We start from the raw sequence: 57,671 nt of genomic DNA, 5'->3' as shown, positions 1-57,671 counted from the left end.
TGCATGCAAAAGCAGCTGGATACTGCTTGCTCAAACTTTTTCCAAGCGGCTCCTTCGGTTTATCCTATATGAAAAACTTACAAGGCCCATTTCCAGACATTGAATTTATTCCAACGGGGGGTATTCATCCAGCCGATGTGCCAAAATGGCTGAAAGCAGGTGCAGTGGCAGTAGGGGTCGGAAGTCAGCTGGAAAGCAGTACGGCAGAAGAATTACAAGCAGTTCTTTCTTCATAAATAGGCACTATCAAATGAACAACTGGCAGATGAATGCCGGTTGTTTGTTCGTTTAGCTGACATAATAGCAGGTGAATGCTGACTCTTCACGTGTCAGCTTAGAGACAGGTGCGATGTCTTTTTTCGAGCCAGCAAGAAAACTATATGAGAGTGTTGGGTTTTATATTTGTCCGCCTTTCGGTTCATATCAAGAAGATCCAAACAGTTTATTTATGACAAAGGAATTATAGAGGTCGAGAGAGTATGCTTATAAGCAGCTCTTTTTTTATGCGCAATTTTTGAAAGGGGGAGGATGTGGTGAAAGTATCAAAGTGGATCGGGGTGAGTGCCTTTCTCACTTTTTGTGTCGTATCTGTCATTTTTTTAACATCATTAGGTCAAGATTTATTTAAAATTGAAAGCGCTTCCGAAAAAGCGTCAACAACCTATCAATATCACTTTGTCCTTGTACCGGAGGAACTTGATAATGAATATTGGCAGCTGGTACAAAAGGGAGCTGCTGATGCGGCAGCCGCTCATCGCGTGTATTTAGAATATTTGGGTCCGAAGCAAGCCGATATAGACGACCATTTGAAAACCATTGATATGGCAATCGCAGGGCATGTCGATGGCATTATGACACAGGGACTTGATGCGAAGAAATACAAACCGCTTTTTCAGAAGGCGAGGGATAAAGGCATTGATGTTGTCACCGTTGATACGGATGCAGAGGGGAGCAAGCGTCAAGTGTATGTAGGCACAGACAATTATTATTCTGGCTTTATCGCAGGACAGGCACTCATTGCAGATACAAAAGGCGAACAGTATGTAGGAATTGTCACAGGCAGGCTTGATGCCGTTCATCAAAAGCAGCGCGTCAAAGGGTTTCGAGACGCCGTCGCCGTTGAAAAACGCATTCATATTGCTGGAATAGAAGAATCAGCCATTACCAAATCAGGGGCCTCCGGTGCCGCGTATAAACTATTAAACGATCATGCGAAGCTCACTGCATTTTACGGTACGAGTGCATTAGATGGTGCAGGTATCATTCAAGCAACAGCGCAATATCAATCGTCTACAGATGTCTATGTACTCGCATTTGATACGTTACCAGATACGATTCAGGCGCTCGATGATGGAGAGATTGATGCAGTCGTTGTTCAGCACCCTTATGAAATGGGCTACCAAGCAGTGGAATCGCTTGTGCGTTTGCAGAAAGGTGAAAAAGAAGAACCGCTTCAGTACACAGGAACGAGTGTGATTCGGCGCGAGGATCTGCCGCTGCAGCAAACAGACAGAAGGCAGGGGGTCCAGCCGTGAGAAGGATTCGAAGTAAGTTGCTACTGGCATTTTTAATCCTTGTGTTTGTTGGTAACGTGGCCGCTTTTTTCGTCTATTGGAGCAGCTCGAATATCACATCAGAATATAGCAGAAGTTTTCGTTCTTTTCTCCTGCTTAATGATATATCGACAGAGGCAAAAACGATGTATGAAAAGGTCAATGCGTATGCGATTGAAAAGGATCAGCAGTTTGCCAAAGAATATCTAGCTTCAAAACAAATAATGAAATCCTACGACCAGGCATTGCGAAAAGATGCCGGGCTTCATGCGGCAATTCCTTCTATTGAAAAATATCAATATATGATGCGGACGCTCATCAATGAAAGTGATGCGACCATGACATATGTAAAAGAAGGGAAAATCAAAGAATATGCAGCAAGTGTGAAGGAAGTAAGAACCGTCTCCTCCTACATACAAGAGCAAACGATGACCCTGCTTGATGATGAATTGTCTGAGTATCAAGTACTCTATCAATCTCTGCAAAAAAGGCACCAAACCTATGCGCTCTTTACCTTATGTTTGTTTACGCTGTCCATTGGGGTCGCCTTATGGATGGCGTATATGATTGCTGGCGGGATATCAAGACCGATCGTCCATCTCTCTCGAAGCGTAAAGGAAGTATCCGAAGGGAACTTTGATGGAGCGGACTTGCATGTCACCTCAAAGGATGAAATTTCTGTATTAAATGAGGCATTTCAGCGAATGCGTCAAGAGATGAAAATGATGATTGAAGAGATGAAACAAAAGGCAGCCTTAGATCAAAAAATCAAAGACATGAAGCTGAAAACGCTGCAAAACCAAATGAACCCACATTTTTTATTTAATACATTAAACATCGTCTCACGCATGGCTTACTTAGAATCAGCGGATGCCACATCGAGGTTGATCCAATCCGTTTCCACTCTCATGCGTTATTCGCTGTCAGCTCTTAGTGCATCCGTTACGCTCGAACAAGAAGTAAAAGTGGTCAAAGAATATTTTCATATACAAGAAACAAGATTTGCCGATCGTATCACATGCAAAATGACCATAGATGAATCGTGTTTATCTGTACATATCCCAAGTCTCACCTTACAACCGCTTGTTGAAAATGCCTTTATTCATGGCGTTGAACCAAAGGAGGAAGGCGGGCTTGTCGAGCTCTCGATCTATCAAGAAGGCGGCTATGTGATGATTCGGATTCGGGACAATGGGATGGGAATCAATGAACAAGAGAAAAGGAGATTGCTATCAGAAAAAGAAGAGGAAGATCCAAACATCTTGAGTAAAGGGCACTCGACAGGGATCGGTCTTCGAAATGTGATGTCAAGGCTGCATTTGTTTTACGGGGTAAAAGATGCCCTTCAAATTGACTCAAAGCCAAACGAAGGCACCACCATTCAATTGGCTATTCCGATGAAGGAGGGACCTGCATGCTGAACGTGCTGATTGTGGATGATGAAAAAATAGAACGACTAGCGATGCGGAAGTTCATGACGGATTGGCTTCCAGAGTGTCATATCGCAGGAGAAGCTGAAAATGGAAAAAAGGCTGTTGAATTCGTGCGGACTGAGCCCGTTCATCTTGTGCTCATGGATATTCAGATGCCTGGAATGGATGGACTCATAGCGATCAAGCAAATCAAAGCGATCAGTCCTCATACAAAATTTATTATGCTGACAGCCTACGATACGTTCGATTATGCCAAGCAAGCGATGCAAGAAGGGGTGAAGCAATATCTCGTCAAACCGGCTGACAAAGATGAAACCATCACCGCCATTCGAACGGTTGCGGCAGAGATTCAGCAGGAGGCGTCTCAGCGGCAGGCGGTGGCGGCCGGGCAGCAGTCAAAGTGGCTTGAAACTCATGTCATAAACGGTCAATCCTATACCTCTACGGAGTTTCAACAACTGTTTCATGAATTCGAAGCAGGTCTTGTCATCGCTGTGCAGCGGACAATCGGGGATCAGCTGTTGATGGATTTACAGACATCTCCCCTTTTTCATACGGTACCGATTCAGGTGAGTGGTGAGTTGTTTACATGTCTCATTTATCGTCACCAAGCGCCTGGTCATTTAAAGGCAGATGTCCTACAGGCGATTCGAACTGCCACCACAAACGATCAGCCTTTACCTGTCGTTGGCATAGGACACCCGGTCTCAAATCCGCTTTATCTTCAGAAAAGTGCAGCAGAGGCGAAGCTTTCCTATTATCAGCGAAAAAAGAGCCCCGGCGTTGTTCGTTATGGTTTTTACCAAACAGAAGAACAGTCTCATCCATTGATCCATCTGCCGGAGCTTGCAGACGATATGATGCAGGCAATGGAAGAAGGGAGAAGAGAGGATGCGCTCGCTTTATTCGATGCTTTTGAGCTAGAGGGGGCGACCCTTTCACAACTAAAAGAGCTGCTGATTTTATTTAAATCACGGCTACGAACAGACTGGCCAATATTAACGATCAGCACCGCAGTTGAATGCCGTCAGTGCTGTGAATATTTATTTGACGTGTACGAAGCAAGAAACCAGACTGTGAATGATATCGAGCGGGCAAAGCGATACATCAAAACGCATTTTTGTGAACAGATCACGCTGGAGCAGACTGCCGCCTATGTTGATTTAAGTCCAACCTATTTCACAAAACGGTTTAAAGACGAGACAGGGCTGACATTTAAAGAGTATGTGACCACCTGCCGGCTGGATAAAATCAAACAGCTTCTCAAAGACAGCTCGCTTAGTTTAAAAGAAATTACTTATCAGGCAGGATATACAGACCCCAATTACGTCAGCCGTGTGTTTAAGAAGATGGTGGGTTGTTCACCGAAGGAATATCGAAAACAGACCGTAAAAAAATGAAGAATTTCATAAAAAAGTGAAGAAGTTTGCCTAAAAAAAAGCAAGGATCTGCCATTATACTTATTGTGATAACGCTTACAAAATAGGGATGGGGGATCAATCATGAAGGTTAAATTAGGCTTTACGCTGTTAGTGCTTTGTATGCTTATCGTCACTGCCTGTAGTTCATCGACGAGCTCAGGTGCGAAAAAAGAGGGCGGAGCAGAGAAGCTCGACATTTTTTCTTGGTGGACTGGAGCAGGTGAAGAGGACGGACTGAAAGCACTTATTCAATTGTTTGAAGAGAAAAATAAAGACATCCCAATTGAAAATGCAGCCGTCGCAGGTGGTGCTGGTACAAATGCAAAGGCTGTTCTGACTAGCCGGATGCAAGGAAATGACCCGCCAGCTACATTCCAAGTACATGGCGGAGCGGAGCTGAATGAGAGCTGGGTCGCAGCAGGCAAAATGGAGCCGCTGGACGATCTATATGAAAAAGAAGGCTGGAAGGACAAATTTCCGGAATCACTCATCGACCTTGTCAGCAAAGATGGGAAAATCTATTCAGTACCAGTGAATATTCATAGGGGCAATGTGCTTTGGTATAACAAGAAGGTATTTGATGATGCAGGCTTAGAGCCGCCAACGACCTTTGATGAATTTTTCAAAACAGCAGATGCATTAAAGAAAAAAGGCATTACACCGCTTGCACTTGGTGATAAAGAGCCTTGGGCAGCGACGCATTTGTTTGAGAGTGTGCTTCTCGGCGTTTTAGGCGCTGATGACTATCAAAAACTTTGGGCTGGCGACATGAAAATGGATGACGCAAAAGTGAAGGAAGCGGCAGACATCTTTGGACGTATGCTTGAATATGTCAATGATGACCACAGCTCACGTAACTGGCAGGATGCCTCGCAGCTCGTAGCAAAAGGGGAAGCTGCAATGAATGTCATGGGCGACTGGGCGAAGGGGTACTTTGTGAATGATCTGGATCTGAAGGTGAATGAAGACTTTGGATACGTGGAGACTCCTGAAACAGAGGGAAGCTTTATGGTGATCACCGATACATTTGGACTGCCAAAGGGCGTGAAACAGCCAGAAAACGTGAAGAAATTCTTATCTGTCTTAGGATCTGTGGAAGGACAGGATGCATTTAATCCGCTGAAGGGATCGATTCCGGCACGTGTGGATGCAGATGTTTCTAAATATGATGAATACGGAAAATCGGCGATGAAGGCATTTAAAGAATCAAAGCTGGCGCCGTCTCTCGCGCATGGTTCAGCTGCTGAAGAAGGGTTTGTGACAAAAGCGAATCAAGCCGTCAATATCTTCGTCACACAAAAAGATAGCAGCCAGTTTGTTTCATCTTTAAAAGATTCAATGAAATAAAGACGAGGAGGCGGCGACTAAGCACCGCCTCTTTTTTAAAAAGGAGTGTAGCTTCATGCGTATGGATACATCGCCGATCACAAAAGCAGCAACACCTAAAGTCAAACGTGTTCAGAAAAAATGGAGTGGGGATCAGCTGCTTGCGCTTCTATTTTTAGCCCCGTCGGCTGTGTTGTTATTCATCTTTGTTTACGGCTTTATTGGCTGGACAGGGTATGTGTCATTATCAAATTGGACCTCGCTCGTTCCTGATTTCTCTTTCGCAGGGCTTCAAAACTATATGATGCTGTTTCAAGATTTCCGCTTTCAGTCTGATCTTCGGAACACGGTCTTTTTTACTCTATTCTTTATTGGAGCCGTTATTGCCTCTGGGCTCGCACTTGCGATTTTACTAGATCAGAAGATCAAGGGTGAATCTCTATTTCGGAATTTATTTTTCTTTCCAATGGCCCTTTCCTTTGTTGTGACAGGGGTCGTCTGGCAATGGATTTTAAACCCGTCCACTGGGGTGAATCTATTTTTAAAGACGCTTGGTATCCAGCCTAAGTGGTACACGGATACGAACATTTTAGCCGGATTTGTCTGGGGGAAAATTGAGTTTGGTATCCCTGCGGCAATGATTGCCGTCGTGATTGCAGCTGTTTGGCAGATGACTGGATTTTCTCTAGCGATGTATTTGGCTGGTTTGAGAGGCATTCCAGAGGAAGTAAGAGAGGCTGCTAGAATGGATGGTGCAACCGAGTGGCAGATTTACCGGAAGATTATTTTTCCTCTATTAAAACCGATTACTGCAAGTGTCATTATCATCATGGCTCATATTTCATTAAAGATTTTCGATTTGATTTACTCGATGACAGGACCGGGTGCAAACTTTGTCACAGATGTTCCGGGTGTTTACATGTTTGAAATGACCTTTAGAGGAAACCATTATGCAGGCGGTGCCGCCATCGCGATTGTGATGCTGATCTCTGTTGCGGTCTTTATCGTGCCATATCTCCTGTCGAGCCGGAAGGGGGCGTCATCATGACAGCTAGATGGTTTGTCCGTCCAGTCCTTTATGCTTTATTGATTTTGTGCAGTCTCTTTTTTCTGATGCCAGTCTATGTCATGCTCGTCACAAGCTTGAAGCCATTAAGTGAAGTGACCCTTGAGAAAATGTGGGCGCTGCCGTCAACACTCGATTTTTCAAGCTATCAAATCGCATTTGAAAAGCTAGCGCCCAATTTAATGAATTCTCTTTATCTAGTCATTCCGGCTACCTTATTGTCAGCTGTCTTAGGGGCGATGAATGGCTATGTCCTATCAAAATGGCGTTTCAAAGGGTCAGAAGTGGTCTTTACACTGATGCTGTTTGGAATGTTTATTCCATATCAAAGTATCCTCATTCCACTCATTCAATTTTTACGCGAAGTCGGATTGTATAATTCGATTCCAGGTTTGGTGCTTGTCCATGTCGTATATGGACTCCCAATCACAACGCTCATGTTTCGAAACTTCTATGTGAGCATTCCTGATGAAATGATTGAATCGGCAAAAATGGACGGTGCAGGGTTTATCGGGATTTTCAGACATATGATTCTTCCGCTTTCGATCACAGGATTTGTTGTGGTCGCGATTTGGCAGTTCACAAATGTATGGAATGAGTTCTTATTTGCAGTCACGATGACCACTGCAGAGCATCAGCCAGTGATGGTTGCCTTGCAAAATCTATCTGGCAGTCAAATTGTGCAATGGAACGTCCAAATGGCAGGGGCGATATTGGCCGCACTGCCGACACTTTTGGTTTATATTCTGCTCGGAAAATACTTTGTCAAAGGGCTTCTCGCAGGCTCTGTCAAAGGATGAAATATTTTTGTGTGATCGTTTTCATTTGGTGTACTGAAAGGATTGACTTCTCTTTAGATAGCGTCATAATAAAAGTTGAGACTTGCTAGTTTTCATCAAGCTTGGCAAGGATTATCAAAGGGTAGCAAAGGGAGGAGTCATCCTGAATGAAGCAGTCACCAATTTTTTTACTGCCTGAATTGAAGGAGAGAATATGGGGAGGTACAGCCTTAAGAGATCAATTTGGCTATGATATTCCTTCTGATCAAACGGGAGAATGCTGGGCAATTTCTGCTCATCCAAACGGACCAAGTGTCGTGCAAGACGGTCCATATAAAGGGAAAACGCTGATCGAACTATGGGACAATCACAGAGAATTGTTCGGGGGAATAGAAGGCGATCGATTCCCGCTGTTAACCAAAATTTTAGATGCAAACCAAGACTTGTCCGTTCAAGTTCATCCAGATGATGATTATGCGGAAAGACATGAAAATGGCGAGCTTGGAAAAACAGAATGCTGGTATATCATTGACTGCAAAGAAGGAGCAGAAATGATCTATGGGCACAATGCAAGAACAAGAACTGAGCTTGTGACCATGATGAACAGTGGAGATTGGGAAGGTCTTTTGCGTCGTGTGAAGATTAAGCCTGGTGATTTTTATTATGTGCCAAGTGGAACCATTCATGCGCTGTGCGAAGGAACGCTTGTCCTCGAAACGCAGCAAAGCTCAGATACAACCTATCGAGTATATGATTATGAACGAAAAGATCAGAATGGCAATGAACGTGAACTTCATTTTGCGCAAGCCATTGATGTCACAACGGTTCCCCATGTAGACGGTTATGCAGATGAATCAGTCGAAACACGCCGTGGGCTGACCATTCGAACTTTTGTTGAAGCAGAGTATTTCTCTGTGTATAAATGGGAAATTGATCAAGCAGTAGAGCTTTCACAAGATTATCCGTTTTTGCTGTGCAGTGTAATTAGCGGGGAAGGGTCTCTAACGCATGATGGGCATACATATCCACTGCCTAAAGGGGCTCATTTTATCCTGCCAGCTGAAACAGGGAGCTTCTCAATTGAAGGAACTTGTGAACTGATTGTATCGCATATATAAAGGAAAAGAGGACTTCGAAGGGGTCCTCTATTTTTCTATTGCATAAATGACTTGAAAGAGTACTTGTTTTTGTCGATAAAGAGATTAGTAGACTATTATGCAAAGTAAGAGAGGGACAGTGAACGTGAAAAAAACCATCAAGATTATGTTACTCGCAGCTGCCTTTGGTATGACAATACAGACGGGCAAAGAAGCGCAAGCAGCCTCCTATGTCGATCAATCCATTTATACGATGAACACCTCAAAGGTATTTACAACAGAATCAGAAGTAAAAAAAGCAGTGGAAACATTGAAGAAGGACAAAAAGTGGACAGCCACTTATCAAACCTCAGGAAACACGTCGACCTATCAGCTCACTGCCTCAGGATATGAGTCACAAGCAGCAGCGAGTGCAAGTGCAGCTGCATTAAAAAAAGAGACGGGCATGAGCGGGACAGTGTCGCCAGTAGGTGACCGGCTTCCTTTACAAAAGGTCGTATCTGACCCCGTCAATGATCAAGCTCAGGCGAAAAAGCTCTCGCTGGAGCTAACGAAAACATCAGGACTTAATAGCACCTATGAAGTCATCAATCAAAGCAGACCTTCTTATCAGGTCATTTCAGGAACCATTGATTCTGAAACGAAAGTCAAAAATATTCAAACCGAATTACAAAAGCAGGCCGGTGTCACCAGTACATACCAAACTGAAAACAAAGCTGGCACTGTGTATCAGCTGATTTCAGGCGGTATCGTTGGACAAAGTAAGGCAAATGCTATCCTACAAGGCTTTCAAAAGGAGTCTGGTTTAAAAGCGGTGCTTCAAACGGTGACAGCAGGCAAGCCATATTACATCGTCACATCAGCTGCACAAGTGAGCCAGTCAAAAGCACAGACGCTTCTTACCCAGCTCCAAAGAGAAGCAAAGATCAGCGGGAAGATTCAAAAGACAGGCGCTTTAAAAAATGTGTATCGCTTGGAATCAGGCTATTTCAAAGACAACAAACAAGCATCCTCAGCTGCGGCCCAGATTAAGAAACAAACCGGAGCTACAGGGACTGTGCAGCGAGTGGGAAAAACAAAAAATTATATCGTGAAGCTCAATCAACTGAACGATACAGCATACGGAAAAACGGTGGCCTTTTTCAAGAAAAAGAAATGGCGCTACACATCAAAAAAGATCTCTTCTACACAGCCATATCAAGTAGTGACTGGAAACCTATTGGGAGATGATCAAGCGAAAAAAGCAGCAGCTTTCTTCCAAAAGAAAAAGGTATCAGCGACAACGAAAAAAACAGGTAAAGCATCTGACAGCACGTATCGACTTGTCGTCAATCAATCAGCGGACCAAGCGAAAATAAATAAAGGTGCCGCATATTTAAAAACGCAGAAGGTGACAAGCAGCATCACAACAAGTAAGGGACAAGCTGTCAGCAAAACGTATAGTCTCAAGACAACACCTGTATATGAGCAAAGTAAAGTCAAGCAGGCTCAAGAAATTATCAAGAAAAATGGCGTTGCCAGCAGTACAAAAACGCTGACAGAAGCGGTTAAACAATACCGGATCACGACAGAGCCAACGGTGAATCAGACAAAACTGAATCAAGCGCTAAGCTATTTAACGAAACAAAAAATGAAAGCAGCTGCTCAAAAAACAGGCGCAGCTGATTATGCTCAATATCAGATCAAAACCGGTGCCATCTCAACAGCCGCATTGCGCGATCAAGGCATGGCATTTTTCAAAAAACGGAATGAACCAGCTGCTTATCAAACAACAACGAAGCCAACCTACAAAATCAACATTACGCAGCAATTCACAGGATTACCAACTGTAAATGCAGCGATTGCTTTTGTGAAAAGTCAATATGGCTGGACAGCTACAGCTGTAAAAATCAAAAATGGCCCAATGGTCATGCAAACGAACTACAACCTCACTGTCAATGAGATGGTGAACAAGCAAATGAAGGTGTCACCACAGACCGATGGCGCAGCCTATGTATATGCACCATATGTCGACACGGCGACGTCAACTGTGAATACGGACGGCTTAAATGTTCGTTCGACACCTGATTCGAGCTCTGCAAGCAACATCGTGGCACAGCTGAATAAAGGAGCAAAAGTGAAACAGCTTGGGAAAGAAGGAAACTGGATCAAGATCAGCCTTGGCTGGAGAAATGCAAGTGCAGCAGAGGTGCAAAAATATGTAGACCCAGCCAACATTGCTGAGGGCACTCAATCTTATTTCCAATTTCTAAAACTCTCTGAAGCTGCGAATCTCAATCCGGCAGAAGTGAATTCAAAGATTCTAGCAGGCAAAGGGATTCTTGCAGGTAAAGGACAAGCCTTTATTACGGCAGCGAAAACGTATCATATCAACGAAATTTATCTCATTTCTCACGCGTTACTTGAAACAGGTAACGGAGGTTCCATTTTAGCGAATGGTACGATGTTTAATGGAAAGAAAGTATATAATATGTATGGCATTGGCGCATACGACAGCAATCCGAATTACCTCGGTGCAAAATATGCGTATGAACAGCAATGGTTTACGCCAGAAGCAGCCATTATTGGCGGGGCAAAATTCATTGGCAACAGCTATATCAATCACGCCACATACAAACAAGATACGATTTATAAAATGCGCTGGTCTAGTGCAGCGACTCATCAATATGCAACAGATATTGGCTGGGCATATAAGCAAGTCACTCGTATGTATAGCTTGTATAACTTACTTGATAACTATACGCTGTATTACGATATCCCAGTTTATAACAAATAAAAAAACGTCCGTGCTTCCTAATGAGAAGCCGGACGTTTTTTGTGTAAGAGCTGCTGTTCTATAAAGGATAAGAGTTGCTCACTAGACCTTCCCTTTGAATATTGATTCCATTCCTCGGCGAAGGTTTTAATTCGTTTTAGTTGATCTGATTCATTTAGATGAAGTAGCTCCTTCAAGAGCATGTCTTGAGTGACGCAAGCCTTCCCAGGAATGATGTCCTCATACCGATCGACTAAACCGCGCTTCTCGCGATAAGTGTCTAAGTCATAAGTGAAGAACAAAACAGGCTTTTCAAGCAGCGCATATTCAAACACAATCGACGAGTAATCTGTGATCAGGACATCGCATGCACAAAGCAATGGATAAAGCGGCTGATCGGACACATCAAATATCCATTCATCGTCTGTTTCCGCCTTCGCTAAATGTTTGACCGCAGGATGAAGCTTGACGAGCAGAATATAATCGCCGTTTAGCTCTGTTTGCAATTGCTCCTTTGAAAAAGGCAGGACAAGCCCGTCCATTGCAAAGTCTCGATAGGTCGGTGCATAAAGCAGGATCTTTTTCCTTTTAGGAAATTCGTTTGGCTTCAAGGAAGACGGGCGCTGATCATAGTACACATCCGTCATCGGGACCCCAGTTGGTAAAAAACGTTCATCATTGACTCCAAATGAAGACTTAAAAATCTCGCGCATATGATCTGAGCCTGTAACGATATAATCGAAAGATGCATAGACTCGTTTGAACCGTTTGATGTCACGACGACTTCGTTCCGAATTGGAAGCATCTTCAAGACCGAATTTTTTCAACGCCCCATTAGCATGCCATACTTGAATACAGGTGGTAGAAGGACGTTTTCTGAGTACGCTTGTCATGAGAAAGTAGTTATCTGTCACGACAACCTTGCTTTTAAACATCGTATAAATACATTGAATGAGATGGAGAGGATTTTTTTCATGAAAATAGCGAAATGACAGATGAGACTCGTCCTTTTCTATCGCAGAAGCATGCTTCGTATAGAGGACAGTAAGCTTCATCGTCATGTTCGCCTGTTGTTGATAAGTATCAATAAGAGCAGCTGCATTCTCTTGAAATGAAACAAGCAGCGTCACCTGGTTTTCCCGTGGTTTGACGCCGCTCATCAGCCATCCAATGAAAGAAACGAAAGCTGCATAGCTTGAAATGATCATTGAGCGTATATTTATCATTGGTCAGTCTCTCACAGCTGCTTCGTCTGATCCTTTACTTGCTCAGGATAGTAACGTTTTTTCCCTTTGTTTTCTTTCAATACGGCAAAAGCGTATTTAGGAATATTCAGCATTCGTTTCCATCTCCATGGATTCACAACAAGTCTGTACAGCCATTCTGTATTTGTTTTAATCATCCAGCGTGGTGCACGCTTCACCGTTCCGCTAAATACATCAAAGCTTCCGCCTAAACCGATGCAAACAGCCTGCGGGAATAAATGACGGTATTCATAAATAAAGTTCTCCTGATTTGGATAACCTAAAGCAACGAACACCATATCTGCTTTCGAGCGAGCGATTTGCTTTGCTACGAAACGTTTATCGGCTTGATAACCGTCACAGCTGCCTGCAATGACCACATTTGGATATTCCGTATCAATTCGCTGTTTAACAGCCTCAAGCACTTCTTTTTTTGCCCCATATAAAAAGATACTTTTAGACTGCTTGTTTGCTAGATCAAGCATAGACATGAAGACATCAAAGCCAGCAATTCTTGACTTCAGCGGACTTTGTGTTAAACGTGACATTAAGACGACGCCTACACCATCCGGCAGCACATAATCCGCAGAAGAGACAACTTGATGGTACGCATGATCCTTCATAACAGCATAGCCAATCTCTGGATTGACAGTCGCAATCATGGCGCCTCTTCTTTGAGAAATATGATGGTGATTCATATAGCTAATAAATTCATCTAGGTCGCCGTTTACATAAGAAAGGTTAGAGACCACTTCTGTTTGCATTGTTTAGACCTCCTTTTTCATCTTGTTATCTATGAACGTTCATTGTAAATTCATTCTTCGTCTACACATCATTTTATCACAGATGCTCCATGAAATATTAACAATAACTTTACAAACCTTTAAATTTCATGACATTTTCATCAATTCATAATGAGGCTGATGCGAGAAACATTGATTCTTCGGACTTTTCCTTCTGCACCCAATAAATTGGAAATAGTTTGTCTTTACATCTGCTTAACGTTTGATGGGCGCTGTGATATAATGAGGTTCCGAAGAGCGAAAAAACACGAACGAAGATCATAGGATTACGGATAAACATTACTGCATGAAAGCAGTTGAATAAGGAATGAAGAAAGGAGTTCATGTTTGCAATGAAGAAAGTTATTACTTACGGTACATTTGATTTATTACACTGGGGGCATATTAAGCTGCTCGAACGTGCAAAGCAGCTTGGAGATTACTTAGTGGTGGCCATTTCGACAGATGAGTTTAACTTACAAAAATCAAAAAAGGCTTATCACAGCTACGAGCATAGAAAGCTGATTTTAGAAACGATTCGTTATGTAGATGAAGTCATTCCAGAAAATAGCTGGGATCAAAAAGTCCGTGACGTGCAAGAGCACGATATTGATGTGTTTGTCATGGGAGATGACTGGGAAGGTAAATTCGATTTCTTAAAAGAGCATTGCGAAGTCGTGTACTTGAAAAGAACAGAAGGCATCTCGACCACACAAATTAAGGAAGAAATTGCTGGACTTTAATAGATCGAAAAAAAGTACTTCTTATCTTTTGGTGAGAAGTGCTTTTTCATGTAAAATACAAGTTATCATTATTTTTAAGGAGAGCTTCCTTTGTTTCAAAATTGGATGAAGAAAAAAGTTGAACACACATTGGATCAACCTGAACAACATGAAACAATGACATCAGTTGACATGCCTGATATGGACTACTACTTTATCATGGGTGATGTACCAAAACAGGATGAGCGCTTAACGAAGTCTTTAAAAGCGAGATTAAAGCCATTGGCTGACAAACATAAACGTAATGCCATTTTAACTTTGAATTATGATGCAAATGTGAAAGAACATATTCATAGCTTGGAGGAGACCTTTCTTCACCAAGTTGACATCTTGAATGTATTTGAGCACTATATTCTACCGGAAAGCGGAAGTAAAAGGCGTTACTCGGAATTTATCATCGGTACATCTTTTCAATCGATCAATGAAGCAGTGATGCCAGCAGAAGAATCAACAGTTCAGGTGACGAGATATGAACTGCCATCTTCCCCTATTTGTTATATTGATCAATATAATGAAGAGCAGCAATTAGTAAAGAGGGAAGAGTACAATTGGCAGGGCGTTTTGTGCAGAGTACAAAGCTTTGTTCCTCATACAGGTGCCCTATACTTGGAAGAACTAATCAATGACGATGGCAATATCTATATGGAGATCATCTACTCTGGAGATACAAAAAAGAATCCAGTTCGGCATATTAATTGGTATAAAAAAACAGGAATTCAAACTTTTACAAAGAAGACAGATATAAAGCAACGATGGTTATCTAGTATTCAAACACAAAATGACCGTTTGAAACTGATGATTACAGAAGACCGGGATCAAGACCGTCACCTGTTTAAAATCGATCAGCCCGAAACAACGTATTATGCTGCATTTGTACATGACGCTCATTATGAAGAAGATCCGCATCAACTCTATTCTCATTACGGAGAATTATTTAAACAAATAAGAAAACAGCAAGTGGATGCCGTCTTCTTTGGAGATACTAAGCATAAGGTAGATGTTGAGAAGGTATTGGGAGAACAAGCCTATTTTTATCTTGTGCCTTCTGATGAAATGTCTCTTTGGAATACAACACTTCATCATATGCTCGAAAATCGTGAGCGTAAAGATGAACTGAGAAGGATCGTGGACCGTATGAAATGGGTTTTGCGTGATCTAAGCGCTGAACATCATGTTCTTCATCTTCAGCTTGAGCTGAAGGACGAAATGAGTCATGCGGATCATGTGCAAATCGATTTCGCAGGATATGATCGAGTGAATGGAGCTGAAATCATATCTCAAACAATCGATGAAAACCATCAAGTCAGCTTCCCAATTGGGCATTTTCAAACAAAGAAAAATATTGAAACCAATCAAACAAAATACGTTGATTTTTACATTCGTTTTAAAACAGAAGAACTTCAGGAAGTTTTGCAGCGTCTAGAAGTAGAGGAAGAGCTGCTCACCAATAAACCATCGTCAATCGATGGGTGGTCGTATCAAACGAAACAAGGAAACTATTCTTGGAAAGTAAAATAATGTGACAACACAGCGGTAAGATTTCTGAACAGAGGAGATTAACGATTAATGATTGAAGAGGGAATTCATAAGAAGAGTGTCGTTGAAGGGTTAAAAAATCATCATGAGAAACTAGAAATGCTTATTCGCATCGACGATGACATGCCATTAACAGATAGAGAATTTTATTTGTTTATGAGGGAAAGGGTATCCAAACAAGAGCTTTTCCTTCCGCTTGTTCATCAAGAAGACAATCTATTCAAATTGGTATTGAGTGAATCATCGCTTCCGCTTGCATTAGAGCAGGGTCAGACATACAACCTGTATGTGACGGACTATCTGAGTGCAAACAAAGAAGAGGATGAGGACGAGCTTGAGGATTCGGCCTATGATTCTGATTCGGAAGAAGAGGAAGAAGAACTTAAAGAAACGGATAATGCCGAAGTAGAAGAGAAGTCGCCATACTATAAACGCCGTTTAAAAATGGAAATAGAGAAGCCAGAGCTGACTTTTTTAGAAAATAAAGGCGCGATGCTGAATGTCATCCCATATCGTACGGATAAAGGAAATGCATCGTTTAAAATCAAGCGTGAGCTAAAGGTTGTGAAATTCAATCATATCGAGCTCAACAAAGATTGTACGTTATCTTTATCTGGTTATGCAGGCATTCTTAGTGCAGAGCATCCTTATGAGATCAAGGAAGTAAAGCTTCTAGTGAAGAGAAATGGCGAAGAGCCAATTGAGCATCGTTTTCCGGTAAATATGACTCCAATAAAAGAGGAAGTGGTCAAATACCGTGATGATCAACAAGTACCACAGCTTTATCAATTTCTAGCAGAAGTTCCTTTAGAGGAATTGTCCTATTCGTTAAACAAACGTTTTGTATATCGCTTCTATTTTGAATTTATTTGCGATGTAGGTGGAGTAGAGGAGACTTTAACGACCACTTCTTTAGTCCTTGGAGATCGCTCGAACAAACTCAAAGGACTTGTTCAAATTCATAAAAGAAACGATGTCCCGATTCGATATGAGGTGTATCGAAAGAAAAAAAGACAAACGCTTGGCATTCGAATTAATGATTATACAATGAAAACACGTGCGAAGTACTATGTCAAAAGCAAGTGGAAGAAGTTCAAAAAGCAAATCGGCAAAATAAAAAAAGTCCGTAACCGCCTTGTGACAAGTACCTTCCAAACGACCTTTCAGCTGGCGAGCAAGCTGTCTGTGAAAAAGAAAACCGTTATGTTTGAAAGCTTTAATGGAAAACAATTTAGCTGTAACCCGCGTGGGATCTATGAGTATATGAAAGAAAATCATCCTGAATATACATTGATCTGGAGCGTGAAAAAAGGGCACGAAGCACCGTTTAAGGAAAAGGATATTTACTATATCAATCGTCTGTCATTGAAATGGATTTTTGCGATGGCAAGAGCTGAGTATTGGGTCGTCAACAGCCGTTTGCCGCTGTGGATTCCAAAACCAGAGCATACAACATACTTGCAGACATGGCACGGTACGCCGTTAAAACGACTGGCGATGGATATGGACGAGGTGCATATGCCTGGAACAAACACGAAAAAATACAAAAAGAATTTCACGAAGGAAGCGTCGAATTGGGATTACCTCATTTCTCCAAATGCTTACTCGACTGAAATCTTTACACGTGCCTTCCAATTTCAAAAGACCATGATTGAGTCAGGATATCCGAGAAATGACTTCCTTCACAATCAAAACAATGAAGAAACGATGAGAGCACTCAAACAAAAAATGAACCTGCCGCTTGATAAAAAATTAATCTTATATGCTCCGACATGGAGAGACGATCAATTTTATAAAAAAGGGCAGTACAAATTTGATTTAGACCTTGATTTGCATGAGCTGAGAGCCGCTGTCGGAGATGAATATATTATCATTCTGCGTATGCACTATCTAGTCGCTGAAAACTTTGATTTAGGACCATATGAAGGCTTTGCCTATGACTTCTCTCATTACGAAGATATTAGAGATCTTTATATGATTTCTGATCTGCTCATCACTGACTACTCATCTGTATTCTTTGATTATGCAAACCTCAAACGTCCGATGCTATTCTATGTGCCAGACATCGAAACATATCGTGACAAGCTGAGAGGCTTCTACTTTGACTTTGAACAAGAAGCACCTGGACCTCTTGTGAAAGAAACAGCGAGCGTCATTGACTGGGTAAGAGAAACAGAACAGCCAACCTTTTCTTTGCCAGCTTCATTCGCACCGTTTTATGAAAAATTCTGCTATTTAGAGAGCGGAGAGTCTTCGAAGCGTGTGGTGGAAGTAGTGTTTTCTGAAAAATAGTTTAAAAAGTACCGTTCTTCACCTTTGAACGGTACTTTTTTGTGTTTTTTATTCCAATGTACACATATTTAAAAGTTGTGGTAAAAATAAAAAAACATAGAATTTTAACAGTAAACATGCTAAATTTAGATAAGATTATCCGGTAATGTAAATTTGCTGAAAATAATATAGAGGTGCTTCAATGTACAAACTTTATCATAATTTTATAGAAATTCTTAATTTAGATGAACATAAGTTAGTTATATATATTGATAACATAGAGAAGTTGTGCACTTTTGAATTTAAAGAGTTAAATGTAAATGAGTCAAAGTGGATTTGTGAAATTGATGTAAGGGATCAGATGATTTTTGAATCCACAATAGACAATTCTAATGAAATGATCTATCTCTATGCAAAGGATCATAACCTGTATATTGTCAAAGAATGCTCAGACATGATCCAATCAGATCAAGTACTTCCTATTGAAATTAACAATCAATTTGAGGATATTTATGTCAAGCAATTAGGGTTAGATCGCTACGGCTTATACAGCGGCGAAAAGGAATTGTTATTATTTTCAGGGCTGCTGAATGTAGATGAGATCAATCGTAATTATAAAATAGATTTGCCCATCGAAGAGGCAAATAGACGATTTGAGGATATCTCCTTTATTCAATACAGTGCTTTCCACTTTGTGATTACCTATGACTGTCAGAATAAAGAACTAAATGTAAGGAAAATTTTGTTTGATGTGATGCAGGAACATAAAGATATTCAAGTGACTGTGAATAATCGTAATCAAATCAAAATTTTAAATAAAGTGACGGATCAAAAGAAAATCATCAACTTTAGACTCGTCCCTAGATATCAGCCGCTAAAAGTTTTTGGTAAAGATACCTTAGACCAGTTCAAAGATGACAATATTCTTAATATCTTAGTGATTAATAAGCAAAGATATTACATCTATGTCAGAACGAATGGCGTATACTTAGTGAGAGGAAACCCATATCTCGTTACTAAACATACGTCGAGATTACGCATCTTTAGTTTGTTTAATAGTTTTTATGTTTTTGGAAGATTGACGCATTATGCGTATAATTCAGACCAAAAATATGAATATCTTTACATTAGAAACTCTGAGCATCAGCTGGCGAAATTTATAAGACCATTTAGAAAGATTAAATTCTTGAAAAGATATGGTTTCTTTAAAATCTCGTTAAATGATCTTGATTTAGACAGCAGAATCCACAATAACTTGTTTGTAGGAAATGATCACCGAATTATCCATAGTTTAAGGTTGAAAAAGAAGGATAAGAAGGTCAAAACATATATCACGAAAAAGAATGGGGACAAGCTACAAGTCCTAAGAACCAATCTATTTGGAAATGTGACATCAACTATTATTCCTTATTCACAGGAATATTCTTTATTTAGTAAAGTGAAAATAAAAATAGCGAGTATCCTATCATCATTCTATAAAGACAAAAAGTATCGTGTGAATTTGTTTTTTGAGAAAAAGAGTGATAAAGCAGATGAATCAGCTATTAGAGTGTATGACTATGTACAGGAAAATTGTCAAACAGACTCAAAAAATTACTTTATTCTTAATAAGAAATCAAGCGCATATCCAGCATTGAAAACGAAATATGGAAAGGGTATCATACCGAAATATAGTCTCAGACATTATTTAAGTATATTTAATGCCAGTTATTTTATATCAAGTGAATTATCTAACCATGTTCTAAATGATAGGTTGTATATTGACCATCTCAGAGAGAGAATCATGAGTGTCCCACTTGTCTTTTTACAGCATGGCATTATGTTTGCTAAACCAGTTGATAATCCAATGGCCTTTGGATTCCATAAAGACAAGAATCAATACAATATTTATAAATCAGTCATCAGCTCTGAATTAGAGGCCGGTGAATTTTATAAAATGAACTATGATCGTGAGGATTTGATTTTGACAGGTCTGGCAACCTTTGATCATGCCAAATTAGTAGACGGTGCAGATAAGATCGCCTTTATGCCAACTTACCGATATTGGGAAGAGGGACTTATTTATACGAATAGAATTGAAGAAACATCTTACTATAGAGTTCTAATCAAAATCATCAAAAGCTTTGAAGAAGCAGGTCTTCTTGATCGTCTGTTAATTGTACCGCATAACAAATTTTCACAGTACGTTTATCAAAATCTGCCTCAGTATAAATATATTATTTCTGATAACCCATCGGAAGCGCTAAAAGTGTCAAAAGTGTTTATTACTGATTATTCATCTGCTATTTATGATGCACAATATAGAGGTGCCTACCCTATTTTTTATTGGGAAGAAAAAGATTACTTGATTAGACAGTATAAGGCGATTCCTCCTGTAAACGATGAAAATGCACCAGGACCGATAGCATATAATACACAAGAGCTGATTCGAATCGTGAAACATGCGATCGATCGTCAGTATGTTGTGGAAGATGAATATAAAGAAAAATATCTGAAAATCAACAGCTTTAACGATAATCAGAATACGAAAAGAATTACGGATTTCTTAAAAGAGCACCAAATTATCTAATATGTGATGACCCCCCTGAATCAACGATTGAAAGGATTCAGGGGGTTTTTGTCTTCTAGTTTGACGTGCATGACTTTTGTTATAAGATGAAATGTGCATCGTTATCTGTTACAATTATGAGCGGTGCTTTTTAAAAAAGTAATCCCAAAAACTTATATCTAAGGAAGATTAGAATGAACGCAATGTTGACGATATTAAAGGAGCAAATTAGCTCATTTCCGCTGATTATGCGACTTGCTGTTTATGAAACAAAATCAAAATATCAGATGAATTATTTAGGTGTTTTATGGCAGTTTTTAAATCCATTGATTCAAATGCTGGCTTACTGGTTTGTTTTTGGTCTGGGAATTCGCGGAGGGCAGCCAATTGTCATTGGAGGGATGGAAGTTCCATTTATCATTTGGATGCTTGCTGGATTAATCCCTTGGTTCTTCATTAGTCCGACGATACTTGATGGATCAAACAGTGTGTTTAAACGCATTAATATGGTATCGAAAATGAATTTCCCGATTAGTGCGCTGCCGTCTGTAGTGATTATGTCCAATTTGTTCAGCTACTTTGTCATGATGGGTGTCTATCTGATTGTGCTGATTTCCTATGGCATATATCCTGATGCGCACTGGCTACAATATATATACTATTTTATTTGTATGATCGCGTTTATGTTTTCGTTTAGCTTGTTTAATTCCACGATTAGCGTACTCGTGAGAGACTATCAATTTCTTTTACAATCAGTGACACGTTTACTTTTCTTTTTGCTGCCGATTTTTTGGAATATCTCAGAGAAGCTCACTGGAGACAAAGCATGGATCGGGGATATACTAAAATTGAATCCACTTTTCTACATTATTGATGGTTTTAGAAATAGCTTGTTAAAGGGAGAATGGTTCTTCCATGATGTGAAATATACGCTTTATTTTTGGCTGATCACGCTTCTTCTTTTAACAGTCGGTTCATTGCTTCATATGAAATTTAGGGATAAATTTGTCGATTTTCTTTAAAAAGTAAGGAGATTATACGATGAAACTAAAGGTTTCGTTTCGAAACGTATCCAAGCAATACGTCCTATATAAAAAGCAGTCAGATAAGATTAAAGGGCTGTTTTTTCCTAATAAAAATGAAAAAGGTTTCTTTGCTGTTCGTGATGTGTCCTTTGATGTATATGAAGGCGAGACGATTGGTTTTGTAGGGATCAACGGATCTGGAAAATCAACGATGTCGAATCTTCTTGCGAAAATCATTCCACCGACAAGTGGTGAAGTTGATATGGACGGCCAGCCTTCGTTAATTGCCATTGCGGCAGGGCTAAACAACCAATTAAGCGGGAAAGACAACATTCGCCTCAAGTGCTTGATGATGGGGCTGACGAATAAAGAGATAGACGAACTATATGAAAAAATCGTAGAGTTTGCGGATATTGGTGACTTTATTGATCAGCCTGTGAAAAGCTATTCAAGCGGAATGAAGTCACGTCTTGGCTTCGCCATTTCAGCGCATATCGATCCAGATATCTTGATTATTGATGAAGCGTTGTCTGTTGGTGACCAAACCTTCTATCAAAAATGCGTGGATCGAATCACAGAATTTAAGGAACAAGGGAAGACGATCTTTTTTGTCAGCCATTCCATTAGCCAAATTCAAAAAATCTGTGACCGAGTGGCTTGGATGCATTATGGTGAGCTTCGTATGTTTGATGAGACGAAGAAGGTCGTGAAAGAGTATAAGGAGTTTGTTGAATGGTTTAACAAGCTTTCTAAAAAAGAAAAAAAAGAATATCAATTGAAACACAAAGAAGGTCGCAAAGGCGTACAAAAAAAGACAGAGAAGGTGTCTCGATATGATGAGAACGGAAAACGACGTTCCTTTTTTGGGCCAGCCTTTCAAGTGACGATAATAGCTGTTTTAACGATTTTACTTGCCTTATCGATGTTTTCGGATCGTCCGCTTCGTACACTGGCGACGTTTGGCGCCATCCCAGCAGATAAGACAGAATCGCCTCAGTCAAAGAACCCGCTAACGAAAGGGGCGCCTGATTTGAAAAAGGTGGAACGACAGACGCTTGTCACGGCAGATCCACTCACGGTGTACAAAGATCAAGCCATGAAAAAGAAGGCAGGTGTCACTTTGCCATTCGGGCAAGAGATACAAGCTGTCGCTGAAAATAAACAAACCGTTCAAATCAAAACAGCATCAGAGACGTATTTTGTCAAACCTGAAGGGCTTCAACCTGCAGAGGAATTAAAGTCTTTATCCATTGGACCTGGACAGTTCAACTCGTATGTATCGCCCGCATCTGCTGGCTCGTATGAGTATTTACTTTCTTTCCTTGGAAAAGAGGAATCTGTGCTTAAGCAAAAAATGCAAACGCTGAGCTCGATCAAAAGTGATCAAGGCGGTACGATTGAGCGATTGACCACAGAGAAAACTGACTATGTCATTCAAAATGGTCAAGCAAATGCTATTGTCTTTCATGAGGTGATGCCGATCTCTCCTTCGACACTTGGACTGACAGAACAGAAGGTTTGGATGAATGAGAAACAAACGAAATTCGTAGTAAAGGGCGAAAGCAATCTGTTTGTCATTGATAATGAAGAGCATACACTGACGATTTCAGTGATGAAATAAAAAGCTGCCGATTCCGGCAGCTTTCAGCATGTAGACAAACCCTCGCATTCGGTGTCAGTCCTGCGTGCTGGTGCTCACGAATGTCAAATTCGCTCCGCTCCAGTACTCGTCCTTCCTAGACTTCAAAGGTTTTCTATCACGCTGAGCTGAAAAGAAGACAAAGGGCTAAAATAAAGATCATTTTAGCCCTTTGTCAACAATCTGAAGCTACCGATTCCGGCAGCTTTTTTTAATTCACTTCTTCTTTTTCGAGAAGCTGTTTCATAAATGGAATGAGTTTCTTTTTCAGATCCTCATCTTGAAGGGCAAACTCGAGAGTCGTCTCGATGAAGCCTTGCTTCTCACCAACATCGTATCGTTTTCCTTCGAAATCATAGGCGAATACACGCTGGATATCATTCAGCTTTTGGATGGCATCTGTCAGTTGAATTTCCCCGCCTGCACCAATTTCTTGCTGATCAAGGTACATAAAGATCTCTGGCGTGAAAATGTAACGTCCTAAGATGGCTAGATTGGATGGTGCTGTACCTTGCGGCGGCTTTTCCACAAAGTTTTTCACTTGGTAGCGGCGTCCTTCTTGTGTAAGAGGGTCGATGATCCCGTAGCGATGCGTATCGCTGTCTGCTACCTGCTGAACACCGATCACAGATGAAAGGGTCTTTTCGTATTCATCCATCAGCTGGCGAAGCCCAGGTGTTTCGGCTTGAACAATATCATCACCTAATAAAACGGCGAATGGCTCGTCACCGATAAAATTGCGTGCGCACCAAACAGCGTGTCCAAGTCCTTTAGGTTCCTTTTGACGTATGTAATGAATGTCAGCAATGTTAGAGGATTTTCTCACCTTTTCTAGAAGCTCGCTCTTCCCTTTTTCCTCTAGGTTGCGCTCTAGCTCTGGTGCAAAATCAAAATGATCCTCAATGGCTCTTTTTCCTTTTCCAGTGACGATAATAATGTCTTCAATTCCTGATTCAACAGCTTCTTCAATAATATATTGAATGGTTGGTTTATCAACGATTGGCAGCATTTCTTTAGGCATCGCTTTTGTTGCAGGGAGGAAACGTGTCCCAAGGCCTGCAGCTGGTATAATGGCTTTACGTACTTTTTTCAATGAACTTTGCACCTTCCTTACATAGATAACCGATTTAATCACTCAATGTTTGTTCTTGGTCGTCTGTTTAAAGTGTAACTTACAAATCATAGGAAAGACAAATAATTTCACTAAAATGAATTTTAGATAATTCATATTTTATATGTTAAATGTAAAGGAAAGAGAAATTTAACGTTAATTCAATGTAAATTTCTTTTTTTATACCATTAAATTTATCCTCCAAATTGTGTATAATTGAAAGTACTATACTAGGAAAGAGGATTAAACAAGTGAAAAAACTAAATGTAATGACTATTTTCGGTACTAGACCTGAAGCGATCAAAATGGCACCACTTGTCCTTGAATTAAATAAACATCCACAGATAAATTCGATTGTCACTGTGACAGCCCAGCACAGAGAAATGCTTGATCAAGTTCTTGAGGCTTTTTCAATTACGCCAGATCATGATTTAAACATCATGAAGCAGCGCCAGACATTATCTGAAATCACATCAAATGCACTGTTAAAGCTAGACCAATTATTCCAAGAAGAAAAACCTGATATTGTCCTAGTCCATGGAGATACTACAACAACCTTTGCAGGAAGCTTGGCAGCATTTTATCACCAAATTTCAGTTGGGCACGTCGAAGCAGGATTGAGAACACACAATAAGTATTCGCCTTTCCCAGAGGAATTGAACCGTCAAATGACAGGCACTATTGCCGATATTCATTTCTCTCCTACAGAGGAAGCGAAGCAGAATCTTTTAATTGAAAATAAAAAAGAAGAGACCATTTGTGTGACAGGGAATACAGCGATTGATGCCCTGCAAACTACAGTTACTGAGCATTATCAGCACCCTATTTTAGAGAAAATAGGCACGGATAAAATGATTTTGTTAACGGCCCACCGCAGAGAGAATCTCGGCCAGCCGATGAAAAATATGTTTAGAGCCATTAGACGTGTTGTAGAAGAGTTTGAAGATGTTCAGGTCGTTTATCCTGTTCATTTAAACCCTGCCGTACGTGATGCAGCTCAGACAGAATTTAGCGGTCTCGATCGTGTACACTTAATTGAACCGCTTGAAGTCGTTGATTTCCATAACTTTGCTGCCGCTTCGCACTTTATCTTAACGGATTCTGGCGGTGTACAAGAGGAGGCGCCTTCTCTAGGGAAGCCAGTTTTAGTGCTCCGTGATACAACAGAACGTCCAGAAGGCGTGAAAGCCGGCACACTTAAGCTTGCAGGTACGGATGAAGAGACCATTTACAAAATGGCTAAAGAGCTGCTAGTAGATCAGAAGGAGTATGACAGCATGTCGAAGGCGTCTAACCCTTATGGTGACGGACAAGCATCGAGACGAATTGTCGAGGAGCTCCTCCATCGATTTGGATTAAGTGAAGAAAAACCTGCCCCATTTAAATCATAAAAAAAGAAGACAAAGAGCTAAAATAAAAACCATTTTAGCCCTTTGTCAACAATCTGAGACTACATTCATGTAGTCTTCTTTTTTACTGCTCCAAACTGTCCTTCAATTCCTTCTTCACTTTAGCCAAACTGCTATCATCAAGCTGATAATAATAGATATTATTGATGCGTGCTCCTGTACCTTTCAGCTCGTGTTGCTTCACATGCTGTCTTGCGTCACGGTAGTCATTCATCATCGTCCACATGTCATCAAAGGACATGTTGGTCTTCATATTGTTTTCCACGACTTTGAACATATCGCCGAACTTCGTAATAGATGAAATGTTTGCCCCTTTAGCAATGATGCCTTCAATGACTTGACGCTGCCTTTGCTGACGTCCGAAGTCACCCTTTGGATCTTGTTTTCTCATTCTTGTGTAGGCAAGGGCTTGATCGCCATTTAGATTAATTTCTCCTGTACCAAATGAATGACCATCATAGCTGAAAGCAAATGTGCTGTTCACTGTAATACCGCCAACTGTATCGACAATATCCTTAAAGCTTTCCATATTGACTTTTACGAAGTAATCAACAGGTACATCAAGCAATTCCTCTACAGTATCAGCTGCCATTTGTGTGCCGCCGAATGCATAGGAGTGGTTAATTTTATCCATTGTGCCTTTTCCGACAATTTTCGTATACGTATCACGCGGGATACTCACCATCTCAGTCGTTTTGGTTTTTGGGTTAACGGTCATGTATATTAATGTATCTGCACGGCCTCGGTCATTTTTTCTTTCGTCAACACCCATGACTAAAATAGAAATCGGGTCTTTCTTATTTAAATCGACATCTTTGTCACGCTTATCTGACTTCTTTAAATTCTCCTGAATGCCTGCCACGGTTGATGCTGCTGTATTCCAAAGATGATATGCATATCCGCCAGTTGCTAATACGAATAAGCCAATAATCGATAAAACAATCCAAAGAACCTTTTTCTTCTTTCGTTTTCTTTCAGCTCTCATAATGTCCCTCACCTTTTCTATGATTCTTCCATGATTATAGGTTTACGAATCTTGATAAACAAGTTATTTTTTTACTCTGAACCTAGATATAGACGTTGTAACAAAAAAAAGGTTTCAAAAAACCTTAAATTTACCTTAAAATATTAAGTTATAAGACGATACAAAGACATGAGGTGAAAAAAATGAAGAAAATCGTCGTTTTACCGTTCTTAATACTACTACTTGGTATCGTGCTCACAGCATGTGGAACGGCTGAGCAGTCCTCGGGAGAAAACAACACAAGCAGTTCAACTCCTCAGGTGCTGGAAGAAAAAGCTGAATTTATTGGAATGGCTGATGCACATACAGTCGAAGTGAAAAAAGTGAATACGACCTTAAGCTATGAATTTACGGATAATTTTAAAGATGTGTTAAATGAATTCAAACCAGGAGACAAAGTAGAAATCTCTTACTTTATCAATGACAGTGGTCAAAAGGAAATTCAAAAGATTGAAAAACAGAAGTAAAAAAGATGGGCGGGATGAACAAAATTGAAGAAAATTATTTTATCAATTATTGTACTTTTTATGTTGACAGTCTCTCTTCAACCAATGCAAATGTTTGCGTCAAGCTCTGTAATTTCAGTTAAATTGTCAAATTACGTGGGTAATCAAAAAAGTTTAAGCGTATCCACTACTGGTGCTTATAAAGTAGTTGGTAACAATGTCTCAACAGTACAACGATATGCTGGTAAGACTCTATATGATACTGCTAATTTCATTGCTTCGAATGGTTGGAAGAAACCTGCAACAATAGTTGTTGTAAATAAAGATGCATTTTCAGATGCTATCTCAGTCGCACCACTGGCTTATAAATTAAATGCACCAATTCTTTATACAGAAAAATCAGTTTTAACTAAGGCGACAGAATCACAAATAAAAAAAATGAATCCTGATAATATATTAATTATTGGTGGAACTTCTGTTATATCAACAAAAACAGAAACAGCCTTAAAGAAATATGGAAAAATCAAGAGAATTAGTGGGGCTACTCGATACGATGTTTCCAAAAATATTGCTAAGGAAATGGGTACATATAGTCAGGCAATTGTGGTAACTGGAAGAGTTTTTGCAGATGGAGCAGCTATTGCACCTTATGCGGCTAGGAATGGTTACCCAATCTTACTCACACCTAAATCTAAGTTGCCTAATTATTCACTTCCTAAAAAAGTAATGATAATTGGTGGAGAGAATGCAGTAGGTAAAAGTGTGGAAAAACAAATCAAAAAAACATCAAGTGTTACACGTATTGACGGAATGACTCGATATGATGTTGCTGCAAATATAGTTAAGAAATTAAATATGGGAGCAAAAAAGATTTACTTAGCAAGAGGCTCATCCTTTTCAGATGCAATTCCGCTTTCGTTAATAGCTGCAAAGAATAATAGCCCTATGGTGTTAATTAAAAAAGATGATATAACGACTCCTGTAAAAAACATTCTCAAAGAAAAAGGAACATACTCATTTCACATAGCTGGTGGAACGGGTGCCGTAACGGAAAAGGTTCAAAAGAAATTAGCTAATGAATTTTATCTTCAAACAAACACACCATACCAATTGAATATTTCTAACGGAAAAATTTCATTAAAAGGCATAAAGACGTATAACACTGTAAGAGTTGTTCCTGAGAAATATTCAACGAAAAATATCCTTCAAATTGCAGGGAAGCCTTACCTAGGCAGCGTCAACTTTGCAATTGAATCAGGTTATATCAGGCCGACTCTCGAAAATATCCCATTTGAAGACTATCTAAAAGGCGTGGTACCAAATGAAATGCCTGCAAGCTGGCATGTTGAAGCGCTAAAAGCACAGGCAGTGGCCGCTAGAACGTATTCAGTGAAAAGTATTGGAAAAGTCGTACCTGATACAACTGCCTTCCAAGTATATGGAGGATATAACTGGTACACGAATTCGACAAAAGCTGTCGATGCCACAAAAGGGAAAGTACTGAAATACAACAATCAGCTCATTTCAGCCACCTATTATTCTAGTAATGGCGGATATACAGAGGCAAGTGAAGAAGTGTGGGCAAATGCACTGCCGTACTTAGTGGCCAAAAAGGATACAAAAGATCCGGTCAATGCATGGACATTAAAACTCTCTAAAAAACAGCTAGGCACAACATTGACTGCTAGCACAGCAGCATCTCAGTGGTCTAAGGCAAAAGAGACAAATGCAACGGATCTTGCTGGTCTCAAATCATGGCTGCTCAAAAACAAAGAAACAGCTGCATCTGATATGAAGATTGCATCCATCTCAAGCCTGACGTTCTCAGGAAAAACAAAAGGCCAACGTGCGAAGACGGTATCAATCAAGCTGACATATCATCTGAAAAATAAAACAGGCACATATGCAGTAAACAAAAGTACAACGGCAAGTATGAAGATGACCGAGTTTAGATCCATCATGGGCGCAACAAAGGTGAAAAGCACATTTGCGTCAGTCAAAAACAATACAAATGACTTTACGATTTCAGGAAAAGGATATGGTCACGGCATTGGCATGAGCCAATACGGTGCCAAAGCTAGAGCAGAATCTGGAAACTCATATTCTTCCATACTTTCGTTCTACTATCCAGGTGCAAATCTAACAAACTATTAACAGGAGGAGAAGATTATGCACGCTACTATTAGAGCTTTTTTTATCAGTTTATTAGTGCTGTTTATGTTTACTCCAACTATATTGGCTGATAATGCTGTAACGAAAATAGATGGCAGTACACGTTATGCAGTAGCAGTAAATGCAGCCAAAACAGGTTGGAAAACAGCTGATACAGTTGTGTTAGTTGGGAAAACGGCATATGCTGATGCACTTACTGCAGTGCCTTTTGCATATCAAAAAAACGCACCAGTTTTATTTACAAATAAAGACACATTGTCTGCAGCGACCAAAAAAGGTTTGAAAGATCTAAAAGCAAAAAAGGTTATTATCATTGGTGGTGGAAACACAGTTTCTAATAATGTTGCAACTACAATGAAAAAAATGGGTATTTCTGTAACGAGAATTTATGGCCAAACTCGCTATGATACAGCTTCATTAATTTCAAAACAAATGAGGAGTTCAAGTGTCGCAATAGTTGCAAATGGTTTTTCATATGCAGATGCAGTAGCAATCTCTCCGTATGCTGCTAAAATGGGATATCCAATTTTGTTAACAAACGATAGAAGTTTAGTTAAAGTTACAGCATCAACTATTAAAAGTAGAGGGGTCAAACAAACTATTGTAATCGGTGGAGAATCAAGAATTAACAGAACGACATATAATCAGTTGCCTTCTCCAACTCGTGTTGGTGGTGCAACTCGTTATGATACGGCAGCAAGTATCGTAAATAAATATAATATGAGTACAAGTAATACTTATCTCAGTAACGGTTTTGCATATGCTGATGCTGTAACAGGCGCAAGTATTGCAGCTAAAAAGGGAAAAGCATTCTTGTTCACAAATAAAAAAAGTCTACCCGTTGCAACTAGAAGTGCGATAGGTAATAAAAAAATAAATAGTTTTAGTACAATTGGCGGTACAAATGTAATCTCAACAAACGTTTTAGCACAATTGAAAAACCCTGTCGTCGGGAAAAAAGTATTCATTGACCCAGGTCATGGCGCACATGATTCAGGAGCTGTAGGCTACGGGTTATATGAAAAGAACTTGAATTTAGATGTAGCCAAGCGTTTAAATACGAAATTAAACAACGCGGGTGCACTTGTTACCATGTCAAGAACATCAGACACATTTGACAGTCTTCAAACACGAGTGAGCAAAGGTGCGTCAGCAAATGCAGATATCTTCATCAGTGTCCATGCAAACTCAAATGATAACAGCAGTGCAAACGGAACAGAAACGTATTATGACAAAACATATGCGTCTGCAAACAGCTTGAAGCTTGCGCAAAACATTCAGCCGAAAATGGTCAGTGCACTTGGTACAAGAGACCGTGGTGTGAAAACAGCTGGATTCTACGTGATTAAATATTCTAAAATGCCGAGTGTTCTTTTAGAAACTGGTTTTGTGTCAAGTCCAGTTGATTCAAACATCTTGAAATCGGCTACGTATAAAGATCGTTTAGCGTCAGGCATTTCAAGCGGTGTGTCAGGTTACTTTAGATAAGAAAATACAAACATGAGGGGTGCCTCAGATACTCCTCTTAGGCTGCTCGAGAACGTCTCTCGGCAGCCTTTTTTCAAAAGTCTATGAAGTGATCGGGTCATCAATAATGTGTCAAGTTAAAAATACATTTCATTTCTAGTTATCTTTGTTATAATTGAAACATAAAAGGTGAATGGTTTACGCATGAATCTAAGCGACAGCCAATCGACAAATCATGAAGAGGTGACAATTTTGAAAAAATTAATCACAATGCCGTTTCTAGTATTGCTTCTAGGTGTACTACTCACAGCATGCGGCACAACAAATCAATCAAGCGACAACAATAAGGATGACAGCAAAAAGGAAACAACCGAAGCAGCTGATCAAAAGAAAGAAAATGCTTCAGAGAAAAAGGAAAAAACAGAAGATCAGTCATCAAATGAAAAAGCAGATGATCAAAGCAAAGAAACAGTTGCTCCAAAAGAAGAGCAATCTGGTCAATCTGATGAAGACGCAAAAGACAGCTCAAGTAAAGAAATCACAAAAGAAGAACCTACTAAGGAACAATCAAAAGCTGAATCTAAAACAAAGAAAGAATCAACAACAAATAAGAAAAATGAAGTCACCAAGGAAGGCACATATGTCGGCTTGGCTGATGGACATACCATTGCTGTGAACATTGATGGCAAAGAAGTCGCTATTCAATTCGGAAATACGTTTTCTAAACAAGTGAACAGCTTAAAAGAAGAATCAAAAGTGAAAGTCACTTATACAAAAGATGCAAACGGAACCCTTCGATTAAAAACGATCGAATCTGTTAAAGCAAAATAAAGAAAAGACCCGGAGACCCGCAGAATTGCGGGTCTTTTTTACGTTGAAAAGGGCATAACTTGATATAAGTGCACATTCTTAACACAGTTTTACAAGACTTAACAGCGCATTTACATTTGCTTAATGTTGCTCTGCTAAACTGACTTTCATAGAACATCTCTTTACACAACAACTACTTTGAATGGTGAGGTGCAGGTCAGTGAGTGCAGAGAAAGCGATGAATCTTTATAGAGAATATGAAGTGAGACGAAACCACTCTTTTGCTTTAACAGAACATATGGTTCGTTATTTATTTGCAAAACGTTTCATAGATTTAATGTTCTCGTTCATCGGATTGATGTTGAGTACGCCAATCATTTTGCTGTTTGCTCTTTTGATTAAGCTGGAAACACCGGGACCAGCCTTTTATATGCAGGAGAGGGTCGGGAAAGACGGTGTTTACTTTAAATTATGGAAGCTCAGATCGATGAGAACCGATGCTGAAAGCGGAGGAGCAAAATGGGCACAAAAAAACGACCCACGTATCACCAAAGTGGGAGCCTTCATTCGTAAAACAAGAATCGATGAACTCCCTCAATTCATCAACGTGTTAAAAGGAGAAATGAGTATCGTAGGTCCGCGTCCGGAAAGACCGATGTTTACCGCAGAATTTAATCGGACGATTCCAGGTTTTACGAAAAGATTAACGGTCAAGCCGGGACTGACAGGTCTTGCACAAGTAAATGGAGGATATGAAATGAGTCCAAGTGAAAAATTAACACACGACTTACATTATATTCAAAACTTGACATTTTCTCTCGACACGAAGATTATGGTAAAAACGTTAAAAGTCATCATGACGGGTGACGGAGCCAGATAAGTAAAGTAGGGAAGAGAAATGGCAAGTATGAAAAAACGCATGCTAGGCGGGGCAAAATGGACAAGCTTGTCCGCATTCATCATTACGATCATCCAAATTGCACAGTTCGCCTTTTTAGGGAATGTGATGTCACTGAAGGAGTTTGGACTCGTTGGCATGATCACAACTGTCACAATATTTACGCAGATTTTACTTGATCTAGGGATCGGGGCAGCGATCATCCAAAAGGAACAAACAACAGAACGTCAATTATCCACATTATATTGGATCAACTTACTCACTGGAGTTGTCTTATTCTGTTTACTCATTCTAGTTAGCCCAATGATTGCCGCCTTTTATAACCGGCCAGAGCTGGAGGGGTTGCTGAAACTATTATCAATCATGTTTTTGATTGCTCCTATTGGCCAGCAATACCAATACATGATGCAAAAGGACCTAGCCTTTAAAACATTAAGTGCCATTGAAGCCGTTGCAACCATGATATCGCTGATTGTTTTACTCGCTTTGACCTTCTTCATCAATCCGATTGTTGCCTATGTCATTTCTCAAGTGCTGCTGCAATCAGGAAAAGGGCTTATGTATGCCGCAGCTTATTGGAAGAAGTGGCGCCCAGCACCTGTTTTTGCATTAGGAGAAGTGAAAGAATTCTTCTCATTTGGTGCATTCCAGCTCGCATCCAGACTAGTCAATCGAGCAGGATCGAACATAGACATGATTTTAATCGGACGGTTTCTTGGAGCAGAAGCGTTAGGTATTTATAGCTTGGCATATCAAATCGTGACGATCCCCGTGCTGAAGATTAACCCAATCGTGACGAGAGTGGCTTTCCCGGTTTTCGCAAAAAGTCAGCGTGATCACTCCATGCTGCGAGAGGGCTTCCTCAGTATGACGAATATGCTCGCATTGATTAGCTTTCCGTTATTAATCGGTCTTGCTGCCGTATCAGATAGCTTTATAGAAGTAGTGTTTGGCGAGAAATGGCTCGTAGCTGTTCCGGTTCTTAATATATTATGCATTGTCGGACTTCTGCGTGTGCTGATGAATCCAAACGGGTCAATACTTCTTGCAAAGGGGAGAGCGGACTTAGCCTTTTATTGGGATACGGGGATGCTTCTTGTGTATGGATGCGCCTTATATGTAGGTGTCAGCACAGGCAGTCTGCTCACAGTAGCTTGGGTTTACTCAGGTGTCAGCCTGCTCAACTTCATTGTCGGCAGATGGCTCATGGCGTATGTCATTCAGCTAGATATGAAGGTTTATTTGAAATCACTTGGCAAGCCTGCTGCTATGACGCTATTGATGGCCGCCTGTGCGGTAGCCCTCCATCAAGGGATGAAGCTGACGTCAGCCGACATTTTACTTCAATTAGGATTGACGATTTGTGTCAGCGCAGCATTGTATGGCTTGCTGCTCATCAAAATGTATCCGCAAGTTGCAGGCAAATTATTGAGAAGAGGTCGTTCGTCATGAAGGTGCTATGGCTGACAAGTGTATATCCTAGTGAAACACATCCAAGTGAAGGCGTATTCCATGAAACGCAAGTGCAGGAGCTGCTCAAACAAGGAATACAAGTGACCGTCATATGTCCCAACCCGGTCAATCCACCGGTTTTGCGGATGCTGAAGGCGTCCTATCGGCAGAAAAAAGATCTGCCCGAGCAGGAAGTGAGAAACGGAGTGACCGTATACAGGCCGCCCTATACAGCGCTCCCTGGACAGCTGAAATGGGCACAGCCGAGTAAACGAATAGCTTCTACTGTTCTCAGCACCATGCAGCGTTATCAGCTGTCACCAGATTTTATCCATGCGCACTTTGCGATGCCATCTGGCGGAGCGGCGGCTGTGATTCAGAAAAAAACGCAAATTCCTTATCTTTTGACCTTACATGGCAGTGATGTGAACGTGTATCCGAGCTATAGCAAAGGGGCACATGCAGCCTTTGAAACGGCGGTGAAACAGGCATCTGCTGTTCTGACGGTGAGCGAGGAGCTTGCTAAAAAGACACATGACATGACAAAGGTAGAAGCGAAATGCCTCCCGCTCGGTATTCCGCTCCAGTCATTTTCTAAAACGAAAGAAGATCAACAAGGCATCAGGAAAAAGTTAGGCTTACCCCTTCACGACAAGCTCGTTGTCTTCGTCGGACGATTAGTCAAAGAGAAGGGCTTACTTGAATTAGCTGATGCTGTCAGCGGCTTGGATGGTGTGAAAGCAGTTTTTGTTGGAAAAGGCCCCCTTGCAAAGGAGCTCACAGAACGTGCTGGAGCATCCATTCTACTCCCAGGGCAGGTGCCGAATGATCAGGTGAAAGACTATTTAATAGCAGCCGATTTGTTTGCACTCCCATCCTATAGTGAAGGAATGCCAACCGTTGTTCTGGAGGCGCTCGCTTTAAAAGCACCTGTCATTGCGACAAGAGTCGGTGGTCTCCCAACCTTATTTTCTAGCTATCAACACCTCCTCGTTGATCCGCATTCGGCAAATCAGTTAAAAGAGGCCATTCACGCCTACCTTTATGAAAACAGATGGAATGAGCAAGTGAAAAACGATCTTTATCAAATCGTTCATACAGAATATTCATCAGCAAATAATACGAAGCAGCTCATACAGCAATATGAAAAGGTGCTTCATCAATCAAGATCCATCGTTTAAACAAGATGAAATGTGCAAAGAATGATAGATAGATAAACAGCTTGGAACGGACAATATGCTTTTACTGAGAGGATGAACAATGTTGAAGAAAATTGCTGTGATTGGAACAGGGTATGTCGGGTTAGTATCGGGTACTTGTTTTGCTGATATCGGAAATCGTGTCATCTGCTGTGACATCGATGAATCAAAAATCAACAGCTTAAAAAGTGGTGTCGTTCCCATTTATGAACCGGGTTTAAAGGAATTGATTGAAAAAAATACGGAAGAAGGAAGACTGTTTTTTACAACCAATATTCCTGCTGCTATCCGGGAATCAGAAATTATCTATATTGCTGTAGGGACTCCGATGACAGCACAGGGGGAAGCAGATTTAACGTACGTGAAAGCTGTCGCTCAAACAATTGGTGAACATCTAAATGGCTATAAAATCATCGTCAATAAAAGCACAGTGCCCGTTGGAACAGGCCGGCTCGTTCAAGCCATTGTTGAAAAAGCATCGCGCAGTAAATACCCTTTTGATGTCGTATCCAATCCAGAGTTCCTCAGAGAAGGCTCTGCCATCAAAGACACGATGAATATGGAGCGGGCAGTAATCGGCTCGACAAGCACCCATGCGTCAACCATCATCAAAAGATTGCATGATCCGTTTCAAACAGAGGTTGTGGAGACCAACTTAGAAAGTGCTGAAATGATTAAGTATGCTGCAAATGCCATGCTTGCCACAAAAATCTCATTCATCAATGACATTGCAAATATTTGCGAGCGGGTGGGCGCTGATGTTGAAAAAGTTAGCGAAGGCGTTGGATTAGACAGCCGCATCGGGCATAAATTTTTAAAAGCGGGCATTGGATTTGGGGGTTCTTGTTTCCCGAAAGACACGATGGCTCTTCTCAAAATTGCCGAAACAGCCGGATACCGGTTCAAGCTGATCGAGTCCGTGATTGAAACGAACAATCACCAAAGAGCGCACCTTGTCAGCAAACTGATGAGTGTATTCGGTGATATTAGAGGTAAAACCATCTCTGTTTTAGGTCTCGCATTCAAACCGAATACGAATGATATGCGTTCTGCGCCTGCATTAGACATTATCCCAATGCTGAGAGAGCTAGGTGCTTTTGTGAAGGCCTATGATCCGATTGCTTATGTAGAAGCAGAACGAGAGCTTGGCCCGCAGGCTGTCTTCAGTAATGACCTGTATGAAACAGTAAAAGATACGGATGCTTGCCTCATCCTAACAGAATGGGATGACGTACAGAAGATGGATAAAGATCAAATCAAGCAGCTGCTTCGTTCACCGATTGTAATTGATGGAAGGAATTTGTTTGATCCAGCAGAAATGAAAGAGAGAGGATTTATTTACCAGTCTATCGGCCGCCCAGGCGTATGGGAAGCAGAATTGGTATCAAAGGCACAATAACAGGGGGAGCTTGGATGAAGAAAGTATTGGTTACTGGGGGAAGCGGATTTATTGGATCACACACGGTAGAGGCTTTACTAGAAAAAGGCTACGAGCCCATCGTTCTTGATAACTTTTCAACTGGATCTCGGGAAAATATTGACCACCTTTCCGTTCAATGCATTGAGGCAGATGTCACAAAATCAGAAACGGTCGATTTGATCAAACAAATAAGACCGGATTATATCGTTCACCTTGCAGCACAGGTGAGTGTCGCCGTTTCCGTTCAGAATTTCGTTTATGACGAAGAGGTCAATATCAAAGGGTCTCTGAATGTCATGAAAGCAGCTGCTGAAACGGGGGTGGAGAAAGTGGTATTTGCCTCATCGGCAGCTGTCTATGGAGATCCAGTCTATTTGCCAGTAGACACCGCTCACCGGTTAAAGCCTGGTTCGCCTTATGGTTTATCGAAACTCACAGTAGAGCGATACTTAGAAATGGCAAAATCACTGTATGATGTGGACTATTGTATTCTTCGGTATAGCAATGTTTATGGTCCGCGACAAGATGCACTTGGCGAAGGCGGGGTTGTCTCTATTTTCTCTGATAAGTTTGCAAAGGATGAGGCTCCTTTCATTTTTGGAGACGGGGAACAAACACGAGATTTCATCTATGTAGGTGATCTAGCAGCAGCGAATGTTGCGGCTTTAACAGCTCAATCAAACGTTTGTTTAAATATTTCATGTGGTGTTTCGATCACTGTGAATGAGCTATTTCAAACGATGAAGCGAGTGACGAGGTCGCATCTTGAACCAATTTATAAGCCGCAGCGTGCAGGTGATATTGTGCATAGTACATTGGCAAATGAGGAAACGAAACAAGTCTTAGCATGGGAGCCTGTTGTGAGTTTACAGGAAGGTTTGGCTCGTACCATTTCCTACTATGAACAGGAAGTCAAGGCTTAATCCCTCAAATCGGATGGGTTGCTTAGGAGGAAAATGGGTATGAGTGTGAAACAAACAGCATGGCAAATCATGATTGGATGTATTTTGTTTGCAGCAGGGATCGGGCTTGTACAAATGGCATCCGCGCAGCCCGTCGGGTTAAAGAAGATGGTAGCTGTTCCGATTATACTTCTGATCCTGTCGGCTGCTCTCGTGTTGATGAAGCTGTACATGAATGGTGAGCAAATCTTCATGTCAGCCATCTATCTTTTGATTACATTGACCTTTCTCAACAACGCGTTCTTTTCTATTAGTGCAGGATTCTTTAGTCTTTTTCTCTACCGTATCATGCTCATCGCCACCTTTACTTTATTCATATGGCGGATGAGAGATAAGGGGACGTACATATCGCAGTGGCAGCAGATTCGTGTCAAAGGACTTCTTGGTTTTTTCGCTGTATGGTTTCTTTACGGGCTCATCTCACTGCTTTGGGCTCATTCGGTCACATACGGCCTGAAATATATGTCCCTTCTTGCAATGGGGATGGGATTTGTCTTTCTAGTCGTCATGTATATTCAGCGAATGGATCAAGTGGTGACTTTTTATAGCATTTGGCTTGTCATGACTGTATTTGTGATGGGGATTGGGTTCTATAATCACTTTACATTGAACCATTTACCGAATACCTCATTATATCTAGGGCCAGTGTATAAACAGCACTATCCTACATCTGTCTTTTTTAATCAGAATGACTTTGCAACGTTTTTATCGATTAGTTTCTTTTTATATCTAGCATGCATGCGTCAAATGAAAAACGGTTATATCAAAGCGTTTGGATTATTAGGTGCAATCGCAGCGCTGTATCTCATTTTGTTAACCGAATCCCGCGCTAGTCTGCTTGGGATATTTGCAGGAGTGGCGATCTATGTGTGGTTGCTGCTGCCGCGTTTTCTCAAAAAGTGGTCAATCGTTGCAGCAAGCGGACTTGTCGTCATCGGTATCGCTGTCTTTTCAGCCAAGATTTATTCGATTTTTTATGACTTGTTTCTCGCTTCTCAGGTCGCGCATTCTTTTAGTGAACCACTCCCGTCTAACATCGCGAGAGCAAATTTAATCAAAAATGCTTGGCACTTCTTTACGAATTCATACGGATTCGGAGTTGGAGCGGGGAATGTGTCTTACTACTTAGCTCACTTTTCGATCTTTGACACAGACCAGGTCGTAGAAGTGCACAATTGGCTGCTGGAATTGATGACGAACTTCGGATTTGCAGTCATGCTGGGCTATATCTCAGTATACGCCTATCTCATGTTCACACTGTACAAACAATACCAATGGGCTGACACAAGATCGGCAAAAATGATCATTGAGGGGTTGTTTGCAGCCATGCTGAGCTTTCTCGTTTCAAGTATCAGTCCTAGCTCCGTCTCGAATTTATATTTCCACTGGGTATTTTTAGGACTGGTGATCGCAGCGGTGAATATGCTGAAAAACAAACAACGACTCAAGCTGTGGTAAACCGTGTGTGATGCTTTGTTTGTATGGCTACACTAGTGAAAGAGCAAATACGTCAATGTTGGGAGAATGAACATGTCTGGTTTCATATCAAGGATAGGGAAGCGAATCAAAAAGTACATCGTATGGCTCATACTGCTGCCTGTCGTATTAGGCGTTTTTGGTTTCTTTTTTGCTAAAGGAACTACGCAGCAGTCTAGTTACACAGCTGCTGTTACCCTCACTCTCGGTAAATATGATGATGGGGTGTATAACAATATGGCAGAAGTGACATCTCTATTAAAAAGCGATGCATTTCTAAACGAAGCACTCAGTGATGTGAAAGAAGAAGAAAGACAGGATGTGAAAACCCGTCTCATCCTTACCAATCAATCGGATACACAATTACAGCTGTCTTTCACGGATGCCGATAAGGGTCGTGCTTTGGCTGTTGTGAAGCAGGTGTCAGATACATTTCTCAAGCAAGATAAAGCGTTATTTACAAAAAGGCAGCAGGTGATTGAAAGTAGATTAGCTGCTCTTGAAGACGAATCGGTCAGCAATGATTCCAAAGTTGATAAAGAACGATTCTTATATGAATTGGAGTCAACAAAGCTTGGAATGAAGCAGGCAAAAATTGTTGATCCTGCCCAAGTACTTGATGAAGGCAATAAAGGCATGTCAGCTAAAAAACGTGCACTTCTTGGGCTTGTCATTGGCTTTAGTATCTCGCTCATGTTTGTGGTCTTACCCGAAGTGTTCAAAGAATCTTAATGATGAACTGGAGATGAGTCTAGGTGAACAATCAACCGTTAGTATCCATCATTACACCTGCGTATAATGCGGAACGTTATTTAACGGATACAGTTCATTCCGTCCTTGCCCAAACCTATGCCAATTGGGAGCTGATCATTGCAGATGATTGTTCTACAGATGGAACTAGAAAGCTATTAGGGGATTTAAGTCAAGCGGACGACAGAATCAACGTCATTTATTTAGAGGAAAATGGGGGAGCTGCCATTGCTAGAAACGCAGCCATCAAACAGGCAAAAGGACGCTTTATCGCTTTTTTAGACAGCGATGATATGTGGAAAGAGACGAAGCTCGAAAAACAGGTAGACTTCATGCTGACAAATGATTTTGCTTTTACATTTACGGCATATGACATCATTGCAGAAAACGGAGAATCATTAGAAAAAACCGTCACTGCGCCAGCGAGATTAGACTATAATGAAGCCCTGAAAAACACCATTATCGGCTGTTTAACGGTCATGCTTGATCTTCAAAAGATAGGACATGTGGAAATGCCGAACATTCGCACAAGGCAGGATTTAGCTACTTGGCTGTCTATATTAAAAAGAGGATTTACAGCCTATGGTATGAGTGAACCGCTCAGTGAATATCGCATCGTTGGGAACTCCATTTCTAGTAACAAGTGGAAAGCAGCGAAAAAAACGTGGTTTGTCTACAGAGAAATTGAGCAGCTTCATTTTGTCAAAGCGTCTTGGTGTTTTATGCACTATGCGACAAATGCTGTGAAGAAGCGCTTATAAACAGAAGGGAAAAAAGGTGATAAAGGTGAAAGCAGACTCGATCATACATGTTGTCGTAGCGACGGGAGAATGGGGACAGGACGGACTGAGGTACAGACGGCATCGGCTGGCCGAATTTCTAGCATCTGATCCAGAAACAAAAGAGGTCATCTGGGTATGCCCGTCATCATCTCGTCATACAGCTCCCTTTCAGCCCATAACAGATCGAATGAAGCAATTGACCATTCCTGATGTGCTCAAGAGCAAATTATTTCGCTTTGGTCGATATCAAGACATGTTCTATATTCATAAATTATCCCCTCTTCTTGAACATTTGCGGCAGGAGGAAAAGAAGGGGATCGCCGTTTGTTTATGGTATACGTTTCCGGGCTTTCCGCTCTTATCTTCTTTATTTGAATGGAAACATATTGTCTATGATTGCAGTGACCTGTGGGGAGAGCCGATAAGCGGCAACCATAACATCCTTTCTTATATGAGGCAGCGTGTCATTGTCAAGGCAGAAAACCGAATCATTAAATATGCACACAGCATTACATGCTCTTCTCAATATTTACACGATCAAATCAAAAAACGTCTTATGGGAGAACCGAAAGATGTGTTTACGGTGGAAAATGGCGTCGAGTACGATGTGTTTGCGAAAAGCAATCTTCCGTGTAAAGAAGATGTGCTGGAAGGAAGAGAAGGGACTGTGCTTGGTTTTATCGGAGGAATTAAGCCAAAGCTCGATTTTGACATGATAGCTGAAGCTGCTCGTATGCGGCCTGATTGGACATTTTTATTTGTCGGTCCGGATGGAACGAATGGAGATCCATCCTTTCAGCATGCACTCAAACTGCCTAATGTGATTTGGACAGGTGCTGTTGCTCCAGAAGAAGTGCCTGCTTATATGAAGCTGATTGATGTAGGTATGATGCCATATAAACAATCCCCTTACAATCAAGCGGTGTTCCCTCTCAAGCTTTATGAATTTTTAGCCGCTGGAATACCGGTTGTCGGTTTAAATCTCCCATCAACGGAAAGGCTAAAAGAGAAGGATGTGTATGAATATTTAGAGGGCGATGATCCTGCGCTCTTCGTAGAAGCCTGCCTGAAAGTGATCAGCAAAAAAGACGACACGAGCTATAGACATCTAAGACAAAGCCGAGCGAAGAAAAAAGATTGGCACACGCTGTTCACAAACATGGTGGAACTAACGAATATTAAAGAAAACGCATAATTCATTCGGGATTGTGCGTTTTTACTTGTTTCATCACCGGGGGAGGTTGTGATCATCCTCTATTCAATTGTATAATGGAAAGAGCGGCCAATATACAAAATACAGATTTCAATTTAGAAGGAGACTGACCTATGGATTACGAACGCGCCTTATTAGCGTTTTTTGTCTCTCTGGCTACAGTTTTAATTGTGACACCAATCGTCAAAAAGTTTGCAATTAAGATTGGTGCAGTGGACCAGCCGAATAAACGAAAAGTTCATGATAAAGTAATGCCTCGAATGGGTGGTTTGGCAATTTTTATTGGAGTAGCGGCTGGAGCATTAGCAGGCGGGCTGTTTCTACATAATAAAATTACAGCAATTTCAGTTGGTGCCGTACTCATCGTCATTTTAGGTATATTTGATGATAAATATAATTTAAGTGCAAGATTTAAATTTCTCGTACAAGTCCTTGTTGCTTGTTTGATTGTGAGCACGGGCTTAAAAATGGACTTCTTCTCTGTTCCTTTTTTAACAGATCGAATTGAGTTAGGCTGGATGGCATATCCCCTCACCGTGCTATGGATTGTCGGCATCACAAATGCCATTAATTTAATTGACGGCCTTGATGGACTAGCTGCCGGTATTTCTGTCATCGGTTTATCAACGATTGCAGTGATGGCATTTTCTGCTGATAAGATTCTGATTCTTTCTTTATCTCTTGTCGTCATTGGCAGTACGATCGGCTTTCTCTTTTACAACTTTCATCCGGCGAAGATTTTTATGGGAGATACCGGTTCGTTATTTTTAGGCTATATGATCTCGGTGCTGTCACTTTTAGGGCTATACAAAAGTGTCACTTTGTTTAGTGTTGTTGTTCCTGTGATCATTCTAGGTGTTCCTATATTTGATACGACCTTTGCAATCATTAGACGCATATTAAACAAACAGCCGATTTCATCACCGGACAAATCTCATATTCATCATAGACTAATGGCCTTTGGCTTGTCCCATCGCATGGCTGTCATCGTGATTTACATGATTGGCTTAGTCTTTAGCTTAAGTGCGATTTTGCTGACAAGCGCGACCATTTGGTTATCGCTGATCATTATCTTTTTACTGGTGATGTTTATGCAAGTGATTGCGGAAGTCACGGGTTTGGTCAACGAAGAGTTCAAACCATTTACGAAATTCTATAAACGAATGGTGAAAAGACAATAAAAAACAGCCCGTTCCTAGGAACTGGGCTGTTTTTATTATTGCCCTGACGTGCTGGAAGGATTAGTTGTATCACTTGATCCTGTTTCACCAGAGGATGGATTGGTTTGTGAATCTGTTTCAGTCGAAGATTCAGTAGGAAGCTTTAAATGCGTCCGTAATTCATTTTGTACGTTAGCTAGATTGGTTTGATCTGGCTCAAAGTAATACGTTCGATTTGGTCCTAAATAAAGATCTGACCCTTTAATAGAAAGTGTTTCTGTGTCGTCTCCCTTAAACCCGCTGTAGATTTGCTGAAGCGCAAGACCTTCTGTGATACGGAAGTTGGTCGTAATGTGATCACTGACTTCTTTTGCGATATTATCGACGTTCGCAATGTTATTTGCCTTCGACATTTGATCAATCATTGCACGTAAAATTTGTTTCTGACGATCATTACGTCCAAAATCACCGCGTGGATCTTGTTTTCTCATCCGAGCGTAAGCAAGTGCTTCTTCCCCGTTTAAATGCATGTTGCCTTTTTTGAAGTAAATCTTTTTCGATTTTTTCACATCACTTTTTTCATTGAAGTCAAATGGAACATTGATATTAATTCCGCCGACTTCATCAATGACATCCTTGAATCCGTCAAAATCAACGGTGGCATATTTATCAATTGGAATATGCAAGAATTGTTCGACAGTTTCAATCGTCTCGTCTTTTCCGCCTTTAGCAAATGCTGCATTGATCTTTTCTTTACTTCCTGTCGTGTCACTTGCAAGCTGTACGCGTGTGTCACGAGGGATACTAACCATTTTCATCGTTTTGTCTTGAGGGTTAATCGTTGCAACAATAAGTGAATCTGAACGGCCATGATCACCATCTGTGGCATAATCCTCAATTCCGACAAAAAGTACAGAGAAGGGTTTCTTTTTAATATCAATGACCGCATCACGAAGCTTCGATTTCTCTCCGCGGTTTAGTTCGTCATATGTTTTGTCAGCGGCTTGAAGTGTATTGACTATTTTATAGACTGCAAATCCGCCCATGCATATGATAAGAAGCAAAAATAAGACCAGGATACGTTTGAAAATTTTCTTCTTCTTACTCTTTTTCTTTCGTACACGCACTTTTACTCGTTGTGCCATTCATCTGTCTCCTTTATCGGACCAATGTCCTTTTCTAAATAAATCAGTTCGCCTTCTTTTGTAACACTCTTTCCATTTGTCAGCTCAGTCATCCATTCAATGAACTGCTCTGTTTGTGTTTCTTCTACATACGTCTCAAAAATAACATCTTCTGCATAATGAATTTCTTTTAGCTGAAAAGATGAGGCTCTAAGCTCATTCTCTACCTTTCCAAGCCATGTATAATCTATTGTTGTGTGCATCGTACGCATTAAACAGCGCTCTACCATCCCAACATGGTTGATGGCTTCTGATACAGATTTTCCGTAGGCACGAATCAAACCACCGGCGCCTAGCTTAATACCGCCGAAATAACGAGTGACTACTACGACTGTATCTTTCAGCTTCCGTTTTTTTAACACTTCAAGCATTGGCACACCTGCTGTACCACTTGGTTCACCATCATCATTCGCTTTTTGAATCAGGTCATGTTCTCCAATGAGATAGGCAGAACAATTATGTGTGGCATTCCAATGTTGTTTTTTAATGGATTGTATAAATGCTTGTGCTTCTTCTTCTGAGACAGCACGCTGTATATGACAAATAAAACGTGATTTTTCAATGACGATCTCATGCTCGCCACGACTTTTTACTGTAAGATAGCGATGCAGCAAAAGACATACCCTCCTGAAAAGCAAATTGTAAGACTAGAGAAAATTTGCTTTGATTTTAGAATTTTACAGCGTATTTTGTTATGATGATAGGGGTAGAAAAAGGGTCGTCATAAAAACTTCATGATTTATACGCATTCTTTCATTATAATTCGACATAAAATGCAGATCAATGACATTTATAATAAAAAAAGATGACATCACTGTTACGGGAGGGAAAAGCCATGACAACACCTAAAATGGATCCGAAATTATTGGATTCAATCATCATGAAAATGCTAAGTACAGTTGATGGCAGCAAGGACGAAGTATTTAGGATAGGCGAACAGTCCCGTCAACAATATGAAAGCCTTGTAGAAGAGCTGAAGCAAATCAAGCAGCAAGTAAACGAAGTAATTGATTTTGGGGATAAACTAGAAGTCCATACGAGACATGCTAGAAATCGCTTATCTGAGGTCAGCAGAAATTTTAACAAATTTAGCGAAGAAGAAATACGCGAGGCCTACGAAAAAGCACATAATCTGCAAGTGGAACTCACCATGATCCAGCAGCGTGAAAAGCAGCTGAGAGAAAGAAGAGATGATCTAGAAAGACGATTGTTAAGCCTTCAAGATGTCATTGAACGCTCTGAAACGCTTGTGAGCCAGATCACAGTTGTTCTCAACTATCTCAATCAGGACTTACGCCAAGTTGGCGTGTTACTTGAAGATGCTCAGGCAAAACAAGATTTTGGACTTAGAATTATTGAAGCCCAAGAAGAAGAGCGCAAAAGGGTATCCCGTGAAATTCATGACGGTCCGGCCCAGATGCTGGCAAACGTAATGATGCGTTCCGAATTAATTGAACGGATTTTCAGAGACCGTGGGACAGAAGAAGGCTTTAAAGAAATTAGAAGTCTCAGACAGAATGTGCGAAATGCTCTGTACGAAGTGAGAAGAATCATTTATGATTTAAGACCAATGGCTTTAGATGATTTGGGTCTCATTCCGACGCTAAGAAAATATTTAAACACAATCGAAGAGTATGATGGAAAAACCAAGATCACGTTCCAATGCCTAGGGGATACAGAAAGCGAAAGAATTGCTTCACAATTTGAAGTGGCACTGTTTAGACTAGCCCAAGAAGCTGTCACAAATTCATTAAAGCATTCCGAAGCTGAAGAAATCTCTGTAAAAGTAGAAGTGACGAAAGACTTTGTCACGTTAATTATCAAAGACGATGGAAAAGGCTTTGATATGAAAGATGTGAAAACAAACAAAAACAAATCCTTCGGTTTACTTGGCATGAAAGAACGCGTAGACTTACTGGAAGGTAAAATGACCATAGACTCAAAAATAGGTCTAGGGACATTCATCATGATTCGCGTGCCATTAACATTGCAAAATAAAATTGTAAAATAGAGACAAAAGACATATTGACCATAAAGTTCAGGTGTAGAACAATAAATATGGGGAGGCGTAGCTTGTGACTAAAGTAAATATTGTAATTATTGATGATCACCAATTATTCCGTGAAGGTGTCAAACGGATTTTAGATTTTGAACCTACTTTTGAAGTAGTTGCAGAAGGAGACGACGGAGACGAAGCTGCACGTATCGTAGAACACTATCATCCGGATGTTGTCATTATGGACATTAATATGCCGAATGTAAATGGTGTAGAGGCTACAAAGCAGCTAGTTGAGCTTTATCCCGAATCAAAAGTCATTATTCTATCTATTCATGACGATGAAAACTATGTGACACATGCATTGAAAACAGGAGCAAGAGGCTACCTGTTAAAAGAAATGGATGCAGACACGCTCATTGAAGCAGTGAAAGTTGTAGCTGACGGAGGATCTTATTTACATCCGAAAGTTACTCATAACTTAGTAAATGAATTCCGACGCCTAGCGACTAGTGGCGTTTCAGCACATCCACAGCATGAAGTATATCCTGAAATTCGCAGACCACTTCATATCTTAACGAGACGTGAGTGCGAAGTACTTCAAATGTTAGCTGACGGAAAGAGCAATAGAGGAATTGGTGAGTCGCTCTTTATTAGTGAGAAAACAGTCAAAAACCACGTGAGTAACATTTTACAAAAAATGAATGTAAACGACCGTACACAAGCTGTTGTTGTAGCAATTAAGAACGGCTGGGTAGAAATGAGATAATGTTCCGGACAAGTACTCCTTTTTCGCCTGTTTTTGGTTCTCTCACATGTCAATTGGAGAGAAATGATAGGTAGATAAGGAGTCTTTTTCGGATATAACGGGCTTGCCTATTGATTAGGCAGGCTTTTTTGATTACTATTATAAACCTAATGAACAACAATGATCATTCTTTGAAAATAAAAAAGAGCAACTTAACGGATAAGGAAGGTATTTAAGAATGAAAATAGCCGTTGTAACAGACAGTACTGCTTATATACCACAAGAGCTGCGTGATAAACATCATATTCATATGATCCCTCTCAATGTCATTTTTGGCAACGAATCATACCGTGAAGAAATAGAAATGGATTGGAAGACATATTATGAAGAAGTCAAAAAGCATAAAGACCTTCCAACCACCTCTCAGCCTGCTTTCGGTGAACTAATAGAATTATATGAAAAACTAAGTGAAACATATGATGCCGTGATTAGTATTCACCTTTCTAGCGGAATTAGTGGAACATATAATAGTGCAGCCTCAGCAAATGACCTAGTTGACGGAATTGACATTTATCCGTTTGATACAGAAACTAGCTGTATGGCGCAAGGTTTTTATGTGATAGAAGCTGCTGAAAAAATCCAAGCTGGTGCTTCTCCAGAAGAAGTGTTAGCTCATCTCAATTACCTGAAAGAGAATCAGAGAGCTTATTTTATGGTAGACGATTTAACTCATTTACAAAGAGGCGGCAGATTAAATGGTGCTCAGGCTTTTATTGGGAGCCTCTTAAAAGTAAAGCCTATACTGCATTTTGACAACAAGCTAATTGTCCCTTTTGAGAAGATTCGTACACGGAAAAAAGCCATTTCACGTATGTTTGAACTATTTGATGAAGATGCATCGCGTGGTGTCCCGATGAGAGCAACAGTGATACATGGTAATAGAGAAGAAGAAGTAGACGATTTGATTGCGCACTTATCAGAAAAATATCCTCATGTTGAATTTTATAAAAGCTATTTTGGTGCCGTAATCGGCACTCATCTAGGCGAAGGCTCTTTAGCTCTTGGCTGGGTGATTAAATAAATCCTAAAAACCTCTTTTCTCTTAGAAAAGGGGTTTTGTTTTTCTTTTTTAGCTGTTGGACGAAAGGTCATGTCTTTGCGCATAATAGGCAAACATCAGTTGAAAGGTGTTTGTTGAAATTGAACATGGACAAAGCAATGGAACTAGGGCAACACCTGCAGTCACGCCACCTGCTTACTGCTGAAACAAGATGCTCACAGTCTGATTTGGATTGGCTGGAGGAGAAAGGGTTAGTTATCCGAACACCTGCTATTGAGAGGAAAGCAAATGGTCTTATTTGCTGCAGATGTGGTGTATCAAAAAATCGGTACTTTGCCCACTCTCCGTGTGACAAGTGTCAAAAAGATTGTGTGTATTGTAGATCATGCATCATGATGGGGAAAACAACGGAATGTGGCTTTCTTTATGAATGGACGGGTCCACAAATGGAAGAAGCATGTCACTCGGAATTAACATGGCAGGGAGACCTGTCTAAAGGACAAAAAAGAGCGTCAGAAAAATTGATAGAAGCGATAAAACACAAATCTGATCTACTCATCTGGGCAGTTTGCGGGGCAGGGAAAACAGAGGTGCTTTTTCACGGAATAGAATATGCCTTACATCAAGGAATGAGTGTCTGCATTGCGACACCTAGAACTGATGTTGTACTTGAACTAGAGCCGCGGCTTAAAAAAGCTTTTCAAGGAATGAAAATAGCTGTTCTTTATGGAGGAAGTCCTCAAAGGTTCCAAATAGCACCGTTAGTAATCGCTACAACTCACCAGTTGATGAGATATAAACATGCATTTGATGTGCTCATTATAGATGAAGTCGATGCCTTCCCTTATTCAATCGATGAACGTCTCCAATTTGCTGTTTTAAAGGCAATGAGAAAGAAAGGGGTTAGGGTTTATTTAAGTGCGACGCCGTCTAAGAAAATGATAAGAGATGTATCTCGTGGACAACTAGAAGCCGTAAAAATTCCTCTGCGCTTTCACCAACAGCCTTTACCGGTCCCATCCTTTCAATGGATTGGACATTGGAAGAAGAAATTAAAAAAGAATCAGCTCCCACCTAAAGTAATGAATTGGATGCAGAAACATATTACAAAAAAGAGAAGGGTTTTACTTTTTGTTCCTTCTATTTCTACTATGAAGAAGGTAACGAAGGTTCTTAGAAAGCACCACTTAAATGTAGAAGGGGTGTCTGCTGATGATCCGGACAGGAAACAAAAGGTCCAGCAATTCAGAGATGACAAATACGATGTACTAGTTACAACCACAATTCTAGAAAGAGGCGTAACCATTCCAAATGTGCAAGTAGGGGTACTAGGTGCAGAATCTACTATCTTTACAGAAAGTGCACTTGTTCAGATTTCTGGTAGAGCAGGTAGACATCCCGATTTTTTTAAAGGAGATGTTTTCTTTTTTCATTTTGGTTTAACGAGAAGTATGAAACAAGCAAAGAAGCATATTGTAAAAATGAATGATACAGCTGAAAAAGAGTTCTCCGAAAAATAATGTAGGTTCAACTAAATTTCATGGTACATTTATATTCACAATACACAAATGGCAGGAGAGACAAATATGCTGCTCAATGCAAAAGAAACACTACTCAAGGAAATCCTCTATCAATATCTCAACCAATTAAACATGATTTGTCACTGTGAAAAGTGTATAGAAGATGTATTAGCGATTTCACTAAATCAAGTGAAGCCTCAGTATATAACAGATATCGATAAAATATCTTACAGTAAATCTGATATGGTGGACAAACAGAAGAATACGGCCATGCTGGTCATTCTCACAGAAGCCGCTTCAAAGGTCTCCGCATTTCCAAGATGCGAAAATCGTCTGCCGATAAATAAGGATAACAATTGATCTGCCTCATTTGTGAGGGGCATTTTGTCGCTTCTTTTACATGGAAATCATTACTTCTATTAAATGATGATCGTCTATGTATAGCATGTAAGCATCACCTAGAAAAAATTCAACGCCCGATTTGTCCAGCCTGCGGGAGAGCACAGTCGAGCGATCAATTATGTCAAGACTGTTCCAGGTGGAAAGAACGCCCTGATTCTACTTCATTACTTGTGAAAAATAGGTCTGTCTATGCTTACAACGATTTGATGAAAGAGGTCCTTTCCCGCTTTAAATTTCGAGGTGATACAGCTTTAGCTGAGCTTTTTAAACAAGATGTCCAAGTAGTATTTAAGCGCTCTTTTTCAATTAAAGAACCTGTGCTGATCCCGATTCCTTTAAGTAAAGAAAGACTAAAGGAAAGAGGGTTTAATCAGTCCGTCATACTTGCTTCCTTGATTGGTGAGCCGATCCTTCAGCCACTTGTGAAAATACATCAAACCAAACAGTCCAAGAAAAAGAAAAATGAACGTTTAGATCAAAAAGGAATGTTTCAAATCAAACAGACAGATGCGATCGTTCAAAGGGATGTTATCTTAATTGACGACATTTATACAACAGGGGCCACCATTTATGATGCGGCGAGAATTTTAAAAGAAGCAGGTGCCAAAAGTGTTTCCTCTTTTACGTTGATCCGTAGTTAAAATTCAGGATAATTAACCGATAATAAGAAGAGAAAATAACGTAAGGGGTTTTGGTTATGAATCAATTGGCAAACTGCCCGCAATGTAATCAGCTGTTTTTAAAAACGACCATCCAAACGGTTTGTAACAAATGCTTTGAAGAAGAAGAACGTTCTTTTGATATCGTTTATAAATTCTTGCGAAAGCAAAGTAATAGACAATCAACCATTGCTGAAATAGTAGATGCAACAGAAGTTGATGAAGAATTAATCTTGAAATTTATCCGTTTGAAAAGACTTCAAATTAGCCAATTTCCGAATATCAACTATCCTTGTGAAAGATGTGGCCAACCGATCAGAAAAAACAAGCTGTGCAACCAATGTGAACAGGACATTCATTCGCAAATGAGTCAAATGAACCAAGAAGAAGAGCGTAAAAGGGAGATTGAATCTAGGAAAAAAGACACCTATTATGCCATTAATCCTAAAAACGATTGATTCCCTAAACTAAGTTGCAGTTTGGTCGATAAAATGGATAGAATCAAGACAGACTGTAACGGAAAGCGAGAGGAATCCCGTGAAAATTAATCGATATGGAACACAACCAGTAAATCCTTACAAGAAAACATATGAGAAACAAACGTTGCAATCAAATCAAGCAAAATCAACTGATAAAGTCGAAATTTCTAAAAAGGCAATCGAAATGCAAAAGGTACCGAATATCATGAAAGAACGCCAAGATAAAATAGACCAAATTAAAAAAAGCATTGAAGCCGGAACATATCAAGTAGATACAAAGGGCATTGCTGATAAAATGCTGAATTTTTATAAACAACAATAACAAAAGGGAGTAGCGTGAATGTCAGTTAAAATAATCATTGAAGAGCTGCATCGTCTCTATGGATTGCATGAACAGCTTTTGAAGCTGTCGAAGGATAAAACAGAAATGCTGAAAAGTAATGAGATTGATGCTCTTTCAGAGGTTCTGAATTTAGAGCAAAAATATATTCAGGCCATTTCTCAATTAGAAGAAAAAAGAATTGAAGCGACAGTTCAATTTTTACAAAGTGATGAACCCCCAACCATCACCGCGTGTATCGAAAAGGCTGAAGGTTCGGATCAAGAAGAGCTCATTTCGTTATATGACAAATTAAATGACATCATGGTGGAACTGAAAGATGTAAATGAACTGAACAAACAGCTCATTCAGCAGTCGCTTCAATTTATTTCACTGACATTCGATCTCGTTAACCCTAATAAAGAAAATATGAATTACGGACAAAATGGTCTTGAGAGTTCAAAGCCTAAACAGCAGAGGGCTTTGTTTGATTCAAAGGCGTAAACAAGGAGGATACCAATGGGTTCTACATTCATGGGACTAGAAACGGCAAAAAGAGGAATCACAGCCCAGCGTGCAGGGCTTTATGTCACATCAAACAACGTCTCCAATGCAAATACAGATGGCTACTCAAGACAAAGAGTTACCTTTAAAGCAGATAATCCTTATCCAGTCATTTCAGTTTATGACGGCAAGACGTATGGCCAAATGGGGACAGGAGTTCAAGTTGGAACCGTTGAAAGAATTCGAGACAGCTTTTTAGATCTGCAATTCAGAGATCATAACAATAACTTGTCTTACTACTCAACAAAATCTGATGCCCTTTCGCAAATGGAGGGAGTTATGAATGATTTGACGGATGAAGGCTTAAACAGAGCTTTTGATAACCTTTGGAAATCATTACAGGTCCTATCCGAAACAAAAAATGCCGATACAGCGTCTGCGCGTACAGTTGTTAAAACAAGTGCACAGGCTTTAGTAGATCAATTCCGTCTACTTAATTCGTCTTTAACAACGATACAAAAGAATTTAAAAACAGAACTCGATTCAACAGCCAAAAATGTGAACACGATTTTATCTCAAATAGATGAAGTGAACAAACAAATTGCAGCAGTTGAACCAAACGGGTATCTTCCAAATGATCTATATGATACGCGTGATGCGTTGGTAGATCAATTATCTTCACTTGTTGATATTAAAGTGAGCTACAATCCATCTGGCGGGAATGCACTCAAAATTGCAGAAGGAACTGTTAACATCGACATTATCGGTGCAAATGGACAATCTGCTGGAACGATTTTGAATGGCATTACAAGCGAAAAATCTGAACTGCAAATCTCCTATGATAATACAACGGGACTTGTTAACTCACTTCAATTCGGAACAACAACCATTGCAGCAGATCAGCTTCAAGTGAATGGTAAAGTAAAAGCACTTGTTGAGGCTTATGGCTACATGTCAAATGGTGCTGAAAAAGGCATGTATCCAGACATGCTTGCAGAGCTTGATGAAGTAGCACAAGTCTTCATGGATACATTTAATGATGTGCATAAGCAGGGGTACACATTAAATGGCACAAGTGGACAAGACTTTTTTGATATCGAGAATAATAATGATCTGAATAAAGGTTTAGCTGCTCGTATCAAAGTGAGTGATGTTATTTTAGCATCAACAGATAATATTGCAGCATCTATCAATCAAACACAAGGTGACGGTTCGAATGCTACGAAATTAGCTGGTATTCAAGACTTAAAGGTACCAATCGGCGGCAATACAACGACGATCCAGGATTACTACCAAAATGTCATTGCTGAGATGGGAATTCAAGGGAAAAAGAACATAACGCTAGAAAGCAGTTCAGCCGCTCTTGTCAATTCAGCCAATGAGCGTAGAATGTCGACGAGTGCTGTTTCCATTGATGAAGAAATGACGAATATGATCCAATTTCAGCATGCATATAATGCAGCTGCGAGAGTTGTGACATTACAAGATGAAATATTGGATAAAGTAATAAACGGCATGGGTGTCGTAGGAAGGTAGGTATAACTGATGCGAGTCACACAAGGTATGATTTCTCAAAACTCACTTCGTAATATTAGTAAAAGTTATGAAAAACTTTCTAAAATAAATGAGCAAGCACAAACAGGGAGACGTTTCACAAAAACGTCTGATGATCCCGTTGCAGCAGTAAAAAGCCTTCAATATAGCACAGCAATGTTTCGAAATGATCAATATCAAAAAAACTTAAATGAAGCACAGAACTGGATTGATACATCTGAAACAAGTGTCACTGAAATCATTGATATTATGTCAAATGTACGAGATAAAGTGCTTGATGCGGCTAATGGAACAAAGCAGCCAGAAGATTTAGCAGCTGTCGGAGTAGAAATTGGCCAGATGAAGAAACAAATCATTGACGCGATGAACACTCAGATGTTAGGTAAGTTCGTATTTAATGGAACAAATACAAATGTCAAACCAGTTGTTGAGAACGCAGATGGTACGTTTACGTTTAACTTTGAAAACTATACAGATGCAAATTCTGTTAAGTCGAACATTTCTGATGGTATCACTTTAAATGTGAACTCAAATCCAATTTCAGCGTTTGGTGGACAGTCTGCCAGCGGTCAAAATGTCATTGAAATGCTGACGAATTTAGAAAACTCATTGAAAAATGGAACGTTCGCAAATTCTGATGATGCGTTAGGAAGTATCGATCACTTTAAAGAAGTGATGAGTGCTGAGCGCTCGGACTTAGGAGCCCGTTCAAATCGTGTTGACTTAGTAGGCAGTCGCTTGACTTCACAATTCGAAGTACTAAAAAATGCCAAATCAGATAATGAAGATGTAGAAAGTGAAAAAGCAATTATTGATCTTCTTCAACAAGAGGTTGTGAATAGAGCTGCTTTAGCAACGACGGCTAAAGTTATTCAGCCATCCCTTGTTGATTTCTTAAGATAATAAAAAGCATCCGTTGGGTGCTTTTTTGCATCATGGAGGTGTACCTATATGCAAATCCCTAGATTGTTAATGCAACAAACCTATGCAAAGCTGCAAATGTCGACAACTCCTTCTCGGCAAGAAGTAGAGCAGCCAAGAGCAGACCTTGAGATTCAGCAGCCCAGAGCCGTCATGAATATGACAAGGACACCGTCAAAATTAACAATAGATCAAACCGAAGCATTTGCCGATATGGATATCAAGTCGATTTTTAGGCGTTCTGAAGAATGGGCAGCTGAGGGGAAACGTGCTGTTGGAGAGGGAATGGGCCGAAGAGCGGAAGAAGGCAGTGAACTCATCAAGATCGAGAATGGTGGGAATGCAATTGCCGAGTTTGCCAAAATCAATGGCACTCCTCCAGCCAAACAATTCAATATTGGTGTGATCCCTTCATTCTTTAGTGTGAAAATTCACTATCAGCCATCTGATCTTCAAATTGAAGTGGAGCCTCAAAAAGCTATTATAGAGGCAACGCCTCATAAACCAATCGTTAACTACCAGCCAGGTAAGGTCAATATTGATATGTTACAATACCCAGATTTAAAAATAGAAGTTGACGAAACGGGCCAAAATGGTGATAAGGTATAGTTAAGAAAAATGAAAAAGGTCGTGAATTATGATCATTCAAACAAAATACCATGGTGAAGTGACAATCAAAGAGGAGCAAATCATCAACTTCTCTAATGGAATACCAGGATTTCTGGATCAAAAACAGTTTGTCATTTTACCTTTATCAGAAGAGTCTCCATTTTTAGTTCTTCAATCATTGAAAAACGCAGAGTTAGGCTTTATTGTCAGCAGTCCGTTTTTATTCTTCAATCAATATGAATTCGATCTAGACGAAACGGTCGTAGATATTCTAGAAGTAGAAGATGCCAATGATGTGGAAGTTATGGTGATTTTAACAATGGAATCTTCTATTGAAAAAACGACAGCCAATTTAAGAGCGCCTATTATTGTGAACCGGAAAAACATGAAAGCCAAGCAGGTGATTTTGCATGATTCAGCCTATCATACAAAACATTTGTTAGAGGTGGCATCCTCATGTTAGTTCTCTCGCGTAAATTAAACCAGTCGATTCAAATTGGCGATGATATTGAAGTCAAGATTATTTCGATCGAAGGCGATCAAGTGAAAATCGGGATTGAAGCTCCTAAGCACATTGATATTCACAGGAAAGAAGTGTACCTGTCTATTCAGGAAGAGAACAGTCGTGCTGCGAGTTTATCCGTAGATCTCCTCTCTCAAATATCCTCACAAAAAAAGTGAGGATTTTTTTATCTGATTCAGCTATCCTTCTCCACGTTTCTGTGTGGATGTTCACCATCTATATGAAACTTTAACAAATCGGTCCATCTATATTTAATTTGAAAATTCAAAGCCGATATAAAAGGTAGATTAAAGCACAGGAGCTGAATAACTATGTCTGTTGGTAAGTTGACATCGCTAGAGCCAATTATCGATGCATTTCAAACCCGTGTTTCTAATAACCAGAATGACAATGCAAACTCTGATTTACAAGCAAATGGCAAGGTCGTTTCAAAAGAAGAAATTGAAAAAACGCTTCAAGGAGCAAACAAGCTGATTGAACCCACTCAATTTCATCTGCAATTTGAATTACATGAAAAACTCAATGAATATTATGTCAAAGTCGTAGATAACCAAACAGAAGAAGTCATTAGAGAAATTCCTTCCAAGGAATGGCTTGATTTCTATGCGGCAATGACAGAAATTGTCGGTTTATTTGTAGATAAAAGAATGTAAGTGAAGGGAGAACATAAAAAATGGTCAATCGAATTACTGGATTTTCAAATGTGTTTGATATTGATGAAATCGTATCAAAGCTAATGAAAACTGAGCAAGCACCACTTGATAAAATGACACGCCAGAAACAAACACTTGAATGGCAAAGAGACAGCTATCGCGAGGTCAATTCGAAGATCAAAGAATTAGATGATTTGATCAACAGTTTAAACTTAACGCGTCCAACTACATATGGCGCCAAAAAAGTGACAAGCTCAAATGAATCTGCTGTCACAGCAACTGGATCAACAAATGCTGCCTCTGGCTCAATCAATGTCACCCAACTAGCGACAGCTTCTGTCTTCAAATCGTCTGGTACTTCTGGTTTTACACCTGCAAATGGCACGTTTACATTCGAGGTGACGACACCAGATTCGACAAAACCGAAAATGGTGACGATCAATACTTCTGATACCGATACAATTGATAACATTGTGTCAAAGCTAAACAACTCGCAATTAGGTGTGACAGCTTACAAAGGACAGATCTTTGATGGAACGAACTACGTGGATACAATCGCTCTTACTTCTCGGACAACAGGTGAAGGTGTCAGCATTAAAGCAGCTGATGGTAATTCAGCTTCATTCTTCACTCAATTAGGCTTCCAAGTGGATGGAGATAACAAATTAGTTGCGACGACTCAAGGACAAAAAGCGCAATACGAGATTAATGGTCTAAAAATGGAAAATAACAACAATATATTTGAGCAGGCTGGTATTACGTACGAGCTTAAAGGGACAACCGATAAGCCTGTCAGCTTAAACGTTTCAACAGATGTGGATGCAATCTTTGATAAAATTAAACAATTTGTTGATAAATACAATGAGCTCGTTGAGCAAATTAATGGTAAAGTCAATGAAAAGAAAAACAGAGACTATCAACCATTAACGGCTGAAGAGAAAAAAGGGATGTCTGAAAAAGAAATAGAGCTATGGGAAAAGACCGCGAAGTCTGGCTTGCTGAGAAGTGATTCCATTTTACGATCTGGTGCTTCTAAAATAAGAAGTGATTTATATGCTAATATTACGACAAGTGATGCGAATAAAATTCAGCTCACACAAATCGGTATTGAGACATCATCCAAGTATAAAGATGGTGGAAAGCTGGAATTTAGTAAGGATATAAATGGAGTAGAGAAATTAAGAAAAGCCATTGAAGAAGACCCGGAGAAAGTCAGACAAATGTTCATCTCGGGTAGTTTAAATGTGGATTCAAAAGATAAAGACAAAGCACAACAGCAATATCAAGAACAAGGAATCATTTATCGTGTCAAAAATTCCTTAACTGCCTTCACGAAGAGCATTCAAACAAAGGCGGGAAGCACAACGATGGAATTAAAGGAATACGGACTTGGTAAGGACCTTGATTCTTTAACAAAACGAATGGATACATTCCAAGATCGTTTAAAAATGGTGGAAACCCGCTACTACAAAAAGTTTAGCGCCATGGATAGCGCGATTCAAAAGCTAAACAACCAATCTGGCTATCTTTCT

The 57,671-nt window shown here is 40.2% G+C and carries 52 protein-coding genes and 1 pseudogene (2 of these 53 running past the window's edge); 47 read left to right on the top strand and 6 right to left on the bottom strand.

The window, feature by feature from the left end; all coding sequences use genetic code 11:
- The 10 genes and pseudogenes from MKY18_RS16410 to MKY18_RS16365 all read left to right on the top strand — a co-directional run.
- Window positions 1-236, top strand: partial view of a bifunctional 4-hydroxy-2-oxoglutarate aldolase/2-dehydro-3-deoxy-phosphogluconate aldolase gene (locus MKY18_RS16410; RefSeq protein ID WP_065097911.1) — the final stretch only. Its footprint begins 364 nt before the window's first position; the window shows 236 of its 600 coding nt (coding positions 365-600); the start codon falls outside the window, past its left edge; it ends in the stop codon at window positions 234-236.
- An 89-nt stretch (window positions 237-325) separates the two neighbouring features.
- Window positions 326-466: pseudogene (locus MKY18_RS16405) on the top strand (GNAT family N-acetyltransferase); the annotation flags it as partial.
- Between the two features lie 67 nt (window positions 467-533).
- On the top strand, window positions 534-1,535 hold the full coding sequence (locus MKY18_RS16400; RefSeq protein ID WP_044140070.1) for a sugar-binding protein: 1,002 nt from the start codon (window positions 534-536) through the stop codon (window positions 1,533-1,535).
- The gene (locus tag MKY18_RS16395; RefSeq protein ID WP_342497586.1) at window positions 1,532-2,974 is read left to right on the top strand and encodes a histidine kinase; all 1,443 of its coding nucleotides are present in this window, start codon (window positions 1,532-1,534) and stop codon (window positions 2,972-2,974) included. Before MKY18_RS16400 ends, MKY18_RS16395 begins: the two co-directional genes overlap by 4 nt.
- A complete protein-coding gene (locus MKY18_RS16390) occupies window positions 2,968-4,386 on the top strand; it encodes a response regulator (RefSeq protein WP_342497585.1) in 1,419 nt (472 codons plus the stop codon). Before MKY18_RS16395 ends, MKY18_RS16390 begins: the two co-directional genes overlap by 7 nt.
- 102 nt (window positions 4,387-4,488) lie before the next feature.
- Window positions 4,489-5,754 carry an ABC transporter substrate-binding protein gene (locus MKY18_RS16385; RefSeq protein WP_342497584.1) on the top strand — a complete coding sequence of 422 codons (1,266 nt, stop codon included), beginning with the start codon at window positions 4,489-4,491 and terminating at the stop codon, window positions 5,752-5,754.
- A gap of 55 nt (window positions 5,755-5,809) precedes the next feature.
- A complete protein-coding gene (locus MKY18_RS16380) occupies window positions 5,810-6,781 on the top strand; it encodes a sugar ABC transporter permease (RefSeq protein ID WP_185107759.1) in 972 nt (323 codons plus the stop codon).
- Window positions 6,778-7,599 carry a carbohydrate ABC transporter permease gene (locus MKY18_RS16375; protein WP_012011467.1) on the top strand — a complete coding sequence of 274 codons (822 nt, stop codon included), beginning with the start codon at window positions 6,778-6,780 and terminating at the stop codon, window positions 7,597-7,599. Before MKY18_RS16380 ends, MKY18_RS16375 begins: the two co-directional genes overlap by 4 nt.
- A 146-nt stretch (window positions 7,600-7,745) precedes the next feature.
- Window positions 7,746-8,696, top strand: coding sequence for a mannose-6-phosphate isomerase, class I (gene manA / locus MKY18_RS16370; RefSeq protein WP_106066138.1), 951 nt, complete (start codon window positions 7,746-7,748; stop codon window positions 8,694-8,696).
- Between the two features lie 124 nt (window positions 8,697-8,820).
- Window positions 8,821-11,451: a glucosaminidase domain-containing protein gene (locus tag MKY18_RS16365; RefSeq protein WP_342497583.1), complete on the top strand. Its 2,631-nt coding sequence runs from the start codon at window positions 8,821-8,823 to the stop codon at window positions 11,449-11,451.
- Window positions 11,452-11,468: 17 nt separating this feature from the next.
- On the opposite strand, the gene MKY18_RS16360 is transcribed toward MKY18_RS16365, so the two are convergent.
- Together MKY18_RS16360 and MKY18_RS16355 are read right to left on the bottom strand one after the other, a co-directional pair.
- Window positions 11,469-12,656, bottom strand: a complete 1,188-nt coding sequence (locus MKY18_RS16360; protein WP_342497582.1) for a CDP-glycerol glycerophosphotransferase family protein — start codon at window positions 12,654-12,656, stop codon at window positions 11,469-11,471.
- A gap of 11 nt (window positions 12,657-12,667) precedes the next feature.
- On the bottom strand, window positions 12,668-13,438 hold the full coding sequence (locus tag MKY18_RS16355; protein ID WP_044140062.1) for a WecB/TagA/CpsF family glycosyltransferase: 771 nt from the start codon (window positions 13,436-13,438) through the stop codon (window positions 12,668-12,670).
- A 371-nt stretch (window positions 13,439-13,809) separates the two neighbouring features.
- Between MKY18_RS16355 and tagD the strand changes: the two genes are divergently transcribed.
- The 6 genes from tagD to tagH all read left to right on the top strand — a co-directional run bounded on the left by tagD (window position 13,810) and on the right by tagH (window position 23,239).
- Window positions 13,810-14,199, top strand: a complete 390-nt coding sequence (tagD, locus tag MKY18_RS16350; RefSeq protein WP_008343212.1) for a glycerol-3-phosphate cytidylyltransferase — start codon at window positions 13,810-13,812, stop codon at window positions 14,197-14,199.
- Window positions 14,200-14,289: 90 nt separating this feature from the next.
- A complete protein-coding gene (locus MKY18_RS16345) occupies window positions 14,290-15,756 on the top strand; it encodes an alpha-glucosyltransferase N-terminal domain-containing protein (protein ID WP_106067043.1) in 1,467 nt (488 codons plus the stop codon).
- A 48-nt stretch (window positions 15,757-15,804) separates the two neighbouring features.
- On the top strand, window positions 15,805-18,066 hold the full coding sequence (locus tag MKY18_RS16340; protein ID WP_342487509.1) for a CDP-glycerol glycerophosphotransferase family protein: 2,262 nt from the start codon (window positions 15,805-15,807) through the stop codon (window positions 18,064-18,066).
- A 181-nt stretch (window positions 18,067-18,247) separates the two neighbouring features.
- Window positions 18,248-20,614, top strand: coding sequence for a CDP-glycerol glycerophosphotransferase family protein (locus tag MKY18_RS16335; protein WP_065097919.1), 2,367 nt, complete (start codon window positions 18,248-18,250; stop codon window positions 20,612-20,614).
- Window positions 20,615-20,787: 173 nt separating this feature from the next.
- A complete protein-coding gene (locus tag MKY18_RS16330) occupies window positions 20,788-21,615 on the top strand; it encodes an ABC transporter permease (protein ID WP_065097920.1) in 828 nt (275 codons plus the stop codon).
- A 19-nt stretch (window positions 21,616-21,634) separates the two neighbouring features.
- Window positions 21,635-23,239, top strand: coding sequence for a teichoic acids export ABC transporter ATP-binding subunit TagH (gene tagH, locus MKY18_RS16325; protein ID WP_065097921.1), 1,605 nt, complete (start codon window positions 21,635-21,637; stop codon window positions 23,237-23,239).
- Window positions 23,240-23,468: 229 nt separating this feature from the next.
- Here the strand turns inward: tagH and galU are convergent, their stop codons facing one another.
- Window positions 23,469-24,350: a UTP--glucose-1-phosphate uridylyltransferase GalU gene (galU, locus tag MKY18_RS16320; protein WP_034660174.1), complete on the bottom strand. Its 882-nt coding sequence runs from the start codon at window positions 24,348-24,350 to the stop codon at window positions 23,469-23,471.
- A 269-nt stretch (window positions 24,351-24,619) separates the two neighbouring features.
- Between galU and wecB the strand changes: the two genes are divergently transcribed.
- Window positions 24,620-25,759, top strand: coding sequence for a UDP-N-acetylglucosamine 2-epimerase (non-hydrolyzing) (gene wecB, locus MKY18_RS16315; protein ID WP_106067045.1), 1,140 nt, complete (start codon window positions 24,620-24,622; stop codon window positions 25,757-25,759).
- Between the two features lie 82 nt (window positions 25,760-25,841).
- Here wecB and MKY18_RS16310 read toward each other — a convergent pair whose 3' ends face one another.
- Window positions 25,842-26,762, bottom strand: coding sequence for a LytR family transcriptional regulator (locus MKY18_RS16310; RefSeq protein WP_065097923.1), 921 nt, complete (start codon window positions 26,760-26,762; stop codon window positions 25,842-25,844).
- 182 nt (window positions 26,763-26,944) lie between these two features.
- Between MKY18_RS16310 and MKY18_RS16305 the strand changes: the two genes are divergently transcribed.
- The 14 genes from MKY18_RS16305 to MKY18_RS16240 all read left to right on the top strand — a co-directional run bounded on the left by MKY18_RS16305 (window position 26,945) and on the right by MKY18_RS16240 (window position 43,029).
- Window positions 26,945-27,268 carry a hypothetical protein gene (locus MKY18_RS16305; RefSeq protein WP_003212891.1) on the top strand — a complete coding sequence of 108 codons (324 nt, stop codon included), beginning with the start codon at window positions 26,945-26,947 and terminating at the stop codon, window positions 27,266-27,268.
- 24 nt (window positions 27,269-27,292) lie between these two features.
- Window positions 27,293-29,401, top strand: coding sequence for a SpoIID/LytB domain-containing protein (locus MKY18_RS16300; RefSeq protein WP_342497581.1), 2,109 nt, complete (start codon window positions 27,293-27,295; stop codon window positions 29,399-29,401).
- Between the two features lie 15 nt (window positions 29,402-29,416).
- Entirely contained in the window at window positions 29,417-30,907 is a 1,491-nt protein-coding gene (locus MKY18_RS16295; protein WP_065097925.1) for an N-acetylmuramoyl-L-alanine amidase, read from the top strand.
- Window positions 30,908-31,138: 231 nt separating this feature from the next.
- A complete protein-coding gene (locus tag MKY18_RS16290) occupies window positions 31,139-31,717 on the top strand; it encodes a hypothetical protein (RefSeq protein WP_113767767.1) in 579 nt (192 codons plus the stop codon).
- A 199-nt stretch (window positions 31,718-31,916) separates the two neighbouring features.
- On the top strand, window positions 31,917-32,576 hold the full coding sequence (locus tag MKY18_RS16285; protein ID WP_003213432.1) for an exopolysaccharide biosynthesis polyprenyl glycosylphosphotransferase: 660 nt from the start codon (window positions 31,917-31,919) through the stop codon (window positions 32,574-32,576).
- 18 nt (window positions 32,577-32,594) lie between these two features.
- Entirely contained in the window at window positions 32,595-34,046 is a 1,452-nt protein-coding gene (locus tag MKY18_RS16280) for an MOP flippase family protein (protein WP_034620148.1), read from the top strand.
- Entirely contained in the window at window positions 34,043-35,227 is a 1,185-nt protein-coding gene (locus MKY18_RS16275) for a glycosyltransferase (RefSeq protein WP_065097926.1), read from the top strand. The genes MKY18_RS16280 and MKY18_RS16275 overlap by 4 nt, the downstream gene beginning before the upstream one ends.
- A 79-nt stretch (window positions 35,228-35,306) precedes the next feature.
- Complete coding sequence (locus MKY18_RS16270; RefSeq protein ID WP_044140047.1) at window positions 35,307-36,644, top strand: UDP-glucose/GDP-mannose dehydrogenase family protein; 1,338 nt, start codon at window positions 35,307-35,309, stop codon at window positions 36,642-36,644.
- A 14-nt stretch (window positions 36,645-36,658) separates the two neighbouring features.
- Window positions 36,659-37,588 (top strand): NAD-dependent epimerase/dehydratase family protein, encoded by a 930-nt coding sequence (locus tag MKY18_RS16265; RefSeq protein ID WP_065097927.1) that lies wholly within the window; start codon window positions 36,659-36,661, stop codon window positions 37,586-37,588.
- 39 nt (window positions 37,589-37,627) lie between these two features.
- Window positions 37,628-39,085, top strand: a complete 1,458-nt coding sequence (locus MKY18_RS16260) for an O-antigen ligase family protein (protein ID WP_065097928.1) — start codon at window positions 37,628-37,630, stop codon at window positions 39,083-39,085.
- Between the two features lie 72 nt (window positions 39,086-39,157).
- Entirely contained in the window at window positions 39,158-39,835 is a 678-nt protein-coding gene (locus tag MKY18_RS16255; RefSeq protein ID WP_065097929.1) for a sulfur relay protein TusF, read from the top strand.
- Between the two features lie 23 nt (window positions 39,836-39,858).
- Window positions 39,859-40,614, top strand: coding sequence for a glycosyltransferase family 2 protein (locus tag MKY18_RS16250; protein WP_342497580.1), 756 nt, complete (start codon window positions 39,859-39,861; stop codon window positions 40,612-40,614).
- A gap of 19 nt (window positions 40,615-40,633) precedes the next feature.
- Entirely contained in the window at window positions 40,634-41,830 is a 1,197-nt protein-coding gene (locus MKY18_RS16245; protein WP_223252835.1) for a glycosyltransferase, read from the top strand.
- A 131-nt stretch (window positions 41,831-41,961) separates the two neighbouring features.
- A complete protein-coding gene (locus tag MKY18_RS16240; protein ID WP_003212692.1) occupies window positions 41,962-43,029 on the top strand; it encodes an MraY family glycosyltransferase in 1,068 nt (355 codons plus the stop codon).
- A 35-nt stretch (window positions 43,030-43,064) separates the two neighbouring features.
- Here the strand turns inward: MKY18_RS16240 and MKY18_RS16235 are convergent, their stop codons facing one another.
- Window positions 43,065-44,153 (bottom strand): LCP family protein, encoded by a 1,089-nt coding sequence (locus MKY18_RS16235; protein ID WP_065097931.1) that lies wholly within the window; start codon window positions 44,151-44,153, stop codon window positions 43,065-43,067.
- Window positions 44,138-44,806, bottom strand: a complete 669-nt coding sequence (locus MKY18_RS16230) for a YigZ family protein (RefSeq protein ID WP_003212936.1) — start codon at window positions 44,804-44,806, stop codon at window positions 44,138-44,140. Before MKY18_RS16230 ends, MKY18_RS16235 begins: the two co-directional genes overlap by 16 nt.
- A 221-nt stretch (window positions 44,807-45,027) precedes the next feature.
- On the opposite strand from MKY18_RS16230, the gene MKY18_RS16225 reads away from it, so the two are divergent.
- From MKY18_RS16225 to MKY18_RS16150, 16 genes are all read left to right on the top strand, one after another.
- The gene (locus tag MKY18_RS16225) at window positions 45,028-46,203 is read left to right on the top strand and encodes a sensor histidine kinase (protein WP_003213166.1); all 1,176 of its coding nucleotides are present in this window, start codon (window positions 45,028-45,030) and stop codon (window positions 46,201-46,203) included.
- Between the two features lie 64 nt (window positions 46,204-46,267).
- Window positions 46,268-46,957, top strand: coding sequence for a two-component system response regulator DegU (gene degU, locus MKY18_RS16220; protein ID WP_008348273.1), 690 nt, complete (start codon window positions 46,268-46,270; stop codon window positions 46,955-46,957).
- A gap of 217 nt (window positions 46,958-47,174) precedes the next feature.
- Window positions 47,175-48,017 carry a DegV family protein gene (locus MKY18_RS16215; protein WP_044139336.1) on the top strand — a complete coding sequence of 281 codons (843 nt, stop codon included), beginning with the start codon at window positions 47,175-47,177 and terminating at the stop codon, window positions 48,015-48,017.
- Window positions 48,018-48,136: 119 nt separating this feature from the next.
- Window positions 48,137-49,516 (top strand): DEAD/DEAH box helicase, encoded by a 1,380-nt coding sequence (locus tag MKY18_RS16210; RefSeq protein ID WP_342497579.1) that lies wholly within the window; start codon window positions 48,137-48,139, stop codon window positions 49,514-49,516.
- 66 nt (window positions 49,517-49,582) lie between these two features.
- Window positions 49,583-49,876: a competence protein ComFB gene (locus MKY18_RS16205; protein ID WP_044139337.1), complete on the top strand. Its 294-nt coding sequence runs from the start codon at window positions 49,583-49,585 to the stop codon at window positions 49,874-49,876.
- Complete coding sequence (locus MKY18_RS16200) at window positions 49,873-50,559, top strand: ComF family protein (RefSeq protein ID WP_181462031.1); 687 nt, start codon at window positions 49,873-49,875, stop codon at window positions 50,557-50,559. The genes MKY18_RS16205 and MKY18_RS16200 overlap by 4 nt, the downstream gene beginning before the upstream one ends.
- 56 nt (window positions 50,560-50,615) lie before the next feature.
- Window positions 50,616-51,035: a TIGR03826 family flagellar region protein gene (locus MKY18_RS16195; RefSeq protein ID WP_044139338.1), complete on the top strand. Its 420-nt coding sequence runs from the start codon at window positions 50,616-50,618 to the stop codon at window positions 51,033-51,035.
- Between the two features lie 79 nt (window positions 51,036-51,114).
- On the top strand, window positions 51,115-51,378 hold the full coding sequence (gene flgM, locus MKY18_RS16190; RefSeq protein WP_003213252.1) for a flagellar biosynthesis anti-sigma factor FlgM: 264 nt from the start codon (window positions 51,115-51,117) through the stop codon (window positions 51,376-51,378).
- A gap of 18 nt (window positions 51,379-51,396) precedes the next feature.
- The gene (locus MKY18_RS16185) at window positions 51,397-51,879 is read left to right on the top strand and encodes a flagellar protein FlgN (RefSeq protein ID WP_034660146.1); all 483 of its coding nucleotides are present in this window, start codon (window positions 51,397-51,399) and stop codon (window positions 51,877-51,879) included.
- 15 nt (window positions 51,880-51,894) lie between these two features.
- A complete protein-coding gene (gene flgK / locus MKY18_RS16180; RefSeq protein WP_044139339.1) occupies window positions 51,895-53,415 on the top strand; it encodes a flagellar hook-associated protein FlgK in 1,521 nt (506 codons plus the stop codon).
- A 9-nt stretch (window positions 53,416-53,424) separates the two neighbouring features.
- Window positions 53,425-54,336: a flagellar hook-associated protein FlgL gene (gene flgL, locus MKY18_RS16175; protein WP_044139340.1), complete on the top strand. Its 912-nt coding sequence runs from the start codon at window positions 53,425-53,427 to the stop codon at window positions 54,334-54,336.
- Window positions 54,337-54,384: 48 nt separating this feature from the next.
- On the top strand, window positions 54,385-54,963 hold the full coding sequence (locus tag MKY18_RS16170) for a DUF6470 family protein (RefSeq protein WP_342497578.1): 579 nt from the start codon (window positions 54,385-54,387) through the stop codon (window positions 54,961-54,963).
- A 28-nt stretch (window positions 54,964-54,991) separates the two neighbouring features.
- On the top strand, window positions 54,992-55,426 hold the full coding sequence (gene fliW / locus MKY18_RS16165) for a flagellar assembly protein FliW (protein WP_044139341.1): 435 nt from the start codon (window positions 54,992-54,994) through the stop codon (window positions 55,424-55,426).
- Window positions 55,420-55,644, top strand: a complete 225-nt coding sequence (csrA, locus tag MKY18_RS16160; protein WP_044139342.1) for a carbon storage regulator CsrA — start codon at window positions 55,420-55,422, stop codon at window positions 55,642-55,644. The genes fliW and csrA overlap by 7 nt, the downstream gene beginning before the upstream one ends.
- Window positions 55,645-55,797: 153 nt before the next feature.
- A complete protein-coding gene (flaG, locus tag MKY18_RS16155; protein ID WP_003213002.1) occupies window positions 55,798-56,139 on the top strand; it encodes a flagellar protein FlaG in 342 nt (113 codons plus the stop codon).
- Window positions 56,140-56,159: 20 nt separating this feature from the next.
- Window positions 56,160-57,671 carry the 5' portion of a flagellar hook-associated protein 2 gene (locus MKY18_RS16150; protein WP_044139343.1) on the top strand. It continues 18 nt past the right edge of the window, so the window shows 1,512 of its 1,530 coding nt (coding positions 1-1,512); it begins with the start codon at window positions 56,160-56,162; the stop codon falls past the right edge of the window.

Origin of the sequence: Bacillus sp. FSL R7-0672 (assembly GCF_038601465.1) — a bacterium.
Lineage (GTDB): Bacteria > Bacillota > Bacilli > Bacillales > Bacillaceae > Bacillus > Bacillus pumilus.
This window is presented reverse-complemented; position numbering and strand designations above follow the sequence as displayed.

What these genes read in the sequence shown, in the direction of transcription:
- MKY18_RS16390 (WP_342497585.1), top strand. Translation starts at nt 2,968, where the DNA reads ATGCTGAACGTGCTGATTGTGGATGATGAAAAAATAGAACGACTAGCG.
- MKY18_RS16385 (WP_342497584.1), top strand. Translation starts at nt 4,489, where the DNA reads ATGAAGGTTAAATTAGGCTTTACGCTGTTAGTGCTTTGTATGCTTATC.
- MKY18_RS16380 (WP_185107759.1), top strand. Translation starts at nt 5,810, where the DNA reads ATGCGTATGGATACATCGCCGATCACAAAAGCAGCAACACCTAAAGTC.
- MKY18_RS16375 (WP_012011467.1), top strand. Translation starts at nt 6,778, where the DNA reads ATGACAGCTAGATGGTTTGTCCGTCCAGTCCTTTATGCTTTATTGATT.
- manA (WP_106066138.1), top strand. Translation starts at nt 7,746, where the DNA reads ATGAAGCAGTCACCAATTTTTTTACTGCCTGAATTGAAGGAGAGAATA.
- MKY18_RS16360 (WP_342497582.1), bottom strand. Translation starts at nt 12,656, where the DNA reads ATGATAAATATACGCTCAATGATCATTTCAAGCTATGCAGCTTTCGTT.
- MKY18_RS16355 (WP_044140062.1), bottom strand. Translation starts at nt 13,438, where the DNA reads ATGCAAACAGAAGTGGTCTCTAACCTTTCTTATGTAAACGGCGACCTA.
- tagD (WP_008343212.1), top strand. Translation starts at nt 13,810, where the DNA reads ATGAAGAAAGTTATTACTTACGGTACATTTGATTTATTACACTGGGGG.
- MKY18_RS16340 (WP_342487509.1), top strand. Translation starts at nt 15,805, where the DNA reads ATGATTGAAGAGGGAATTCATAAGAAGAGTGTCGTTGAAGGGTTAAAA.
- MKY18_RS16335 (WP_065097919.1), top strand. Translation starts at nt 18,248, where the DNA reads ATGTACAAACTTTATCATAATTTTATAGAAATTCTTAATTTAGATGAA.
- MKY18_RS16330 (WP_065097920.1), top strand. Translation starts at nt 20,788, where the DNA reads ATGAACGCAATGTTGACGATATTAAAGGAGCAAATTAGCTCATTTCCG.
- tagH (WP_065097921.1), top strand. Translation starts at nt 21,635, where the DNA reads ATGAAACTAAAGGTTTCGTTTCGAAACGTATCCAAGCAATACGTCCTA.
- MKY18_RS16310 (WP_065097923.1), bottom strand. Translation starts at nt 26,762, where the DNA reads ATGAGAGCTGAAAGAAAACGAAAGAAGAAAAAGGTTCTTTGGATTGTT.
- MKY18_RS16305 (WP_003212891.1), top strand. Translation starts at nt 26,945, where the DNA reads ATGAAGAAAATCGTCGTTTTACCGTTCTTAATACTACTACTTGGTATC.
- MKY18_RS16295 (WP_065097925.1), top strand. Translation starts at nt 29,417, where the DNA reads ATGCACGCTACTATTAGAGCTTTTTTTATCAGTTTATTAGTGCTGTTT.
- MKY18_RS16280 (WP_034620148.1), top strand. Translation starts at nt 32,595, where the DNA reads ATGGCAAGTATGAAAAAACGCATGCTAGGCGGGGCAAAATGGACAAGC.
- MKY18_RS16275 (WP_065097926.1), top strand. Translation starts at nt 34,043, where the DNA reads ATGAAGGTGCTATGGCTGACAAGTGTATATCCTAGTGAAACACATCCA.
- MKY18_RS16270 (WP_044140047.1), top strand. Translation starts at nt 35,307, where the DNA reads ATGTTGAAGAAAATTGCTGTGATTGGAACAGGGTATGTCGGGTTAGTA.
- MKY18_RS16265 (WP_065097927.1), top strand. Translation starts at nt 36,659, where the DNA reads ATGAAGAAAGTATTGGTTACTGGGGGAAGCGGATTTATTGGATCACAC.
- MKY18_RS16260 (WP_065097928.1), top strand. Translation starts at nt 37,628, where the DNA reads ATGAGTGTGAAACAAACAGCATGGCAAATCATGATTGGATGTATTTTG.
- MKY18_RS16255 (WP_065097929.1), top strand. Translation starts at nt 39,158, where the DNA reads ATGTCTGGTTTCATATCAAGGATAGGGAAGCGAATCAAAAAGTACATC.
- MKY18_RS16240 (WP_003212692.1), top strand. Translation starts at nt 41,962, where the DNA reads ATGGATTACGAACGCGCCTTATTAGCGTTTTTTGTCTCTCTGGCTACA.
- MKY18_RS16235 (WP_065097931.1), bottom strand. Translation starts at nt 44,153, where the DNA reads ATGGCACAACGAGTAAAAGTGCGTGTACGAAAGAAAAAGAGTAAGAAG.
- MKY18_RS16225 (WP_003213166.1), top strand. Translation starts at nt 45,028, where the DNA reads ATGACAACACCTAAAATGGATCCGAAATTATTGGATTCAATCATCATG.
- MKY18_RS16215 (WP_044139336.1), top strand. Translation starts at nt 47,175, where the DNA reads ATGAAAATAGCCGTTGTAACAGACAGTACTGCTTATATACCACAAGAG.
- MKY18_RS16205 (WP_044139337.1), top strand. Translation starts at nt 49,583, where the DNA reads ATGCTGCTCAATGCAAAAGAAACACTACTCAAGGAAATCCTCTATCAA.
- MKY18_RS16195 (WP_044139338.1), top strand. Translation starts at nt 50,616, where the DNA reads ATGAATCAATTGGCAAACTGCCCGCAATGTAATCAGCTGTTTTTAAAA.
- MKY18_RS16185 (WP_034660146.1), top strand. Translation starts at nt 51,397, where the DNA reads ATGTCAGTTAAAATAATCATTGAAGAGCTGCATCGTCTCTATGGATTG.
- flgK (WP_044139339.1), top strand. Translation starts at nt 51,895, where the DNA reads ATGGGTTCTACATTCATGGGACTAGAAACGGCAAAAAGAGGAATCACA.
- flgL (WP_044139340.1), top strand. Translation starts at nt 53,425, where the DNA reads ATGCGAGTCACACAAGGTATGATTTCTCAAAACTCACTTCGTAATATT.
- MKY18_RS16170 (WP_342497578.1), top strand. Translation starts at nt 54,385, where the DNA reads ATGCAAATCCCTAGATTGTTAATGCAACAAACCTATGCAAAGCTGCAA.
- fliW (WP_044139341.1), top strand. Translation starts at nt 54,992, where the DNA reads ATGATCATTCAAACAAAATACCATGGTGAAGTGACAATCAAAGAGGAG.
- csrA (WP_044139342.1), top strand. Translation starts at nt 55,420, where the DNA reads ATGTTAGTTCTCTCGCGTAAATTAAACCAGTCGATTCAAATTGGCGAT.
- flaG (WP_003213002.1), top strand. Translation starts at nt 55,798, where the DNA reads ATGTCTGTTGGTAAGTTGACATCGCTAGAGCCAATTATCGATGCATTT.